We start from the raw sequence: 57671 nt of genomic DNA, 5'->3' as shown, positions 1-57671 counted from the left end.
GCATCAAGGTCCATGTCTGGGTCGACGAGACGCGTCCGCGCAACCAGGGTGCCTCGCTCACCGCATGGGAGCTCGGCCATCACGGCGTGCCGCACACGGTGATTCCCGACAATACCGGCGGCCATCTGATGCAGCATGGCATGGTCGATCTCGCCATCGTCGGCACCGACCGCGTTGCTGCCAATGGCGACGTCTGCAACAAGATCGGTACCTATCTGAAGGCGCTCGCCGCGCATGACAACGGCGTGCCGTTCTACGTCGCGCTGCCGTCGCCGACGATCGACTTCGCCGTCCATGACGGCATCCGCGACATCCCGATCGAACAGCGCAGCGGCGTGGAGGTCACCGACATGACCGGCCGCACCGCCGACGGGAGGTTGGAGACGGTGCGCATCGTGCCCGAGGGCTCGCCGGTCGCGAATTACGCCTTCGACGTGACGCCTGCGCGGCTCGTGACGGGCCTCATCACCGAGCGCGGTGTGCTGAAGCCGGATCGCGCGGCGCTGGCGGCGGCATTTCCCGAGCGCGTCGCCGCCGCGGCAGACTAGGTCTCGTAGGGTGGGCAAAGGCGCGAAGCGCCGTGCCCATCCATGCTTGCGGTGGCACGCTTTCGCTTTGCTCACCCTGCGGCATTTGTGGACTAGGACGCGTACTCATAAACGTCAGCTTTCGAGAGTTAAGCGGAAGTCGCCTCGCTCGGTCGGGATCGACGGCCTATGACCCGTAGCTGACTTGGCCGCTTCATTCAAAATCGAGCGTTCGCCAACATCAAAGGTAGGCATATTTAGCCTACGCTTATTCGGATATCGTATCATAATTGACAAGAAGTGTTCGTTACCAAGGCCAGCGATGAAAGAGCCAGAGTGGTACGAGGTATTGGAGCCGCGCGAGGCAGTCTTAGCAGGCGTAATTGGCTTCGCCGTTGTATGCCCGCTTGTCTACTATGCGTCTCACGTCGGGTATGTACTCTGGGGCTATAGCCCTCGGGAATGGAAAAACCTCGGAACGGCTCTGGTCGTGCTAAGTTTCGCTGTCCCGTACGTCCTGATGAGATGGGTGGTGAGGCGGCGATAGAGCGGGATCGCCGGCAGGTGATTTCCGCTGTTGGGCCCAACGCGGACCTCCTGCAACATTCCGATTTCGGACTGCTATCAGAGGCATAGCAGACGTCAGACGGCGTTCCCGACTAATGAATATACGCCCTAGTCATCTGGAACGCAAGTTCGTCACATTAGTTGATAGCTCGAAGCTCTACAGAGGAGAGTGCTCGTGGCGAATGCGGGTGTGCGAGGCCGGCCGATTGCGCCGTTGGTGCTGAGTCAGCAGGAGCGGACGTACCTGGAGAGGCAAGTTCGTCGTCATCGTGTTGCCCGGTCGCTATCTGAGCGATGCCGCGCGATCCTGCGATGCGCGGATGGATTGCCTAGCAAGTCTGTGGCTGCCGAACTCGGCCTCCACGAACACACCGTTGGCAAGTGGCGTCGCCGATTTTTGAAGGACCGCTGTGATGGCCTGCTTGACGAGGCACGCCCTGGCCGCCCTCGAACCATCAACGATGATCAGGTTGCCGCGGTGATCGAGCGGACGTTGCGGACGACGCCAGCCGATGCGACGCACTGGTCGATCCGCTCGATGGCTGCGGAAACCGGCTTTTCCCACACCACGATCCGCCGAATGTGGGCGGCGTTCGGCTTGCAGCCGCACCGTAGCCAGACATTCAAGCTATCGAGCGATCCGCTGTTCGTCGACAAGGTACGCGACATCGTCGGCCTTTACCTGTCCCCACCGAACCGAGCCCTTGTTCTGAGCATCGATGAGAAAAGCCAGATTCAGGCACTCGATCGCGAGCAGCCGGTCTTGCCGATGATGCCCGGCATACCGGAGCGTCGTACGCACAGCTATGTGCGGCATGGTACGACCACGCTGTTTGCCGCGCTCGATGTCGCCTCGGGGTTCGTCATCGGCAAATGCTACAAGCGCCACCGGGCAGTCGAGTTCTTGAAGTTTCTAAAAGAGATCGATGCTCAAGTCCCTGAAGGCCTCGATGTCCATATCGTCATGGACAACTACGCCACCCACAAGACACCCAGGATCAAAGCGTGGCTCGCCCGTCGGCCGCATTATCATGTCCACTTCACGCCGACTTCCGCGTCATGGATCAATCAGGTCGAACGCTGGTTCGCTGAGCTCACCAGAAAGCAGATCCAGCGAGGTGTTCACACCTCCGTCAGGCAGCTCGAGGCCGATATCCGTACCTTCATCGACCTGCACAACAAAAATCCCAAGCCCTTCAAATGGACCAAGTCCGCAGACCAGATTTTGGCTTCCGTCAAACGCTTCTGCCACAAAGCCCAGCAGACTTTATGTGGCGAACTTTAGATTCACGTGACTAGCTCAGCTTCAGCGCCGTCGCGGCTTCAAGTTCGGCGATCGCCTGCGCGCCGCTCGTCACCTTGATCGTGGTCATGCCCATCTCGCGCGCCGGCTTGAGGTTGACGCCGAGATCGTCGAGGTAGACGCACCTCTTGGGATCGACCTTCAGGGTCTCAACCATCATCCTGTAGATGCGCGGATCGGGCTTGCGCAGGCCGATCTTGGCGGATTCGATCACGTGATCGAACAGCACCATGACCTCGGCGATGTAGAGCGAGCGCCCCGTCATGCTGCCAATCGCATTGGCGGGCAGGTTGTTGGTGATGCAGCCGGTCTTGAATTCCGCCTTGATGCGCTTCAAGGCTTCGACCATCTCGGGGCGGAGGTCGCCCTGCAGCAAGGGCAGCACCTCGCGGCCGCGCACCTCGGCGCCGAGGGCCAGCGATTCCTCGGCAAACAGACGATCGAACGTCTCGATGTCGACCTCGGCGCGCTCGAACCTGGCCCAGGCGTTTTCCAGATGGTTGGCGGCATTGGTGCGTCGGATGATGTCGGCAGGCAGGCCGCGTTCGGTCTCGAACCGCGTGAACGCCTCGAACGGCGAGCTCGTCAGCACCCCGCCAAAATCAAAGATCACCGCCTCGATCGTCACGATCCTGCCCTCGTCAATTGCTTTCCAAGAGGGCTAGCATGCGCTATCGGCAAGAGCCAGTCCGAAGCAATCCACCGCCGCAGACCGAAGCGTGTTCCCATGAAGAAGCTTGCCACGTTCGTCACGACAGCGCTGCTGCTCGCCACGCCCGCTCACGCGATCGTCGGCGGCGGCACGCCGCAGGCCGAGGGCGTGGCGCGCGCGGTCGTCACCATCGTCGGCTCGCGCGGCAATTTCTGCACCGGCAGCCTGATTGCGCCACGTGTGGTCCTGACGGTCGCGCACTGTGTCCAGCCCGGCGCTGACTACAAGATCGTCGATCGCGGCACCGACGGTGCGCCGCAATTGCTGAACGTGCGCACGGTCGCGATCCATCCGAACTTCAACATGCAGGCGATGCAATCACATCGTGCCACTGCCGACGTGGCATTGCTGCAACTGGAAATTCCACTCAAGGGAAAATCCGCGGTGACGGTCGGCATGCCGCAGATTCCAATTCGGGTGGGCGGCCGCTTCACGATCGCCGGCATTGGCGTCACGGTGCGCGGGGAAGGCAAGAGTGGCGGCACGATTCGTGTCGCCGGACTCGTTGCCACGGGCCAGCCCGGCACGCTCCAGATCCGGCTGGTCGATCCCGTAACCAACGGTGTTCGTGAAGGAATCGGCGCCTGCACAGGCGATTCCGGCGGGCCTGTGTTCGAGGATAAGCCGAATGGTGCCGTTCTCGTCGGTCTCGTCAGCTGGTCTACGGGGCCGAACGGCGCTGCCGGTTGCGGCGGCTTGACCGGTGTCACACCGCTCACGCTCTACCGCGACTGGATCTTGCAGACCGCGCGGAGCTGGGGTGCGGCACTGTGATTTGACCGCGACTTGATCTATGTCATTTTGAAGCGGAAGCGCGGCGGGTGATCATGCCCGCTGCGGAGGAAACGCGTCGCCCAGTCAAGGGCGGCCACCAAAACAAGCAAGGCATAGAAGCAACAATGAATGTCGCCGTTCGCAGCCACGCCACGACCAAGCAGGCCTCTGAACATTTCGACGTGCTGATCGTCGGCGCCGGCATCTCCGGCATCGGCAGCGCCTATCACATCGACAAGCAGCTTCCGGGCACCAGCTACGTGATCCTGGAAACCCAGGCGACGTTCGGCGGAACCTGGACCACGCACCGTTATCCCGGAATTCGTTCGGACAGCGATCTTCATACGTTTGGCTACAGCTTCAAGCCCTGGGTTGGTCCGCCGATCGCGACCGCCGAGGAAATCCTCACCTACATGAACGAGGTGATCGAGGACAACGACATCGCGAAGCACATTCGCTACAAGCACAAGATCAATTCCGCGAGCTGGTCGAGCGAGCGGAACCTCTGGACCATCGAGGCGGTGACGACCGACACTGGCGAAGCAAAGACGTTCACCGCGAATTTCCTCTGGATGTGCCAGGGCTATTACCGCCATTCGGAAGGCTACACGCCGGAATGGAAGGGCATGGACCGCTTCAAGGGGCGCATCGTCCATCCCCAGACCTGGCCCGAGGATATCGATCTCGAAAACAAGAAGGTCGTCGTGATCGGCTCGGGCGCCACCGCGGCGACGCTGGTGCCGAACATTGCGGACAAATGCGCGCATGTCACCATGTTGCAGCGTTCGCCGACCTATTTCCGCTTGGGGCGCAACGCCATCGAGATTGCCGAGGAATTGCGCCGGCTCCAGGTCGACGAGGCCTGGATCCACGAGATCGTCCGCCGCAAGATCCTGTTCGAGCAGGATGCCTTCACGAAGCTCTGCGTGTCCAAGCCCGAGCAGGTGAAGAAGGAGCTGATCGGCCAGATCAGCGCCGTGCTCGGTCCCGATTACGACGTCGAGACGCACTTCACGCCGACCTACCGGCCGTGGCGGCAGCGCATCGCATTCGTGCCGGATGCCGATTTGTTCAAGGGCATCGCCAGCGGCAAGGCCTCGGTTGTCACCGACGAGATCGAGTGCTTCGTCGAGAACGGCATCCAGCTCAAATCGGGCAAGCTGCTGGAAGCCGACGTCATCGTCACGGCAACGGGCTTCAATCTCGCGGCGCTCGGCGACATCGCCTTCGAGATCGACGGCAAGCCGCTCGCCTTCGGCGACACCGTCACCTATCGCGGCATGATGTTCACGGGCGTACCGAACATGGTCTGGGTGTTCGGCTATTTCCGCGCGAGCTGGACGCTGCGCGTCGACCTCGTTGCCGATTTCGTCTGCCGGCTGCTTGGTCATATGAAGGCCAACGGCAAGAAGAAGGTCGAGGTGAAACTTCGCCCCGAAGACCACAACATGCCGATCCTGCCCTGGATCGATCCCGAGAACTTCAATCCTGGCTACATGATGCGCAACATGAACCTGTTGCCCAAGCGTGGCGACAAGCCGGAATGGCAGCACAGCCAGGATTACTGGACCGAGAAGGACGAGATTCCGAAGACGGATCTGGACGACAAGGCGTTCGTGTATGGGTGAGGACAATCGTCCTCACCCCGCTCACGAATTCCTTCGCGTCGCATTCGCCGCGATCGCGGCGGCTGCCGTTCGGTTCTCCACGCCGAGCTTGGCGTAGATCTGCTCCAGGTGCTTGTCGACCGTGCGCGGGCTGAGGCCCAGGATCTGCGCGATGTCGCGGTTGGTCTTGCCCTTGCTGAGCCAGGCCAGCACCTCGCCCTCCCGGGTGGTGAGGCCGAGCTCGCTGGTGAATTCGGGCGGCAGCGCGGTGCCGGAGTCCCTGGAGAGCCGCAGCAGAAACTCGTTCGGCGCCGTCTCGCCCATATAATAGAGCCGGAGTTGCGGATTGTCTGGTAACGAGGTCGCCTGGGATTTCGAACTACCCTTGGTCTTGGCCTGCTCCAGCCATTGCAGCAGCGTCGGCGACAGGACGAAGTCGTCGGCCCGTGCGCCCTGATGATCGGACATCAGCTTCTGCGCCTGCGGCGTCGCCCATAGCAAATTGCCCTGGCGGTTCACTGCGAACAGGAAGCGGCCGGAGACGTCGAGCGCGGCGCGCGCGCTCTGCGTCAGCCGGGCATTGCCGAGATGGACGCGAATACGCGCCAGCATCTCCTCGATCACGATCGGCTTGGTCACGTAGTCGACGCCGCCGGCCTCGAGCCCGCGCACGATGTGCTCGGTTTCGGCAAGGCCCGTCATGAAGATGACCGGGACATTGGCAAGGTCCGCATCGCGCTTCAGCCGGCGGCAGGTCTCGAAGCCATCGATGCCGGGCATCACGGCATCGAGCAGCACGATATCCGGCGTGATCTGGTCGACGATGCGCATCGCGGCCGCGCCATCGAGCGCCACCATCACCGTCATGCCGGCGCCGTCAAGCGCGTCGGTCAGTAGCCGCAGCGTCTCCGGAGAGTCATCGACAACCAGCGCGACGTCGCGCTTCTTTGGTTCAATGCTCATGCGCATGCAATGTCTTCAATGTGGCCATGTACTGCTCGAGATCGAAGCGGTCCACCAGGGACCGCATCTGCGCGACGAAGTCGGCATGCTCCGGATGCTCGTTGCCGATCTCGTCCAGCTTCAACTGGATACCCCTGACGTAGCCGATCTGGCCGAGCCCGATCAGCGCCTCGATATGCCGCGCCGGCGGCCTCGACCCGCTTTCGGGGCGCCAGAACGACACCGCGACCTCGTCCGAGCCGTATTGCCATTCGATCTTGAGCAGCTGGCGGATTGCCTCCAGGAGCCGGGGGATGTCGATCGGCTTCATCAGGTAGCCGTCGTGGAAGGGCTGCGCCAGCGGCGTGCCGTGAGCTTCCAGCGCGCTCGCCGACACCATCAGGATGCGCGCCTGGCGGTGGCCGCTCGTGCGCAACGCCTCCGCCACGGCCCAGCCGTCCATGGCCGGCATCGAGATGTCGAGCAGGAACAAATCGGGCCGGCAATGCTGCGCCAGCGCGAGGCAGCCGGGACCGTCGGGAGCACTGAGCAGGATGAAACCGAGCGGCGTCAGCACCTCGCGCAGGAGGTCGCGGTGAACCGGATCGTCATCGGTGATGAGGATGGTCTTGCGCGCGCCGTGATACCCGGAGACCGGGGCCTCAATCGGCGCGATACGCTGCGGATTTGTGACCTCGGACAGCAGGATCTTGACCTTGAACGTCGAGCCGGCGCCGACCGTGCTCGTCACCTTGATATCGCCGCCCATGACCCCGGCCAGCAGGCGGCTGATGGTCAGGCCGAGTCCCGTGCCGGTCTGCGGCTGCGAGACGCCGAGCGCGCCGCGCTCAAAGGGCGCGAAAATGCGCTCGAGATCGCCGCCCTGGATGCCTGGGCCAGTGTCGATCACTTCGAACTCGGCAACGGGGCTGCGATAATGCACGACGAACTGCACGCTGCCGGTCTGGGTGAACTTGATCGCGTTGGAGAGCAGGTTGATCAGCACCTGGCGCAGCCGCTTCTCGTCGGCATAGACCACCAGCGGCAGGTGTGGCGGCCGCCGGAACACGAAGTCGATGCCCTTGGCGGCGGCCTGCAGGCGGAACATGCCGACGAGCTGGTCGAGGAATTCGCTGAGCCGCACCTCGTCGCGCGACAGATACAGCCGCCCCGCCTCGATCTTGGAGATGTCCAGAATGCCGTCGATCAGGCCGGAAAGGTGGTCGGCGCTGCGGCGGACGACGCGGACCTGGTCGCGCGGCTTGGTGCTCAGCGTCGCGTCCTGCTCCAGCAGCTGCGCATAGCCGCTGATCGCATTCAGCGGCGAGCGTAGCTCGTGGCTCAGGCCCACCACATAGCGGCTCTTGGCGAGGTTGGCGGATTCGGCGACTTCCTTGGCGCGCTGGAGCTCGGCATCGGTGCGCTTGTGGGCGTCGATCTCCTGGATCAGCAGCGTGGTCTGCCGCCGTGTCTCGGCTTCGGCCGCGCGGCGGCTCTGCTGCGCCAGCACGAACAGCCAGGCCACCACGCCGATGATGATGCTGAGCGAGAAGAACACCTTCCACAGCACGTCGGAAACCAGCATGTTCTCGCCATGCACGCTCGCCGAGGTCTGCAGATAGATCAGGCCAAGCACCAGCGCGACGAGGCCGGCGGAGACCACGAAAACGCCGATATACTGGCCGAGCTGCGAGTTGATCCGCGCGTAGATCGGCTGCGGCATCAGCTTGCCCAGCGTCTCCGACACCTGCGCCTGGATCCGGGCGTGCGGCTTGCAGAGATCGTGGCAGCGGGCGTCGAGCGAACAGCACAAGGAGCAGATCGGCCCGGCGTAAGCCGGGCAGGAGGCCATATCCTCCGGCTCGAACGCGTGCTCGCAAATGCAGCACTGGATCGCCTCGATGTTCTGCCAGCTCCGTTTCGGCTTGCGTGCGATGTAGTACTTGCCGCCTGTGGCCCAGGCGATCAGCGGTGCGGTGATGAAGGCGGCCGCAAGCGCTATGAAGGCTGACAGCGCCTTCGCACTAGGCCCGAACAGGCCGTAAAAGGCGCTGATTGAGACGATTGTCGCGATCGTCATGGCGCCCACGCCGACCGGATTGACGTCGTAGAGATGCGCCCGCTTGAACTCGATCTGCTGCGGCCGCAAGCCAAGCGGCTTGTTGACGACGAGATCGGCGACCAGCGCACCGACCCAGGCGATCGCAACGTTCGAATACAGAGCCAGCGTCTGCTCCAGGGCCTTGTAGACGCCGATCTCCATCAACAGCAGCGCCACGATGACATTGAAAACCAGCCAGACGACGCGGCCGGGATGGCTGTGGGTCAGCCGCGAGAAGAAGTTCGACCAGGCGATCGAGCCGGCATAGGCATTGGTGACGTTGATCTTGACTTGCGACAGGATCACGAACGTGCCGGTCAGGGCCAGCGCAAGATCGGGCTGCGACAGCACATAGCGGAACGCTTCGAGATACATGTGGGCCGGCTCGGCGGCTTCCTCGGGCGGTACCCCGTGGCTGAGGGCGAAGAAGGCGAGGAACGAACCCGCCAGGAGTTTTAGCGCGCCGAGCACGATCCAGCCCGGCCCTGCGCTCATCAGCGCCACCCACCAGGAGGCCCTGGATGCGCGGCGGTCGCGCGGTAAAAATCGCAGGAAATCGACCTGCTCGCCGATCTGCGCCACCAGGGAAAACACCACCGAGGCCGCAACGCCGAACAGCAGCAGATCGAATTGGCCGTTGAGGTCGCCGTGCTCGCCCGCAAATTTGCGCCATTCCGTGAAGGAATGCGGGTTGTGCCAGGCGATCGCCGCGAACGGAATGATGTGGAGCACGATCCACAGCGGTTGCGTCCATAGTTGGAAGCGGCTGATCAGCGTGATGCCATAAGCCACCAGCGGGATGATGACGACGGCGCTGATGAGATAGCCGATTGGCCGCGGAATCCCGAAACACATCTCGAGCGCGGACGCCAGGATCACGGCTTCGATCGCAAAGAAGATGAAGGTGAAGGACGCGTAGATCAGCGAGGTGACGGTCGAGCCGATGTAGCCGAAGCCCGCGCCGCGCGTGAGCAGGTCGATGTCGATGCCGCACTTGGCGGCGTAATAGGCGATGGGCACGCCACAGCAGAAGATGATCGTCGAGACCACGAGGATGGCGGCGGTCGCATTGGTGACGCCATAGTTCAGGGTGATGGTACCGCCGATCGCTTCCATCGCCAGGAACGAGATCGCGCCCAGCGCGGTGTTGGCCACTCTGGCGGCGGACCAGCGGCGCGCGCTCTTGGCCGTGAAGCGCAGCGCGTAGTCTTCCAACGTCTGGTTGGCGACCCACTGATTGTACTGGCGCCTGACGCGGTCTATTCGCTGCCGCCCTGCCACGCTCTACCCCACTCCCGATACGGACCCGGAGCCCTCGCAATTTCCGTACCAAAAGCCTACGTCGGCATTTTGCGGTGCAATATACGCGATCTTGCGTATGCTTCCGCCGCCCAGATCCGAGCCATCCTCACGGCACCAATCGCGTGTTCTCGAACAAAAGTGGGGTGCTCATGTCGGACGAAGGAAAAAAGGGCCTGTTATCGCCGCTTCGGCGCAAATTATTGATGGGAATGGCCGCCGTGCCGGCCATGACGATGCTGCCGCGGGCGTCCTTTGCCCAGGCCCCGGCGACCTCGGCGGTCAACACCACGGGCCTTGCCGTCACCGACACCGAGGTGACGGTCGGAATCCTGCACTCGGCGACCGGCACCATGGCGATCTCCGAGACGGGCTCGATCGAAGCTGAAAAGCTCGCCATCGAGCAGATCAACGCCGCCGGCGGCGTTCTCGGGCGCAAGATCAAGTTCATCCAGGAAGACGGCGCAAGCGATTGGCCGACCTTTGCGGAAAAGGCCAAGAAGCTGCTCGTCAACGACAAGGTCGCGGCGATCATGGGTTGCTGGACCTCGGCCTCCCGCAAGGCGGTGCTCCCGGTCATGGAGCAGTATAACGGCATGCTCTACTACCCGACCTTCTACGAAGGCCTCGAGCAGTCCAAGAACGTCATCTACACCGGCCAGGAAGCGACCCAGCAGATCCTCGCCGGCCTGAACTGGATCGCCAAGGAGAAGGGCGCAAAATCGTTCTTCTTCATCGGCTCCGACTACATCTGGCCCCGCACCTCGAACAAGATCGCGCGCAAGCACGTCGAGAACGTGCTGAAGGGTAAGGTCGTCGGCGAGGAATATTATCCGCTCGGCAACACCCAGTTCAACTCGGTCATCAACAAGATCAAGCTGACCAAGCCGGACGTCATTTTCACCGACGTCGTCGGCGGCTCCAACGTCGCCTTCTACAAGCAGCTCAAGGCCGCCGGCATCGACCTTTCCAAGCAAGCGCTGCTGACGATCTCGGTGACCGAAGACGAAATCGACGGCATCGGCGGCGAGAATATCGCGGGCGCCTATGCCTGCATGAAGTACTTCCAGTCGCTCGACAATCCGAACAACAAGGCCTTCGTGCCGGCGTTCAAGAAGATGTGGGGCGAGAAGACCGTCATCGGAGACGTCACCCAGGCTGCCTATCTCGGCCCGTGGCTCTGGAAGTTGACGGTCGAGAAGGCCGGCTCCTTCGACGTCGACAAGATTGCGGCGGCCTCGCCGGGCGTCGAGTTCAAGGGGGCTCCGGAAGGCTACGTGCGCATCCACGAGAATCATCATTTGTGGTCGAAGACCCGCGTAGGCCGCGCCAAGCTCGATGGTCAGTTCGAGCTGATCTACGAGACCGCCGATCTCGTCGAGCCGGATCCGTTCCCGAAGGGCTATCAGTAAGCCGCGGCCTCCGCCGCAGTTTCCCAAAAGCCAAAACCGCTCCCTGGCGTGGATCGCAAGTCCACGCCGCAAGACCCCGCGTCGCGACTCTGCATCGCGACGCGGGACCCTTATCCCCGACGGAGGACATCGATGTTCGGCGACTACTCGCTTGGTGATCTCGGCTCGATCTTCGTCATGCAGGGTTTCGCAGGACTGATCCTGTTTTCGGTCTACGTCCTGATGGCGCTCGGGCTTGCGATCATCTTCGGGCAGATGGGCGTCATCAACATGGCCCATGGCGAGTTCATGATCCTGGGGGCCTACGTCACCTGGATGACGTCCAATCTCTTCCAGGCCTATTTGCCGAGCCTGTTCAGCGGCTACTTCTTCCTCGCGATGATCCTGGCCTTCGTCGCGTCAGGTGCGTTGGGCATGCTGGTGGAATGGGTGCTGATACGGCATCTGTACAAGCGTCCGCTCGATACGCTGCTGGCCACCTGGGGCCTCAGCCTGATGCTGCAGCAGGCCTATCGCTCCGTGTTCGGCGCACGAGAAGTCGGCGTCGAGCTGCCGCAATGGATGCTCGGTTCGCTGCACGTCAGCGACAGTATCGAAGTGCCGATCAACGGCGTCTTCGTGATGTGCCTCACCGTGCTGATCACGATCTCTGTCGCCTACGTTCTCTACCTGTCGCGCTGGGGCCGCCAGGTCCGTGCCGTGGTGCAGAACCGTATCATGGCGGGCGCCGTCGGCATCAATACCGAGAAGGTCGATCGCTATACTTTCGGCCTCGGTTGCGGCATCGCCGGCATCGCCGGCAGCGCCTTCACCATGATCGGTTCGACCGGGCCGACCTCGGGACAGCTCTACATCGTCGATACGTTCCTGGTCGTCGTGTTCGGCGGCGCCGCCAGCCTGCTCGGTACCATCGCCTCCGCGTTCTCGATCTCGCAGACGCAATCGACGCTCGAATTCTTCATGTCGGGTTCGATGGCCAAGGTACTCACGCTGCTCGCCGTCGTCGGCATCCTGATGCTGCGGCCGCAGGGTCTCTTCGCCCTCAAGGTTCGCAAATAACGAGAAGCAGGCAAGCCATGGTCATTAACTCACGCTTCTTCAATCGATCCGAACTCATGGGCTTCATTGCGCTCGCCGCCGTGCTGTTCGTGATCCTGCCGCTGACGCTCGATGTCTTCCGCCTCAATCTGGTCGCGAAGTACCTGACTTACGCCTTTGTCGCACTCGGCCTCGTGCTGTGCTGGGGCTATGGCGGCATCTTGAGCCTGGGGCAGGGCGTGTTCTTCGGTCTGGGCGGCTATTGCATGGCGATGTTCCTCAAGCTCGAGGCATCGAGTGTCGAGAACACCAAGATCCAGTCGACACCCGGCATCCCCGATTTCATGGACTGGAATCAGATCACGTCACTGCCGCTGTTCTGGCAGCCGTTCCACAGCCTGACCTTCACCATCCTCGCCATCATCCTGGTCCCCGGCCTGTTCGCGCTGATCATCGGGACAGCGATGTTCAAGCGTCGTGTTGGCGGCACCTATTTCGCGATCATCACCCAGGCGGTGGCCGCCATCCTCACCATCCTGATCGTCGGTCAACAGGGCTATACCGGCGGCATCAACGGCATGACCGACCTGCGCACGCTGAAGGGTTGGGACATCCGGCCCGACCACGCCAAGATCATCCTGTACTTCGTCGAGGTGGTGCTGCTGTTCGCCTGCATCGGCATCGCACAGTTCATCCGGCTGACCAAGCTCGGCCGCATCCTGGTGGCGATGCGCGAACAGGAGGACCGTGTCCGCTTCTCCGGCTACAGCGTCGCCAACTTCAAGATCTTTGCCTTCTGCATGGCCTCGGTCTTCGCCGCGATCGGCGGTGCCATGTTCGCACTCAATGTCGGTTTCATGTCGCCGTCCTTTGTCGGCATCGTGCCGTCGATCGAGATGGTGATCTACACCGCGGTCGGCGGGCGGATGTCGATCTTCGGCGCGATATGGGGGGCCATCCTGGTGAATTTCGCCAAGACCAGCCTGTCCGAATCCTTCCCGCAACTCTGGCTGTTCGGTCTCGGAGCGCTGTTCATCGCGGTCGTGCTCGCCTTCCCGAACGGTCTGTCCGGGCTCTGGGCCGACTACGTGCAGCCGCGCATCGATCGGCTGTTCGCCTCGCGGAAGGCGAAGCCGGGCTGGAACGACAATTCGGTCGCCGACGGCGCGCCGGCAGAGTGAGGAGGACATCGTGCTCATCGGTCATCACGATGTCGATGCCACGCCGGCAGTGAGGAGATAGATCATGCTCATCGGTCATCAGCCCAAGGAATTTCTGCTCGCGGTCTCCGGACTGACCGTTTCGTTCGACGGGTTCAAGGCGGTCAACGACCTCTCCTTCTACGTCGAAGAGAACGAGATCCGCGTCATCATCGGTCCCAACGGCGCCGGCAAGACCACCGTGCTCGACCTGATCTGCGGCAAGACCAAGGCGACCTCAGGCTCGATTCAGTTTCGTGGCAAGGAGCTCACGAAGATGAGGGAGAACGAGATCGTGCAGACCGGCGTCGGGCGCAAGTTTCAGACGCCGTCGGTGTTCGAGGATCTCACCGTGTTCGAGAACCTCGAGATCTCGTTTCCGCGCGGGCGCACCGTGTTCGGCTCGCTGACCTTCCAGCGCGACCAGCCGGTGAAGGACCGGGTCGAGGAGGTCGCCGAGATGATTTTCCTCAAGGACAAGCTCAACACCTATGCCGACGAGCTCAGCCATGGCCAGAAGCAGTGGCTCGAGATCGGCATGTTGCTGATCCAGGATCCGGACCTGCTGATGCTCGACGAGCCCGTCGCCGGCATGAGCGTGTCCGAGCGCGCCAAGACCGCCGAATTGCTCAACCGCATCATCAAGAACCGCTCGGTGCTGGTGATCGAGCACGACATGAAGTTCGTCGAGGACATCGCGCACAAGGTGACCGTGCTGCACCAGGGCCAGATCCTCTCCGAGGGGACCATGGAGAAGGTGAAGAACGATCCCAAGGTCGTTGAAGTCTACCTGGGGCACTGAGGCATGACGTCGAGCGAGCCTGTTGCGGCAACGCCGGTGCACCTCTCCCCTCGTGGGAGAGGTCGGATCGCGCAGGCGATCCGGGTGAGGGGTATCTCTCCGCGAGAGAAACTGCTCCTCGCATTCGCGGATGAAGACCCCTCATCCGTCGCGGACTTCGTCCGCGCCACCTTCTCCCACAAGGGGAGAAGGAAGAAAACATATCGAGCCTAGGAGCGTATCGATGCTGGCAATTTCCGATTTGCACGTCGCCTACGGCCAGAGCGAGGTGCTGCACGGGCTCAACGTCAAGGTCGCGCCGAACGAGATCGTCGCGATCATGGGCCGCAACGGCATGGGCAAGACCACGCTGATGAAGTCGTTGATGGGCATCCTGCCCGCCAAAAGCGGCTCGGTGACCATGGACGGCGCCGAGCTCGGCAGCCTCAAGAGCTTTGAGCGCGTCGCCAAGGGCCTCGCCTACGTCCCGCAAGGCCGCATGATCTTCTCCACCATGACGGTGAAGGAGAACATCGAAACCGGCCTCGTCGTCTCCGGTGGCTCCGAGGTGCCGGGCGACATCTACGAATTGTTCCCGGTGCTGCTGGAAATGAAAGGCCGTCGCGGCGGCAATCTTTCCGGCGGCCAGCAGCAGCAGCTCGCCATCGCACGAGCGCTCGCGACCAAGCCGAAAGTCCTGCTGCTGGATGAGCCGACCGAAGGCATCCAGCCGTCGATCATCAAGGAGATGGCGCGCACCCTGAAGCGCATCCGTGACGAGAAGGGCCTCTCGATCGTCGTGTCCGAGCAGGTGCTGAGCTTCGCGCTCGACATCGCCGACCGTGTGCTGGTGATCGAGAACGGCGAGATCGTGCGTGACGATCCGCGCGACGCCGTCGATGCCGCGCAGGTCTCGAAATATCTGTCCGTCTAACCAACCGTAGTCAAAGGGGAGCATCTCGATGCCAGAGACACTGATCAAGGTCGATCTCACCAAGTCGGCCTATGAAAACGACATGGTGCATAACCGCTGGCACCCCGACATCCCGATCGTGGCCTGGGTCAATCCCGGCGACGATTTCATCATCGAGACCTATGATTGGACCGGCGGCTTCATCAAGAACAACGATTCCGCCGACGACGTGCGCGACATCGACCTGTCGATCGTCCACTTCCTGTCCGGTCCGATCGGCGTCAAAGGCGCCGAGCCCGGCGACCTGCTGGTGGTCGATCTGCTCGACGTCGGTCCGCTCAAGGAGAGCCTGTGGGGCTTCAACGGCTTCTTCTCCAAGCAGAACGGCGGCGGCTTCCTGACCGACCATTTCCCGCTGGCGCAGAAGTCGATCTGGGACATCAAGGGCCTCTACACCTCCTCCCGCCACGTGCCCGGCGTGAACTTCGCGGGTCTCATCCATCCCGGACTGATCGGCTGTCTGCCCGATCCCAAGATGCTGGAGACCTGGAACAAGCGCGAGGCCGAATTGATCTCGACCAACCCGACCCGTGTGCCTGGGCTCGCCAACCCGCCGTTCGCGCCGACTGCCCATGGCGGCCGTGCCAAGGGCGACGTCAAGGCCAAGATCGGCGCCGAAGGCGCGCGCACCGTGCCGCCGCGCGAGCATGGCGGCAATTGCGACATCAAGGATCTCTCGCGCGGCTCGAAGATCTACTTCCCGGTCTATGTGCCCGGCGCCGGTCTGTCGATGGGCGATCTTCACTTCAGCCAGGGCGACGGCGAGATCACCTTCTGCGGCGCCATCGAGATGGCCGGCTGGCTGCACCTGAAGGTCGAGGTGATCAAGGACGGTATGTCGAAATACGGTATCAAGAACCCGATCTTCAAGCCGTCGCCGATCACGCCGAACTACAAGGACTATCTGATCTTCGAAGGCATCTCGGTCGACGAGGCCGGCAAGCAGCACTATCTCGACGTCCACATCGCCTACCGTCAGGCCTGCCTCAACGCGATCGAGTATCTGAAGAAGTTCGGCTATTCCGGCGCCCAGGCCTATTCGATCCTCGGCACCGCGCCGTGCCAGGGCCACATCTCCGGCGTGGTCGACGTACCCAACGCCTGCGCCACGCTATGGCTGCCGACGGAAATCTTCGACTTCGACGTGATGCCGTCGGCGGCCGGGCCCATCAAGCACATCACCGGCGACATCCAGATGCCGATCTCGCCGGACAAATGATGCCTGTGCTCCCTCTCCCCGTTCTTGCGGGGAGAGGGTTGGGGTGAAGGGCTGTCTCCGCACATGCGGTCACTAAATGCCTAGGAATCAACAATGCCGGTCTACGAATATCTCTGTGACGATTGCGGTCCGTTCAAGGACCTCCGCCCGATGGCCGAATGCGACGATCCGCAAAGCTGCCCGCATTGCGAGACCATGGCGCCGCGGGTGATCCTGACCGCGCCGAATTTCTTCTGCATGCCGGCGGACAGGCGCAAGGCCCACGCCGTCAACGAGCGCAGCTCGCATGCGCCGCAGACCCTGGCGCAATACAAGGCCTCGCACGGCCCTGGCTGTGGCTGTTGCTCCTCGGGAAAGACAGTCAAGGACAAGGGCTCGGCGGACAGCAAGAAACCGGCACGGCTGGTGACCAAGACCAAGAGCGGCGCCAAGGGCTTTCCGACCGCGCGGCCCTGGATGATCAGCCACTAGCGAAGACCTCAAACAGACAAAAGACAGGAGCGCTCAAAATGCTTCACGGCGACATTTCCAGCAGCAACGATACGGTCGGCGTCGCGGTCGTCAATTACAAGATGCCCCGCTTGCACACCAAGGCAGAGGTGCTCGACAACGCCCGCAAGATTGCAGACATGCTGGTGGGCATGAAGGTCGGTCTACCCGGCATGGACCTCGTGATCTTCCCGGAATATTCCACGCAAGGCATCATGTACGACTCCAAGGAGATGTACGAGACGGCGTGCTCGGTGCCAGGTGAAGAGACGGCCATCTTCGCCGAGGCTTGCCGCAAGGCGAAAGTGTGGGGCGTGTTCTCGCTAACCGGCGAGCGCCACGAGGAGCATCCGCACAAGGCCCCTTACAACACCCTGATCCTGATGAACGACAAGGGCGAGATCGTGCAGAAGTACCGCAAGATCATGCCATGGGTACCGATCGAAGGCTGGTATCCCGGCAATTGCACCTATGTGTCCGAAGGCCCGAAAGGTCTCAAGGTCAGCCTGATCATCTGCGACGACGGCAATTATCCGGAGATCTGGCGTGACTGCGCCATGAAGGGCGCGGAATTGATCGTGCGCTGCCAGGGCTACATGTATCCGGCCAAGGAGCAGCAGGTCATGATTTCCAAGGCTATGGCGTGGGCCAATAACGTCTATGTCGCGGTCGCCAACGCCGCCGGCTTCGACGGCGTCTATTCCTATTTCGGCCACTCCGCGATCATCGGCTTCGACGGCCGCACGCTCGGTGAATGCGGCGAGGAGGATTACGGCATCCAGTACGCGCAGCTCTCGAAACACCTGATCCGCGACGCGCGCCGCAACGGCCAGTCGCAGAACCATCTCTACAAGCTGGTCCACCGCGGCTACACCGGCATGATCAATTCCGGCGACAGCCCGCGCGGAGTTGCGGCATGCCCGTATGATTTCTACAAGAACTGGATCAAGGATCCCGAAGGCACGCGGGACATGGTCGAGGCGATGACCCGCGCGACGCCAGGGACCGCGGAATGCCCGATCGACGGCATCCCGAATGAAGCGGCGGCCACCAATTACTGAGCCATTGCGACCCGGCTTCATGCGCCAAATGGGAATTTGGCCCTGCAAACCGTGTCCCGGTTGCAACATGACCGCCGGATTCTGCCTCGGTTGTGGGTCAAACGGACGCATTCCGATGGCGCCGTAGTTCTACGGAGCCTTCTCATGGCCTAAGTTCCCGCGGAACTGGCGGGGAAGCGAGGGCGTAACGTGAGGGGCGAGGGGCTATCGAGGCGGCAGGATCGACTGCGCCGGCGCGGTGCCGCGTTGCTCGTCGGCGCATCTGCGTTCGTTTTGGGATTCAGCCTGTGCGCATCGCCGGCGAAGGCGACTTGCACACCAGATCCGGCCACGAGCGGCCAGACCGTCACCTGTAGCGGCACCGATACCGACGGCTTTCAGGCCGGGGCCGGCGTCGATGCTCTCAATGTCAACGTGCTCTCAGGCGCAGCGGTGAACGACAACGGCGCGGTCTCGATCGGCGTCAACGATTTCAGCACCGTCACCAACAACGGCACCGTGTCGGCAGGCTCGGGCCTCACCGGCATTGCCGTTGGAAATTCCAACACCGTGATCAACAACAGCACCATCACGGTGCTCGACAACGGACTCGGCATCCAGGCGATCGATCACAACGTCATCACCAATGCCGGAACGATCACGACGGGCGACAGCGGCGCTGCGATCTCGGTCGGTGACAGCAACACCGTCACCAACGGCGGTGCGCTGGCGGTCGGCGGGTCAGGTGCGGGCGTCTTCGCCGGCCAGAACAACACGATCACCAACTCTGCGACCGGCACGATCACGGGCGGCGACGGTGCAAGCGGCATTTTTGCGTTCGGCAGTGCAATCATCACCAATGCCGGCGCGATCACGGTCGGCGATTCCGCCGGATTCTCCGGCGGCATTCTGGCGATCAGTGACAACAACACGATCACCAACACCGCCACCGGCACGATCACGGTCGGGCAGAACGCCGCCGGCATCTTCCTGCAAGGCGACTTCCAGACTGTCAGCAATCTCGGCACGATCACGGCCGGAGATTTTGGCGTCGGCATCGCCGTGCTGGGCGACGACTCGAAAGTCACCAACGGCGGCACGATCACGGTCGGGGGCAGCGGGACGGCCGGCATTTCGTTGCAGGGTGACCGGGCCACGATCAGCCAAAGCGGCGCGATCAATGTCGGGCTGGGCGGGGTGGCCATCGCCTATACCGGCTCGTCCTCAACGATAACCAACAGCGGGCAGATCACGGGCGCCGACTTTGTCGAAGGCATCTTCGTTGTCGGCGATTCCAACATCGTCACCAACACGGGCAAGATCACCGTCGGCGACGCCGGTGTCGGTATCGACGTCAGCTCCTTCAGCACGACCAACCAGATCGTCAACACCGGCACCATCACCGTCGGCGCCAACGGCACGGGTATCATGCTGAGTGGCGGCGGTAGCGTCTTCAACTCCGGCACCATCGATGCCGGCGCGGCCGGTGCCATCGCGATCGATTTCTGCGGATGCGGCAGCAACACGCTCACCCTCGGCCCCGGTAGCGTCATCAACGGCCAGGTTCTGGCATCCGGAACCGACACCTTCCAGCTCGGCGGCACCGGCAAGGATACGTTCAATCTCGACCTGATCGGCGTTGGCCTCCAGTACGACGGGTTCTCGACCTTCAACAAGGTAGACAGCTCGACCTGGACCGTGACCGGCACCGGCAATCAGGACTGGAACGTGCTCGGCGGCACGCTGATGCTCGCCGGCACCATCAACGGCACCGTGTCCGTCGCCACCGGCGGTACCTTCGGTGGCGTCGGCACGGTCAGCACGATCACCGTGAATGGCGGCACACTGGCGCCAGGCAATCCGACCGGGACGCTCACCGTGTCCGGCGACCTCTCGTTCACGAGCGCGTCGAGCTACATGGTGCAGGTCTCGGGCGCGAGCAACGGCCTGGCGGTCGTCGCGGGCACGGCGACGCTTGGCGGCGCCACCGTCGTCGTGGTTCCGACCGGATCGATCGCGAAGCACTACACGATCCTCAGCGCGGGGACGCTGCCCGATGCGTTCAATCCCGTGGTCGCGGGGCTATCGCCGAACCTGCATGCGACGCTGAGCTATGGCCTCAACAATGTCGACCTTGATCTCGCGCTCGGCTATGGCGGCGGCCTCAACATCAATCAACAGAACGTCGCCAATGTGCTGACGGACTATTTCAACCGCGCCGGCGGCCTTCCCGTGGCGCTCGCCAATCTCTCGCCGGCCGGCCTCACACAGGCTTCCGGCGAATCGGGCACCGGCTCGCAGCAGACGACCTTCAACGCGATGAACCTGTTCATCAGTCTGCTGACGGACGTGTTCGGCACGGGGCGCAGCGGTGCACCCGGCGCGACTCCGTATGCGGACGACGCGAGCGCGAATGCCTATGCCGCAACTGGCAGGAACGCTCGCGACAAGACCACGCGCGATGCCTTCGCTTCGATCTACCGCAAAGCACCGGTTGCGACGTTCGAGCAGCGCTGGGACGTGTGGGCGGCCGGCTATGGCGGGTCGCAGACCACCGACGGCAACACCGGCCTCGGCTCCAACACCACCAGCAGCAGCGTCTATGGCACCGCCGTCGGCCTCGATTACCGCTTCTCGCCGTCGACGATCGCCGGGTTTGCACTTGCGGGCGGCGGCACCGGCTTCAACGTCAACGGGCTCGGCTGGGGCCGCTCCGACCTGTTCCAGGCCGGCGCCTTCGTTCGTCACACGGCGGGGCCTGCCTATGTGACGGCCGCGCTGGCCTACGGCTGGCAGGACGTCACGACAAACCGCATCGTCACCGCTGCCGGCGTCGATCAGTTGCGTGCGCAGTTCAACGCCAACGCGCTGTCGGGCCGTATCGAGGGCGGCTATCGCCATGCCTCGCAGTGGATCGGCCTCACGCCCTATGCGGCGGTGCAGGCCACCATGTTCAGCCTTCCTAGCTACTCGGAGTTCGCGGTGGTCGGCAGCAATGTCTTCGCGCTGAACTATGCCGCCAAGGACGTGACCAGCACCCGCACCGAGCTCGGCCTGCGCGCGGACAAGTCATTCGCCGCAGCCGGCGGCCTGATGACCCTGCGCGGCCGCGTCGCCTGGGCGCATGACTACGATCCGGATCGCATCGTCGGCGCGGTCTTCCAAACGTTGCCGGGATCGGCGTTCGTCGTGAACGGTGCCGCCCAGGCGCGCGATTCCGCGCTGACCACGGCGGCGGTGCAGATGAACTGGATGAACGGCTGGTCTGCGTCGGCGACCTTCGAAGGCGAGTTCTCGAACGTCTCCCGCTCCTACGCCGGCAAGGGCGTCGTCCGCTACGCTTGGTAGGGATCTATCGCTTCGGCTGCGGAGGCTTGCGCGGTGGGCGCGGGGCCGCGGCAGGCGTCGATATCCCGCTCATCTTGTTGGCGGCTTCGCTGACGTCGAGCAGCGAGCGGCGGATGTCCTCGAGATAGCCGGCCGACTTCTTCTTCATGGTGTTGGCAAGCTCGTGCAGTCCCTTGATCTTCTCGAACAGCTCGTCGGCCTTGCCGTCGACGAAGCCGGGCACCACGCCCTCGATCTTCGTGACCGCCTTGTCGAAGCCCGCGAAGGCGCTGTCGACCTTGGCCATGACGGAATCGATCTCGCTGCCCTTGCTGCGGAGATCGGCGGTGTAATCCTCGAACGTGCGCAGGCCTTCCTTGATGGCGGGAGCATTGCTGACGATCGTGCGGTCGACGCTATGGAGCGTCTCGACGATGGATTCTGCGTCGCTGAGATCGGCAGTCAGGACAGGGACGCCGTCCGAGTCCAGCGGCACCGGTGGCGCGGAGGGAGCGCCTCCGATCAGGGAGATCGCGGCGACGCCGGTGAGGCCCTGGAACTCGATGCCAGCCACGGTGTCCTTGCGGATCGGCGCGGTGTTGTCGAGCATCACCAGCGCCACGATTCTGCGCGGGCTATCCAGCTTGATCGACAGGATCTGGCCTGCCGGGACACCGTCGAAATTGACCGGCCCGCCGCGGCGCAGGCCGCTGGCGGACCCGCCCTCGAACACCACGCGCAGCTGGCTGCGGCTCTGGATGGTGCGCCATTTCTGCACGCCGAGCACGCCGCCGAACGCCACGGCGATCACCGCCAGCGTCGCCGTTCCGATCACCAGATTGCTCGCACGTGCCATACGGGAAGGTTTTACGGCCAAAGCAGGGAAGTTGGAAGGAGCCCGCGATGTTACGTAGGGCGGGTTAGCGAAGCGTAACCCGCCGTTCTCGCCTCTAGCCGTGCAAGCTGGCGGATTGCGCTGGCGCTAATCCGCCCTACGGGCTACGGCGCCTCAATGTCCTGCCGCGCGCTTTGCCGCAGCATTGTTCAGCACGATCAGGGCATCGACGGCGACGCCCGTCTTGGCGTTGATCAGGAACGGGTTGATGTCGATCGAGGCGATCCGGTCGCCGGCATCCGCGATCAAATTGGACAAGCCGACCAGCGCCCTCACCGCGGAGGCTTCGTGCAGGGCCGGCTTGCCGCGATAGCCGCGCATCTTGATTCCGGCCTTGGTCCGGCCGATCAGGAGCCGGGCCTCGGCCTCGTCCAAGGGCGCGCCGGCGAGCGCAACGTCTTTCATCAGCTCGATGTCGATGCCGCCGGTGCCGAACAGCACGACAGGCCCCATCTCGGCATCCAGCGAGGCGCCGACCACGAGCTCGAGCTCGGCCTTGACCTGCTGCGCGATCAGGATGCCGTCGAGCCTGGGTTTACCCTTCAGCTTCGCGACCCGTGCCGTGATGTCGGCGAACGCCTTCTTCACCTCGGCCGGACTATTCAGGTTCAACACCACGCCGCCGATGTCCGATTTGTGCAGGATCTCCGCGCTGACGACTTTTGCTACGACCGGAAAGCCGATCTGCTTGGCGATCTTCACCGCCTCCGCCGCCGTCTGAGCGATCGCCTCCTTCGAGATCGGGATGCCATAGGCCTTCAGGAGCTTCTTCGAGGCGACCTCGTCGAGCGCGGCGCCGCTCGCCGATTTGAGCGCCTTCTCCAGCACGGCGCGCGCGGCAGGCTTCGAGCTCGAGACGATATCGGGCACCTCCTTGCGCAGCTTGGCGTAGTCGAGCAGCGATTTGATCGCGGTCACCGCCCGGTCCATGCCCTGCATCACCGCGAGATGCGGCAGCGATTTGCGCAAGGTTTTGGTGAACTCGGTGAAGCCGATGGACATCGCGCTGATGTAGATCACCGGCTTGCCGCCCTCGCGCGCCATCTCGTCGACGATGCGTAGATTGCGTTCGCGCAGCTCATGCGGCGCCTTGGGTAGCTCGGCATCGACGATGACGATGTCGATATCGGGGTCGTCGATCATCAGCTTGATCGACTTCATGTAAACGGAGGGATCGACCACCGCGGCAAAGCCGGCATCGAGCGGATTGCCGACGATCGAGCCCGGTCCGAGCATTTTGGCCAGTTCGGAGCCGACATGCGGGCTAAGCGGCGCGAAGTTCAGGCCTTCCTTGTAGAAGGCATCGAGCAGCATGCCGCGCTTGCCCCCCGACAGCGTAACGGCGGCGAGGCGGTTGCCTTTGGGCACCGCCGCGTGAACGAAGCATTCGGTGGTCTCTATCAGCTCGTCGAGCCCGCCGACCCGGATCACCCCTTCGCGCGTCGCAACGGCGTCGAACGTCTCGATCGAGCCCGCGAGCGCGCCGGTGTGTGCCATCGCCGCAGCACGGCCGCCCTCGGAGGCGCCGAGCTTGAGCGCGATCACGGGCTTGCTCGCGGCGCGCGCCGCCTTGCAGGCATCGCGGAACGCCTTGGTGTTGCGCACGCCCTCGAGGTAGACGACGATCACCTTGATGCTCGGATCCTCGGCGAAATAGCGCATCAGGTCCGGCGTCTCGAGTCCGGCCTCGTTGCCGGTCGTTACCATATAGCCGACACCGACACCCCGATCTTCCAGCGCCTGACGAATCGCCATGACGATGGCGCCGGACTGCCCGGCGATGGCCACCGCGCCCTGTTCCATGGTCACGACACGGTCGTCGATATTGGTGAAGAGCTTCTCGCCGGCGCTGAGATTGCCGAGGCAGTTCGGGCCCGTGACCGCAAGTCCTGTCTCGCGCACGGCCGTCTGCAATTCGGCGGCGAGCTTCTGGCTTTCCTCGTCCTGCAACTCGCTGAAGCCGGAGGTGACGATGGTGGCCGACCGCGCGCCGGCCGCTGCGGCGTCGCGGATCACCTGCACGGCAAAGCGCGCCGGCACCAGCACCAGAACGTGATCGGGCTTTTCAGGGAGGCTCGCAAAGTCCTTGAAGCAGGGGACCCCCCAGATGGTCTCGCGCTTGGCGTTGACCGGATAGAGGCCGCCCTCGTAGCCGTACTTGACCAGGTTATTCCAGATGCGTTCGGCGTAATTGCCGGGCTTGTCGGTTGCGCCCACCAGCACGATGTTGAGCGGGTGCAGCATGGCGTGGATGCCCTTGACGATGTCTCCGGCGTCGGGCGATGGAGACCATGGGCGTTGTGACACCGATGCAGCCGGCACTTGAGCTTCCATGCGCGTTCCTCGCCTCTTGTTCTTGTTGCAATGCGCTGTCGTGCGCCGGTCTGGTGCCTGATCGTGACGGGCTCCATGCCGCGAGGCGGAATGGCAAGCCTTGACGACAAGACTTGTCGATGAGGCTAGCATCACGAGACTTTTGGCGAAAGTGCGAACGACCAGGCAAGATGCTACGCAATCGTAGCGCTCATTCTCTCTTTGGTGATCATGCCGCTGCTGTCCATCGTGATACCGACGCTCGATCGTCCCGACACGCTTCGCCACGCGCTCGCGACCATGGCGTGCCAGCCTGCGCAAGCAGATTGCGAGTTCATCGTTCAGAACAATGGCGGCAACCCCGCTATCGCGAAGATGGTCGCAGACCTCCAGGACGAGCGCTTCAAATATTTTGCCAGCGACACCGTCCTGACCATGACCGACAATTGGGAGGCGGCGCTCGGCCGTGCCTCGGGCGAGTACATCACCTTCCTCGGCGATGACGACGGGCTGATGCCCTATGCATGTGCCACGGCATCGGACATGCTCTCCAGCCGACAGATCGATCTCCTGAGCTGGAGCGCCTACAGCTACTACTGGCCGGGCTATTACCACCCGGCGTTCCGCAACCGGTTGCTGGCCGAGATCGACCTGACCTCGTCGGCAAAGCGCGTCCCGTCGCGCGGCGAGCTCGTGCGCGTCTTCGGCTTCCAGGCGCACTATGCGCATCTGCCGATGATCTACAATTCCTTCGTCCGCCGCAGCGTCATCGATCGGATGCGTGCAATCGGCGGCCGCTACTTCATCGGCCTCTCGCCGGATGTGGCGTCCGGCATCGCCAACGCTGCGCTGACGGACAGTTTCGTCCGGCTGTCGCGGCCGCTGAGCATGGCCGGATTTTCGCAGCACAGCACCGGCCACGCGCTGTTCTTCGAGACCACCGACCTGCTCGAAACGCCGCGCGGGGCGCGCGATTTCGGACCCGTTGACGGCGATCCGGAGCTCCCCGATCTCAACGCGCTCCAGCTCTTCATCGCCTGGGACATGCTCGTCCTCAAACGTCTGCTGCTGGCGGATGACGACGACGTGCGGCTCGACTTCAAGGCGCTGGCACAGGCGCTCGCGACCGACATCAATAACCGCCCGCCCTTGTATGACAGGACCGTGCGGACCATCGGCGAACTCGCCCGTACGCACGGGTTCGACGTCGCTGACATCGTCATCCCCGCCCGCCTTGCGGATCGGCCGCCACCACCCGGCCAGCGTGTCCGCGTCACCGGACAGAACCATGTGGTTTACGAGCTGGACGGTTCCGTGCTCGGGCTCAATTCGATCGCGGATGCCGTGCGTGTGATCGCGCAATTCGTTCCGGATCAGGAGCCGTTCGATCCGGCTGCGCTGGAGGCCCCGGTGTCCGCGCCCGTCCTCGGCGCCGAGCAGCTCGAATTCGCGCGTGGTGGTGCTGGCGTCGCTGCGTTGATCGAGGGATGGAGCGAGCCGGAGCAATGGGGCACCTGGTCCGTCGCCAGGAATTGCGTGCTCCGCTTCGCCGTCCACCCCGTTCCGTCTCGACCGGTCGCGCTCGTGCTGGCGTGCCGGGCGTTCGTCTCCGACGGAAATCCACAACTGCACGCGGTTTGCCGCGTCGGCAACGGCGTGCAGCAGCAATTGACGTTTTCGAAAGAGGCCTTCGCGGGCCAGCGCAGGTTGATGCTCGATCCCGCCGCGATTGCCGCCGACGGGACGCTGACCATCAGCCTGTCGCTCTCCGATCCGCGCTCGCCCGCCGATCTCGGATTGAGCTTCGACGCGCGACCGCTCGGCATCGGCCTCGAGCGGATCTGGCTCGATGACGATGTCGGTGCGTCAGGAGGGCGCTGATCTCCGCGGGCTCAGTACCTCAGCAGGCTCAGCTTGTGGGCGTAGTGGAAGACGAGCTGCCGCGTGAGATACGGTGCGATGGCGCGGCGGATCTGCATTTGTGTCGGATCGAAGCCGAGAACGCGCCGCCGCAAGATGCCCATCTCCCGGACGCCGATCGCATAGGTTGATGCCGTCTTCTGGGCGTCATGGATTCGGAAGCAGGCGAGAAATCGCGGCAGCCGCACGAACTTGAATCCTGCGGCCTGTGCCCGCAGGATGAAGTCCCAATCCATCGCATAGTGGAAGCTCTCATCGAGCGGCCCGATCCTGTCCCACACGCGCCTGCGCCAGAACATCGTCTCCTGCGGGATGTAGTCGGCATATTGCAGCGCGCGTCCGTCATGGGGCGGCAGCACGGCGCGGCCGACCTCGAGCCCCTCGCGATCGACGAAGACGCGATGGCCGTAGACGACGTCGACATGCGGGTGCGACGTGAAATAATTGGCGACATAGGCGAGCGTCCCGGGCAGCAGCATGTCGTCGCTGTTGAGATAAGCCATGATCTCGCTGTCGACGCCGGCGAAGCCGAGATTGATGGCGTTCGACTGCCCGTTGTCAGGTTCGCTCTTCCAGCTGATGCTCACGCCGCAACGCTTCAGGAGATCCGTCGTGCCGTCGATCGAGGCGCCGTCCTGAACGTGATAATGCAGGTTCGGGTAGTTCTGACCGACGATGCTCTCGATCGTGGCCCCGAGATATTGCGCCTGGTTGTAGCTCGGCGTGACCATCGCGATCCGCGGTGCATTCTCGGGAATCGAGGGTGCTGGCGGAAAAGACGTCAGATTGAGCAGGCGCGGCGGATATTGCTCGAAGGTCCAGATCGGCGGCCGCCGCCACAGGCTCCGGAGCGAGGACCGTCTCTGCCCGGCGGCGATGAGATCCTGGTTCCTTTCCAGGAGCGCGACGCGATTTTCGAGCTGCTCCAATCGCTGTTCGAGGCGCTGCCTGAACTCGTCGTCCATTATCGCTCTTTCAGAAATCGCAACGTACAAAAATCAATGGGCTAATCTTACAGCGCTCCGGGCGGTGGCGCCAGAAGCCCGGGCCTGTCCGGCGTGATTTGGGAGGTTCGATCGATCCCGGACGGACCTGATTGCGAACGGCTATTCACCTGTTTCGATCAAGGTGGCATGCAGGACATAGCGCTCCGGGCCGGATGTGACGGCGTCGAACGGCCAGCAGGTTGCAAGCGCGAGCTCTCTACTCTGCGTTGAAGGATCGATGCTCGGCGCGTCGGAACGGACAACGTCCGCATGATCCGCCCGGTAGCGGTACTGCTTGCCATCGCGGCGGGTGATCTCAATGACGTCTCCGATGGCAACGTTCCGCAAGAAGCGGAAATGTGTGTCACGATGTGCTGCGTATACGGCAACTCCGCGTTCGCCGGCGTCAGCCGTTTGGGGGATATGGCCTGGTCCGAAAGCAAGTGCCTGGCCGCTGACACCTTCCAGCACGATTGCGCTGGCGCCGATCCGCTTCACCTCGATCCGGGCCACCGGCCAGGTGTCGGCCCATGACCACGGCTTGATCATTTCGCCGGTCGCAAGGCTTCTGTCGAAGGCGCGCTCCAGCAGCACTTGCGCGAGCCACGCCTTGGCATGGATGTAGGTGCCGTCACCGAACAGGATGAGGCCGATCAGGGCGAGAACCAGAGGAGATAGCAGGCGGGGCATTGTGTTTCCCTTCCGTCATTGCGAGCGACGCGAAGCTGTCCCCTGAGCGGCAGCCTGGATTGCTTCGTCGCTTCGCTGCTCGCAATGACGTTGAGAAAAAGGCGCGCGGGGCCGTTGGGTACGGGACGGGCGACCGCGCGCGCTAACAGAGGAGTCGGGGTGCTCCTCTCTCAAGCGGCGTTGGTGAGCAAGAGCCGACGCCGGTTGAACACGAACAGCAACAAGGCGAGCACGATCAGGACGAAGCCTCCGATCATCTTCAGCTCGGCCGAGGTTGCCGTCTTGGGCAGACGGATCGCGTCGGGCGCTGCAGGCGTCGCGCGCCGCGTCGACGGTGATGTGCTCGCATCGGCGTGGCGTTCACGCAGCAGCGGCGGGATCTGCGGCCGTTCGCCAAACACCTTCTCGAAATCCCAACCGGCCGGCAGGTTGATCGGCAATTCGCTGAGCTTGAGCGGCGCGCCTTCGGGGCGGCTCGGCGTCTTGTCGACGGCGACAAGGCTGGTCAGGCGCGTGACGATCTGATGGTCGAGCGCCAGCGTCAGGATCGCCTTGTCGGCCGCCTCAGGCGCGAGCTCCCGCATGGCGCGTGCCACTTCGGCGTCACCGATCTTGCGCTTGGCCCAGAGTTTCGACAGGCCCTTGCCTTCGGCGGCATTTTGCAGCGGCAGCGTCACCGACCACGGACGGTCGCCGACGCGTCCCCTGATCTCGAGCGAGCCTGCGAGCTTGTCGAGCCTAGCCGCCAGCACCAGCGGCTCGTCGCGATAGACGTCGGGGATGATCGCCGGGGTAACGTCGGCCGTGGCCTCGGAGAATTTTGCGGTGAGGCCGGTCACGGCCGGGTTTTCCAGCTTGGCGAACAAGCCGCGCATGCGCTCCTCGACCTGCTCGACCGAACCGATATGGGTGAAGGCCCCACGGCCGAGCTCGGCGGCGCGGGTCATCAGATAGGTGTTGGGCGCCGACCCGATGCCGACCATGAAGACCCGCGAGCGGCCGCGCATCGCCGTGATCGTTTCGAACAATTGCTGCTCGTTGCCGATTGCGCCGTCGGTCAGGAATACGACCTGCCGGACCATGCCGGTGTCGCCGAGCTTGTCGGCCAGCGCGGCGCGCATCGCCGGCACCATCTCGGTGCCGCCGCGCGCCTGCAAAGCGCTCACGAACGAGGTCGCCTCGCCGACATGCGCAGCATCCGCCGGCACGGACGCGGGAAACAGCATGTCCATGGTGTCGTCGAAGCGAATGACGTTGAAGCGGTCGGCCGGCTGGAGGCGGGAGAGCGCGTAAGTGAGGCTCGCCTTGGCCTGGACGATCGACGTGCCGCCCATCGACCCCGAATTGTCGATCACGAACACGACCTCACGCGGCAGCGGCTTTTGCGCTGTCTGCTCGGCGCGCGGCGGGGTGACGAAGGCAAGCAAATAATCGGCATCGCTGATATGTTCGCGGAACAAGCCGACCGACGGCGCCTTCTCGGCGGCAGGCTTCCAGGTCAGCTCGAAGTCGCGGTCGGCTGGGACGACGCCGTCGGCGAGCGTGACGACGCGCGTCGTGCTGTCCGGGCTCTCGATCGTGACCTTATGGTGGTGGCTCGCGACCTCGCCAAGCGCAAAGCCGGCCTTCAGGCGCACCGTGATGCCGGTCGGATTGACCGGCGCAGACTTGGCGGGGTCCAGCACAGGCGGCGAGATGCGGTCACGGTCTGCGACCGGGTCCGACGTCGCCGCGCCCCAACCCGACCCGTCCTTGCGGAAGTCGACGCTCTGGACGATCGGCGCCGGATTGTAGCGGGGTCCGACCACCAGCGGCAGGCGGAGCGAATATTCGTTGCCGGATTGATGGACAGGCTCCTGATATTCGATCTGCACCAGCACGGTTTCGCCGGGGCCGATATTGGCAACCGAATTAGTGAAGATGTTCGGCCGTTCCTGCTCGGTGAGCGCGGCCCTCTGACCGGCGCGGCGCGCCTCTTCGTAGATCACGCGTGCCTGCTGCCGCTCCTTGATGTCTCCCACGATGACGCGATCGCCGACCACCATCTTCAGCGTATCGACGGCGCCGCCGGTCGCGAGCGGGTAGACATAGGTTGCCTCGACCCAATCCTGGGTCGGGTTACGGAAAACCTGAGTGATCCGGGCGCGCAAGGTCGGGCCGGAAACGGTGATGTCGACGTCGATGCCGAGGCGGATCGCCTCGGTGTAAGCGCCGTCGTCCTTCAGGAGCAGGCTTCCGGACTTGGCCTCGCCGGGCTGGAGCAGGCTGGCCTGCTCGGTCGTTGCCGACCAGCTCGTCCCGAAGCTGACGAGCAGCGCTACGAACGCCATCAGCATCACCGCGATGCCCTGCGCGAGAAGAAACAATCCGAGCTTGATCAGCCCCTTCAACAGGGGGTGCTCTTCGTTGTCGGCTGCGTCGTAGGTGTCCATTGACCTGCTCCCGAAAGGACGTTTGCTGGCTCCGAGCATTCGCCGGGAGGGGCCGATGTCGCGAGCAGAATGATCGGCAATGTTCCGCCACGCCCGGCCGGGTGCGCCGTGCCCGAGGGGGCCATGTGCGGTTTTGTGCTGGTTTGTCCGGCCTGCTAGAATGGCCGTGCTGGAAGCGGGGCCCACGATGCAGATGCAGGACAAACTGACCGACAGGCAGCTTTCGGACGAGCAGAGCCGCGAGATCGCCGAGACCATTCGCGAGGAGCTCGCCAGGCGCCGGATCTCCCGGCAGACGCTGGCCGAGCAGGCCAAGCTCAGCCTGTCGACGCTGGAGAAGGTGCTCGGCGGGCGGCGGCCGTTCACGCTGGCGACGACGGTCCGGCTGGAGCAGGCGCTGGGCGTCTCCTTGCGCAAAAATCCCGTCGTGCTGGCGCCTCAGCCCGCCAGCGATGTCGCTCCCGACAGTCTCGGCTCCTACGCGCATCGCGCCGTGACCTGGCTCGAGGACGTCTACATCACGTTGCGGCCGTCCTTCGGTGACAAGGATGCGATTTTCGCCTACCGCACCGAGATTGTCTGGGAGCCGAAGGTCTCGTCACTGGTCTTCCGCGAGGGCGATCGGACCGATGCCGCTTACGAGCATACCGGTGAGGTCGCCGTTCCCCATCAGTCCGGCTTCATCTACCTCGTCATCATCAAGCACGGCCAGCATCGCGTGATCACGGTGTCGCGGCCGACGGTCGCCGGCGAGATGTACGGCATCATCTCGACGCTGCGTGCAGGCCCGGGTTCGCAGCTCACACCGATCGCGGCGCCGATCGCCTACGTGCCCCTCAGGAACATCCCCCAGCCGTCCCTGGGGCGGGTTGCGCCCGATGATGCCAACCATGCCCTGTATCGAAAGCATCTGCGCCGCACGGTTGATGAATCCTTTGCGCTGTTTTTGACGCTATAGTCCGCGAGAAATAGTCCTGCTGCGGCTTCGCATGTGTCTATAAGGATCTGCCATGCAGGACGCGCCCGCGCGAAACGACGGCGGAACTCCGCTGTTCTCCATCATCATCCCGCTCGAATATCACCGCGGGCAATGGGAGCAGTCCTGGCTCGGCTGGACCTCGCAGACCGCGGACAAATCGCTCTACGAAATCATTCTGGTCGTGCCGCCGGATTTCAAGACGCGAGAGGAGTTGGAGGCGCTGGCCGCCGACAAGGCCCGTATCGAGTTCACCGAGTCCGAACATGACATCGGGCTGTGCGCATTCGGCGCCACCAAAGCCCGCGGCCGCTATCTGTTCTTCACCGAATCGCACTGCTGGCCAGAGCCCAACGTGATCGAGCTGTGCATCCGCGCCATCGAGGCGCATCCCGACTGGGCCGGCTTTTCCTGCCATTCGGTCCCGATCTGCCACAACCGGTTGTCGGTGGCAGAGGCCGCCATGTACCAGGCCGACATCGAGTTCGGCATGAAGCAGCATCCCTGGCGCAAAGTGCTCGATCAGTGCTTCGTGACGCGGCGTGACGTCTACTGGGAATGCGGCGGCCTGCGCGAGGAGCTCGGCCACTTCGCCGAATGGGTGCTGGCTGCGGCGTATCACGCGCGAGGCTATGCCATTGGTTATCTGGAAGAGGCGCGCTTCCATCATTATTACATCGGCGAGATCGGCGAGCTGAAGACGTTCACGCTCGATTTCGTGCAGGGCGAGATCCGCTATCTCGGCGAGGCGCGCCGCGATCCCGGCAGCGAGCTGCTCGACGTGCCGGTCGAGTGGAGCGAGCGGGACAAAAGCGATGCTTCGCTCGCTCGCCACGCATTGAACGCGCTCTTGCGTTACAGCCTTGCGGGCCGAGGCTGGAAGCGGCCCGACGAGAAGCTGCGCGCCTTCCGTCGCTGGGTGGCGCCGGCGCTGCTCGGCGATCTTCCCGCGCGCGTCTCCGCGCGGCTGGCGGCATCAGGAGCGCGCGCCGTGCTGTCCCTCTTGACGATCGTCGGGGCGAGCAACGCGATCGAGCGATGGCTGAGGCGGTACATCGCCTCGCTGATCCGGCTTCAGAGGCTCGACTGCATTCATCGCCTCAAACAGGTTCCCATTCCCACTGCCGGCCCGCTTGGCGAACATGTCATTGCACAAGTGGGATTCCACGAGGTGGAGGTGTCGGCTGGTCACACCTTCCGTTGGAGCGAGCCGCAGGCTGCCGTTCGCATCAACGGACGTCCCGGCCGCAACACGGTCTGCATTAGAAGTGCCGCTCTCCGTGCCTCGCTGGGGAGGATCGGCGCGTATTTCTATCTCATGGCGCGCGCGTCGATCCGGCCGCGATCGTGATCGGTCGTGACAGCTACACGCTGGAGCTCGATCTGCCGTCATCCGGCACGGCGATCCTTGCATGGATATGCCCGCCATTCAGTGGTAGCGGCGATGCGCGCCATCTCGGTCTGGCCGTGGTGTCGATCGACCTGGAACGGAAGCGCGAGCCGGGCGGTGCAAATCCCTTTCCTGCGGCCATCGCGACGGGATGAAGGATTTGTCGGTTCGCCGGCAAGAAGAATGGCGGCCTCGCAGCCGCCATTCGGTGTCTTGCGGTGCGGCAGGGCCGCCTCAGCCGCCGGTTTCGGCGCTGATGATGTCGCCGAACAGCTCCCACTGGCCCTTCTTGAAGCGCCACATCTTGAGCTGCTCGATCGGTGCGAAATCGTTGGCCGAGGTGTTGATCTTGATCCCCGGGATCAGCGTATCGGGCGTGAAATCTTTCAGGCTCGCAGCCTGCTTCATCACGTTCTCGCGCGTGAGATTGTCGCCTGCCTGCTTCAGCACCTGAACCATGGTCTGGGCCGCTGCATAGCCGTAGACGAGGTTCGCATCCGAAATGTTCGCGCCCGGCATGTACTTGTCGATGAAGGCCATGAACTTCTTCATGCCCTCATCGTCCTTCCACTGCGGATCCGACGCGTCCTTCAGGTAGCCGGCGGACAGCACACCCTCGGAGGCCTCGAGGCCGGCGGGCTTCATCACCGCACCAATCGAGACCGAGACGTCGGTCATCAGATGCATCGGCTTCCACTCGAGCTCGGCGATCTTCTTGATCGCCTGAGCCGCGAATTTCGGGGTGGCGATGTTGACGAAGACATCGGCGCCGGTGCCCTTGAGCTTGACGATATGGGCGTCGATCGACGGCTCCGACGTCTCGTAGCTTTCTTCGGCCACGATCAGCTTCGATGCCTTGTCGCCGAACACGTCCTTGATGCCGGCGAGGTAGTCCTTGCCGAAGTCGTCGTTGGCATAGAAGATCGCGACCTTCGCGTCCGGCTTCTCCTTCAGGATGTACTTGGCGAAGATCTGGGCTTCGACCCGATAGCTGGGCTGGAAGCCCATGGTCCAGGGAAAGTTCTTCGGGTCGTTCCACTTGCTGGCGCCGGTAGCGAGGAAGAGCTGCGGTACCTTCTTGGCATTGTGATATTTCTGCACGGCGGTCTGCGTCGGCGTGCCCAGCGCGTTGAACACCAGGAACACTTCGTCGCTCTCGATCAGCTTGCGGACCTGCTCCACGGTCTTGGGCGGCGAATAGCCGTCATCGTAGGAGATCCAGCTGATCTTGCGGCCGTTGATGCCGCCCTGATCGTTGATCATCTTGAAATAGGCTTCCTCGGTCTTGCCGATGACGCCGTAGGCGGAAGCGGGGCCGGAATAGGCCTCGACATTCCCGATCTTGATCTCGGTGTCGCTGGCGCCGGTATCGTATTTCTTCTGCGCCTGGACGCTCTGGGCCGAGAGCAATGTCAGGGCTGCCGCCGCCGCGAGCAGGGAGAGTTTCTTGTTCTTCATGGAAATTCCTTGGGTTTCTTGTGGGTTGGCAGGCACTTCAAAAAGAAAAGCGCCCGCGAGGGGCGCTCTGGTCAGGCGTTGGCGACCTTCTTGTCGACCTCGGAGGCCACCGAGAACGCCTTGCGCAAGGTCGGCTTGTGAATCTTGCCGGTGGCGTTGCGCGGCAGCGCGTCGACGAAGCGGATCTGGCGCGGGCATTTGAAGCGCGCCAGATTGGCCATGCAGTGCGTGAAGACATCGGCCTCGGTCAGCTTCTGCCCTGGCTTGACCGCGACGATGGCAAGGCCCACCTCGCCCCATTGCGGATCGGGGATGCCGATCACGGCGGCTTCCGCGATCGCCTCGAGCTGATGCAGGACGTTCTCGACCTCGGCCGGATAGACGTTCTCGCCGCCGGAGATGTACATGTCCTTCCAGCGGTCGACGATGTAGTAGAAGCCCTCTTCATCCACGCGCGTTGCGTCGCCGGTGTGCAGCCAGCCGTCGGTGAAGGAGGTCTTGTTCGCCTCCGGCCTGTTCCAGTAGCCCGGCGTGATGTTGGGTCCCTTGACCCAGAGTTCGCCGAGTTCGCCCACATCGGCATCGCTGCCGTCGGGGCGCACGATGCGCACTTCGGTATGCAGCACCGGTTTCCCGGCGGAGCCGGCCTTGCGCGCCGCATCCTCGCGATCGAGCACCAGCACGGCCGGCGAGGTCTCAGTCATGCCGTAGCCCTGCTGCAGGGCGACGCCGCGCGCTTCCCACACCTTGAGCAGCGGCACCGGCATCGGTGCGCCGCCGACACCGCCGACGATCAGCCGGCTGAGATCGGTGGTCGCGAAGGCCGGATGCTGCGCCATGAACTGGTAGATCGCGGGCACGCCGAAGAACACGTTGATGCCCTGCGCGGGATCGTTGATCAGGCCGAGCGCGGCGCCGGGATCGAAGGCGCGCATGATCATCACGGTACCGCCGGCATGCAGCACGGGATTGGTGTAGCAATTGAGACCGCCGGTGTGGAACAGGGGCAGCACGGTGAGCAGCACCGAGGCCGGCCCGATGCAGGCGGGGCCGCCGAGATTGACGCAATTCCAGAAGGTCATGCCATGGGTGATGGTCGCGCCCTTCGGATGGCCCGTCGTGCCCGATGTGTACATGATGGTCGAGACATCATCGAGCGTGACCTCTTCGGCGCGGTCGAGCGGCTTCGCGGCGGCGATGCCGGCCTCATAGGACCCGCCGGGGCCGAGCAGCAGGCTCGTCGTGACACCGCAACGCGTTGCGACGGCAAGCGCAGTCTCGGCAAGATCGGTGTCGTGGATCATCACCTTCGGCGCGCAATCGCTGGTGATGAATTGAAGCTCGGGGACGGTGAGGCGGGTATTCAAAGGCACGAAGATGGCGCCCAGGCGCCCGCAGGCGAATTGCACCTCCAGCGTATCGGTGGTGTTCAGCGCCAGCACCGCGACACGGTCACCGCGCGAGATGTTGAGCGTGTGGCGCAGGAACGAGGCGAGGCGCGAGACGCGGGCATCGAGCTGCGAATAGGTGAAACGGCGCTCGCTCGCGAGGTCGATGACCGCGACCTTGTCAGGCGTGCGGCGGCCATGATGGACGATCCAGTCGTAGTAGCGAACGGCCAAGAATACCTCCCTCGGCGCACCATGCCCGGCGTGGCCCTGGGGCCAGCCGGAGTCTGTGCAGCAACGTTTTTTTGCGCCAGAGTTGGCCTGCGAGCGGGGAAAATCGTCTTGCGTTGAGTTGCTGGCTTGCGGCCTTTCCCGAAGCGCCGGCTCCTGTCAGCCACTGCGCGCAAGTGGACCGGCCATGTTCCAGCGATGGTAGCTGAGACGAATCCGCCTATGGGGCAAGAGTGCGATGAAGAGCCCGTTCTATACCGCCGAGCACGACGCGTTTCGCGACGTGATGCGACGCTTCGTCGACAAGGAGATCGCGCCGTTCGCCCATGAGTGGGACGAGGCCGGTGAATTCCCGCGCGGGCTCTATCGCAAGGCCGCCGAGATCGGCCTGCTGGGCCTGGGATTCCCCGAGGAATATGGCGGGATCGCCGCCGATCAGTTCATGAAGATCGTGGCCAGCCAGGAGCTCGCGCGTGCCGGGGCCGGCGGCGTCAGCGCCAGCCTGATGAGCCACACCATCGGTTCGCCGCCGATCGCGCGGGCGGCTCGGCCCGAGGTGAAGGCGCGCGTGCTGCCGCAGGTGCTGGCAGGCGAGAAGATCTCCGCGCTCGCGATCACCGAGCCGGGCGGCGGCTCTGACGTTGCAAACCTCCGCACGAGGGCGCGGCGCGACGGCGATCACTACGTCGTGAGCGGCGAGAAGACCTTCATCACCTCGGGGATGCGCGCCGATTATCTGACCGTCGCCGTGCGTACCGGCGGCGAGGGCGCCGGCGGAGTCAGCCTGCTCCTGATCGAGGGCGATACGCCGGGCCTGTCGCGCACCAAGCTGAAGAAGATGGGCTGGTGGGCCTCCGACACCGCGACCTTGCATTTCGACGAATGCCGCGTGCCGGCCGAAAACCTGATCGGGGAGGAGGGCCAGGGCTTCAAGATCATCATGCAGAATTTCAACAGCGAGCGCATGGGCATGGCGGCGGGCTGCACCGCCTTCGCCCGGGTCTGCCTCGACGAGGCCATCGCCTATGCCAAGGAGCGCAAGACCTTCGGCAAGCCGCTCGCCCAGCACCAGGTCATCCGCCACAAGATCGTCGACATGGCGCAGAAGGTCGCGGCAAGTCAGGCGATGCTGGAGATGCTGGCCTGGCGGCTCGAGCAGGGCGAGAGCCCGGTCGCGGAAATCTGCATGATGAAGAACCAGGCGACGCAGACCATGGCGTTCTGCGCCTCCGAAGCCGTGCAGATCTTTGGCGGCGCCGGATTCATGCGCGGCATCAAGGCCGAGCGCATCTACCGCGAGGTCAAGGTCAACGCCATCGGCGGCGGCACCGAGGAGATCATGAAGGATCTGGCGTCACGGCAGATGGGGTTGTGACTTCGCGCTGCGCGCGCCCCGGAATGACGAAGAGGAAGAAATGCTATTCACCGCCGACCACGACGACATCCGCCGTTCCCTGCAGAAATTCATCGCCAATGAGATCAATCCGCACGTCGATGAATGGGAAAAGGCCGACATCTTCCCGGCGCACGAGCTGTTCAAGAAGATGGGCAGCCTCGGCTTCCTCGGGCTGAACAAGCCGGTCGAATTCGGCGGCTCCGGCCTCGATTATTCCTATGCGCTGATGATGGCGGAGGAACTCGGCGCCATCACCTGCGGCGGCGTGCCGATGGCGATCGGGGTGCAGACCGACATGGCGACGCCGGCTCTGGCGCGCTTCGGTTCGGACGAGGTGCGCCGCGAATTCCTCGCACCCTCGGTCTCGGGCGATTTCGTCGCCTGCATCGGCGTCTCCGAGCCCGGCGCGGGCTCCGACGTCGCCTCGATCAAGACGCAGGCGCGCTCCGATGGCGACGATTACGTGATCGACGGCGGCAAGATGTGGATCACCAACGGCACGCAAGCCGACTGGATCTGCCTGCTCGCCAACACCGGCGACGGGCCCGTTCACCGCAACAAATCGCTGATCTGCGTGCCCATGAAGAGCAAGGGCGTCACCATCGCGCGAAAGCTCGACAAGATGGGCATGCGCTCGTCGGACACGGCGCAGATCTTCTTCGACAATGTCCGCGTGCCCAAGCGCAACCGGATCGGCGAAGAGGGCAAGGGCTTTACGTACCAGATGATCCAGTTCCAGGAGGAGCGGCTCTGGGGTGCGGCGGCCTGCCTGAAGTCGCACGAATACATCATCGACCAGACCATCGAATACACCCGCAATCGCAAGGCCTTCGGCCAAAGTATTCTCGACAACCAGGTCGTGCACTTCAAGCTCGCCGAGATGCAGACCGAGGTCGAGCTGCTGCGCGCGCTGATCTATCGCGCCGCCGAGCAGCTGGTCGCGGGCGAGGATGTGACGCGGCTCGCGACCATGGCCAAGCTGAAGGCCGGCCGGCTCGGCCGCGAGCTCACCGATGCCTGCTTGCAATATTGGGGTGGGATGGGCTTTACCAACGAGACGCCCGTCAGCCGCGCCTATCGCGACAGCCGCCTGACCTCGATCGGCGGCGGTGCCGACGAGGTCATGCTGATGGTCCTGTGCAAGATGATGGGCACGCTGCCGGGGAGTAAAGGAAACGCCTGATGATCACGCTCTATCATTGCGACGCCGCGCGCTCGTTCCGTCCGCTCTGGATGCTGGAGGAGATGGGGCTATCTTACGAACTGAAGATGCTGCCGTTCCCGCCGCGGGTCTTTGCCAAGGAATATCTGGCGCTCAATCCGCTCGGCACGATTCCCTTCCTGGTCGACGGCGAGACCAAGATGACGGAGTCGTCGGGCATCTGCCACTATCTCGGCATCAAGCACGGGCCGACGCCGCTAATGGTCGGGCCGGAAGATCCCGCCTATGGCGCGTTCCTGAACTGGATGTATTTCAGCGATGCCACGTTAACCTTTCCGCAGACGCTGGTGCTCCGATACACCCAGCTCGAGCCGGAAGAGCGCCGCAATCCGCAGGTCGCGACCGACTACGCAAAATGGTTCCTGGGACGCTTGCGCGCCGTTGAGGCAGCGACCGCGAATGCCGAAACCTTGTGCGCAGGGCGTTTCACTGCCGCTGACATTGTCATCGGCTACGCCCTCCGGCTGGCCGATAATATCGGGCTCGCCAAGGATTTTGGGCCAAATGTCGCAGCCTATTGGGCGCGCCTGCAGCAGCGCGACGGTTTCAAGCGTGCTGTTGCTGCGGAGCAAAGGGCCGGCGCCGAGCAGAATGTTGCACCGCGCGTGAGGGCGTGAGCCTTCACAGGTCGGGAACTACAGACCCGCGATGGTCCCGAACGGCTCGCCGCCGTCCTGGAATGCCAACGCTTTGCGCTCCATGACAGCGCTATCGCGTCGTGACAGCGCCCAAATTTCGGCTAAGGTGACCTCCGTCCGCAGCGGCCAGAGAGCCGCGCGAGGAGGACCCCAATGGAAGATAAAGGTCGCGAATCCGACCATCTCATGCTGATCACGCCGGAGCGGGTATTTTACGCCGGCCTGCTCGGACGGCCCCGGAAGCGAACCCCCGGTTGCTGCCATGTCTATGTCGCGGTGAAGGGCAGCCTGCATCTCACGATCGATGACACGCTTGCCACCGGCGAGTTGTTCGTCACCCTGCCGAACCAGCGACACTCCATTGCCAGCGATTATCGCACCGCCATCAGCGTGACGCTGGAGCCGGAGAGCATGCCGGACGGCGTGATCGAGGCCTTGGCCGAGCGGCTGCGGGGGCCGGACAAGGCCGCCTATGCCCGCAAGATCCTGGCCGCCTACGCGCTACTCCGCCAGCGCCGCTATGGCGACATCACCACCGCCGAGTTCGACGAGATGTGTTTTGGCGAGGCGCTGCCGCGCCGCGTGCTCGATCCGCGTGTGACCCGCGCCGTCGCCCGCATCGAGCGTTTCTCCGGTGAGCCGGTGACTGCCGACACCTGTGCGGCGGAAGCAGGCCTCTCGGCCTCGCGCTTCCTGCATCTGTTCAAGGAAGAGACGGGTATCTCCTTCCGCTCCTTCCGCGCCTGGAAGCGTGCGCGCCATTTGCTGCACTTCGCCAATCAGGATCTCAACCTCGCCCATCTCGCGCAGGACATCGGCTATCCCGACTCCACCCATTTCAGCCACTCGATCCGTCGCTTCTACGGATTGAAGCCGCGCGCGATCTTCGTCGGCTCGCGCGATCTTGCGATCTATCGCAGCACCGAGACGGTGCGGCTGGCGGAAGCGAGTTAACTCCGCTCGTTATCCTTGGTAGGGCGGGTTAGCGCAGCGTAACCCGCCTCTTTGATCTCCTCGGAGGCAGAAGTGGCGGGTTACGCTTTCGGCTAACCCGCCCTACGATTCGTCGTTTTTTCCAGCTTCTCCGCGCAAGAAGCCACATGCCGCCCATCACATGATCGCAATCGTTGAATTCTCAACGTGCGAGATATCATTGGCATGAGCGACAAGGCCGTCATCACCTGCGCGCTGAACGGCGTGCTCACCGACCCCAAGCAGCACAACGTGCCCGTGACGCCCGAAGAGATGGCGCGGGAGGCCAAGGCTGCGTTCGATGCCGGCGCGTCCATCATGCACATCCATCTGCGCCAGCAGGCGCCGGGCAAGGGGCACCTGCCGTCCTGGGAGGTCGCTGTCAGCAAGGAGATCCAGCAGGCCATCCGGGAAGCCTGCCCCGGTGTCATCATCAACCACACCTCGGGCGTGTCGGGGCCGAACTACTCCGGCGCGCTTGACTGCATCCGCGAGACCAAGCCCGAGATCGCGGCCTGCAACGCCGGCTCGCTGAACTATCTGAAGGTGAAGGCCGACAACAGTTGGGCCTGGCCGCCGATGATGTTCGACAACGCGGTCGAGAAGGTGAAGGACTATCTCGACGTCATGAACGCGGTCGGCACAATCCCCGAGTTCGAATGCTTCGACGTCGGCATCGTCCGCTGCGTCGGCATGTACCACCAGGTCGGCATGTACAGGGGACCGCTCGAATATAACTTCGTGATGGGCGTCGCCTCAGGCATGCCCGCCGACCCTGAATTGCTGCCGATCCTGATCAAGCTGAAGCGCCCCGAGGCGCATTTCCAGGTCACCGCCATCGGCCGCGAGGAGATCTGGCCGCTGCATCAGCGCTGTGCCGAGCTCGGCGGTCATCTGCGCACAGGTCTCGAAGACACCTTCTATCTCGCCGACGGCAAGAAGGTGACGTCGAACGGCCAGCTGATCGAGGCCATCGCCGCCTGCGCAAGGCGTGCGGGCCGCGAGATCGCGAGCCCGGCGGAAGCGCGGAAGATATTTGGGACGAATCGCTGAATATCACTGTCGTTCCGGCGCGATGCGAAGCATCGAACCCGGAACCTCGAAATTCCGGGTTCAGGCTTCGCGTGCCCCGGAATGACGATCAAGGTCTGTCATGTCCACCATCGAAAACGCCATCTCCCCCGGCAGTGCCGCCTACCACGCCAACCGCGACGGCATGCTCGGCCTGATCGACCGCATGCGCGCGCTGGAAGAGCGCACGCGCGCCGCGTCCGCCGCGGCCAAGGACCGCTTCCACAAGCGCGGCCAGTTGCTGCCGCGCGAGCGCGTCGCGCTGGTGCTCGATCCCGGCGCGCCCTTCATCGAGCTCTCCACGCTCGCCGGTTACATGTTCGACGTGCCGGATGCCGGCAAGAGCGTGCCGGGCGGCGGTGTCATCGCCGGCATCGGCTTCGTCTCGGGTATCCGCTGCATGGTCAGCGCCAGTGATTCCGGCATCGACGCCGGCGCGCTGCAGCCCTTCGGCCTCGACAAGACGCTGCGGGTGCAGGAGCTGGCGCTGGAGAACAGGCTGCCTTACGTGCAGCTCGTCGAAAGCGCCGGCGCCAATCTCCTGCGCTACCGCGTCGAGGACTTTGTCCGTGGCGGCAACATCTTCCGCAATCTGGCGCGGCTCTCGGCGGCGGGACTACCTGTCGTGACCGTCACGCACGGTTCCTCGACCGCCGGCGGCGCCTATCAGACCGGCCTGTCCGACTACATCGTCATGGTGCGCGGTCGTACGCGCGCCTTCCTCGCGGGACCGCCGCTGCTGAAAGCGGCGACCGGCGAAATCGCGACCGAGGAGGAGCTCGGCGGCGCCGAGATGCACACGCAAGTCTCCGGCCTCGGCGATTATCTCGCCGAAGACGATCGCGATGCCCTTCGCATCGCGCGCGAGATCATGGCGGCCCTTGAATGGGAGCGGCCGGGCCGTGCGGCGCGCGAGTTCAAGCCGCCGCGCTACGACCAGGACGAATTGCTCGGCATCATGCCGATGGACCACAAGCGCACCGTCGACATGAAGCAGGTGATCGCCCGCATCGTCGATGATTCCGACTTCACGGAGATGGCGCCGAATTACGGCCCGGCCACCGTCTGCGGCCATGCCCGCATCGAGGGCCAGGCGATCGGCATCATCACCAACAACGGGCCGCTCGATCCCGCCGGCGCCAACAAGGCGACGCATTTCATCCAGGCCTGCTGCCAGACCCGCACGCCGATCCTCTATCTCAACAACACCACCGGCTACATGGTCGGCAAGGCCTATGAGGAGGCCGGCATGATCAAGCACGGCTCCAAGATGATCCAGGCGGTGACCTCGGCGACGGTGCCCCAGATCACCATCTATTGCGGCGCCTCGTTCGGCGCCGGCAATTACGGCATGTGCGGCCGCGGTTTCCATCCGCGCTTCTGCTTCTCCTGGCCCAACGCCAAGACCGCTGTGATGGGCGGCGAGCAGGCGGCCGAGACCATGGCGATCGTGACCGAGGCGGCTGCGGCGCGGCGGGGCAAGCCGATCGAGAAGGACAAGCTGGACGCGATGAAGGCGCAGATCATCGGCGTCTTCGACGGCCAGATGGACGTGTTCTCCACCAGCGCGCGCGTGCTCGACGACGGCGTGATCGACCCGCGCGATACCCGCGCGGTGCTGTCCGAGGTGCTCGCGATCTGCCGCGAGGGCGATGCGCGCACGCCTCAGCGCATGCAGTTTTCGGTGGCCCGCCCATGAGGAACGGATCAGTGCAGCACCGGCTGTTCTTCAAGGTCCTGGTGGCCAATCGCGGCGAGATCGCGTTGCGCGTGATGCGAAGCGCGCGGCAGCTCGGCCTCGGCGTCGTCGCGGTCTATTCCGATGCGGATCGCGATGCGCTGCATGTGCGCCAGGCCGACCAGGCCGTGCGCATCGGCGAAGCCTTGCCGGCCCAGTCCTATCTCAACATCGCCGCGATCATCGCCGCCGCCAAGGCGAGCGGCGCGGATGCCGTTCACCCCGGCTACGGCTTCCTCGCCGAGAACGACGATTTCGCGCAAGCCTGCAAGGATGCCGGCCTCGTCTTCATCGGCCCGTCGCCGCAGGCGATCGAGGCGATGGGCAACAAAGCCGGTGCCAAGGAGATCATGAAGAAGGCCGGTGTCCCCGTCGTGCCAGGCTATCAGGGCGCCGATCAGGGCGACGAGGTCATGCTCGCCGAAGCCAAAAAGATCGGCTTCCCCGTGATGATCAAGGCGGTCGCCGGCGGCGGCGGCCGCGGCATGCGGCTCGTGCTCGACGCCGCGTCGTTCCCGGATGCGCTGCGCAGCGCGCGGTCGGAGGCGAAGGCGGCGTTCGGCGATCCCACCGTGATTCTCGAACGCGCCATCCAGAATCCTCGCCATATCGAGATCCAGGTGTTCGGTGACAGCCATGGCAACGCCATCCATCTCGGCGAGCGCGATTGCTCGGTGCAGCGGCGGCACCAGAAGCTGATCGAGGAGGCACCGTCGCCAGCGGTCACGCCGGAGCTGCGCGCAAAAATGGGCGAGGTCGCGGTCGCCGCGGTGAAGGCGCTGCGTTACGAGGGCGCCGGCACGCTGGAATTTTTGCTCGATGCCAGCGGCGAGTTCTACTTCATGGAGATGAACACACGGCTCCAGGTCGAGCATCCCGTGACCGAGGCGATCACCGGGCTCGATCTCGTCGAGCTGCAGTTGCGCGTTGCGCGCGGCGAGTCCTTGCCGATCAAGCAGCAGGACATCAAGTTTTCCGGTCACGCCATCGAGGTGCGGCTGTGCTCGGAAGATGCCGCGCACGATTTCATGCCGCAGTCCGGCCGCATGGCGCGCTGGCAGGTGCCTGACGGCATCCGCGTCGAGCACGCGTTGCATTCAGGCTCGGAGATCCCGCCGTTCTACGATTCCATGATCGCCAAGGTGATCAGCCATGGTACGACGCGGGAGGAGGCGAGGGGGCGGCTGATCGTCGGCCTGGAGCAGCTCACCGCGTTCGGCGTGACCACAAACCAGTCCTTCCTGATGTCGTGCCTGCGTCATCCCGGCTTTGCCAGGGGCGAGGCGACGACGGCTTTCATCGGCACACACCGCGACGAGTTGCTGGCGCCGCAGGCGGATGCCGCATTCGATACGGCTTTGGCGGGCCTGCTGCTCTACGTGACCAACCCGCGCGCCCCGTCATGGCAAAGTGGCCGGAGCCTGTCGGCAACGTTCCCGCTGCCGGCCAAAATCGAGATCGCGGGCCAGATATTGGAACTTGAGATCGTGCGTGAGCGCGATGGCAGCTACACCGTTGCCATCGATGATCGCCAAGACAGGTTCGAGATCGAGCAACTCGACGCCGATACGATCCGCTTTCGCCATGACGGTGTGATGGACAGTGCAAGATTTCTGCGCGATGGCGATCGCCTTTACCTCCAGCACCGCGGCCTCCCGCTCGTGGTCGCCGATCTCACCCTCGCCGCGCCGAAGGCCGCCGCGAGCAACGGCGGCGACGGCAAGGTGCGCGCGGCCCTGAACGGCCGCGTCGTCGCCGTCCTGGTCAAGCCGGGCGATCGCGTGACGGCCGGTCAGCCGGTGATGACGCTGGAAGCGATGAAGATGGAGCACGTCCACAAGGCCGGCGTCGACGGCGTGGTCGCCGCGATCGACGTCGCCGAGGGCGAGCAAGTCACCACGGGCAGAATCGTGGCGGAGATCGGGGTCGGCTAGCTGTGGAATCGCGGCAAAGACGCAAAGCGCCGCGCCGCGACCGCCCGCGGCAGGAGGACTAACCTCTCGATCCCAGGGAGCCCTCCGGCGACCGTGGCCTGCATTTGTACTTGTCTGTCTTGGGGTCGCAAGGAAACGTCTTTTGGACCTTGTCGATCATCCAGAGCAGGACCGGGTTGCCGGGGTTCACCGGGTGATCGGACGAAGGGCTTTGTGCGGACGGCGTCGGCGCGGCCGAACGCGCGCTGGCCGGCACGGGGCCGATGCGGGTCGAGACGGCGGTGCCAGTCGACATGGTCCGGCCGCCGGGGGCCAGCGTGTAGTTCCAGCTGCCGAGGCTGTTGGTGTAGGTCAGGACGTTGCCCGAGCAGGTCCAGGTGCCCTGCACGCACGCCGGATGCTCGCTGCACAGCGCGCGGCCGTCGCGCAAGACGGACCCTCGGTTGCCGCTTCCCGAATGACGCCATTCGCCGACGAACTTGGAGGCGCAGCTGGCGGGCGGAGCGGCGAAGGCCGGAGATGCCATCAAGGCCAGCAGCATGGAAGCGATCAATGATCTCGTAGCCATCATAATCATCATAATAACGCCTCCCTGGAAAACGCCGATCTAGCCCGGGCGGGGCCACGTTCTCAACTGGTCGGCCGGAACAGGATTAACCGGCTAGCACAGCACGCGACGATGGAGCTGCTGTTCGCGATCTCTCCATGGGAGGGCGCATGGCGCGCTTCGGCCTGCCCCGCCTTTGATGCTTGATCTCCGAGCAAAGGGAAAAACCAAGTCATTACAATGAGGTCGGAGCGAGGGCTAGACGCTCGAAATGTATCTTGAACATTGTTCACGTTGAGTCTACTAATATTGAACACTGTTCAATTCAAGATTCACATGTCCCCTGCCGACGGTCACGCCGCAATACGGGCTCTAACCCGCCGATTCTCATTTGCCGCACCGCAGCCATCCGAAAAATATCTGATCGGCGCACTCTCGGCGCTGGCGTTGGTGACGCTCTTCGCGCCGGCGCTGCCCGCCGCCAACTGGCACATCCCGCATTTCATCGACACTCGCACTTGGCTCGGCGTGCCCAACGCCGGCGACGCGCTCAGCAACCTCGCGTTTCTCGCGATGGCCGTCTGGGGCTCGGAGCGACTGCGCGCGCGCCACGATGCCCCCGTGGGTGCAAGCTGGTTCTTCGTGGGATTGATCCTCACGTGCTTGGTCTCAGGCTTTTATCACCTGGATCCCGACATGCCGCAGCGGCTCGTCGCCGATCGTCTTGGCATGGCGGTCGCGTTCGCGGGCTTTCTAGGTATCGCGGCCGGTGAGCGCATCAGCGTGCGTGCCGGTGAAGCCGTGCTGGTCCTGATGATGATTGCGGGCCTGATGGCTGCCTGGGTGGCACGCGAAAATCTCACGCCGTGGGTGGTCGTGCAGTTCGGCGGCATGGCGCTCGCCGTGGGACTGGCATTGACGCGTCCTCGACCCGGCGCGCTCGGCGTGCCGCTCGGCGGCGTGATCTTCTTTTATGTGCTCGCCAAGCTTTTCGAACTGGGTGACGAGATCGTTTTCGAAGCGACAGGGCACTTCGTCTCGGGCCACACGCTCAAGCATCTGGCTGCCGCGCTGGCGGCCTGGCCGGTGATCCGCGCGTTGCCGCATGATCGGCAAGCGTAGGGCGTAACCCACCACTTTTCGTTCCGTGTTGGCTAAGGGGTGGGTTACGCTGACGCTAATCCACCCCACAGGGCTACAGCGTCGCGTTGCTCCGACCCGTCCCGTCGTTGAGCAGACACGCCACCTGATGCCCGTCGCCGGCATCCAGCATCGCCGGTCGCTCGATCTTGCACCGGTCCATCGCGAACCGGCAGCGGGTGTGAAACGCGCAGCCCGGCGGCGGATTGACCGGGCTCGGCACGTCGCCGTCGACCAGCGGCGCAAGCTTCTTCGCCAGCGGATTGGCGACCGGCACGGAAGCGAGGAGGGCCTGCGTGTAGGGATGCCTGGGATTGCGGAACAGCTCGTCCTTGTCGGCGATCTCCACGATGCGGCCGAGATACATCACGGCGACGCGGTGGCTGATATGGGCGACCACGGCGAGGTCGTGCGCGATGAAGAGATAGGAGAAGCCGTGCTGCCGCTGCAGGTCGATCAACAAATTGATCACCTGCGCTTGGATAGAGACGTCGAGCGCGGAGACCGGCTCGTCGCAGACGATGAGGCGCGGCCCCAGCGCGAGCGCCCGCGCGATGCAGATGCGCTGGCGCTGGCCGCCGGAGAATTGATGCGGGAAGTTGCGCATCTGGTCGGGACGCAAGCCCACCTGCTCGAACAGCTTTGCGACCCGCGCTGCAAGGTCCTTGCCGCTCGCGAGCCCGTGCACGGCGAGCGGCTCCCCGACGATGTCGCCGGCGGTCATGCGCGGATTGAGCGATGCGAACGGGTCCTGGAACACGATCTGCATCGAGCGGCGGTGCGGGCGCAGCGCCGCCTTGGACAGATGCGTGATGTCCTCGCCGTCGAGGCGGATCTGCCCTGAGGTCGGCTCGACCAGCCGCAGCACGCTGCGCGCCACCGTCGACTTGCCGCAGCCGGATTCGCCGACCAGCCCGAGCGTCTCGCCGGCCTGAAGGGAGAACGAGACGCCGTCGACCGAGTGCACGGTGCCGACCTGTCGGCGCAGCACGCCGGCGCGCACCGGATAATATTTCTTGAGGTCGGTGACCTCGAGCAGTGCCTCGGTCATGCCACCTCCGCGACTTCTTCCGCGCGCCAGCAGGCCGCGAGATGGCCGCCGCCCCAATCCGCCAGCGGCGGATATTCGGCCTCGCAGCGCTTGATCGCGAGCTTGCAGCGCGGCGCGAAAGCGCAGCCCTGCGGCAACCGCACCAGTGACGGCACGGTACCGGGAATCTCGTTGAGCCGCGCCGGTGCGACGACGCCGGGTGCCGGCACCGCCGGAATCGACGCCATCAACCCGCGCGTATAGGGATGCTTCGGCGCGGCGAACAGCGCCTCGACGCTGGCTTCCTCGACCTTCCGCCCCGCATACATCACGATCACGCGCTGCGCGGTCTGCGCGACGACGCCGAGATCATGCGTGATCAGCACGAGGCCGGTGCCGAGCTCTTTCTGAAGGTCGAGGATCAGCGCCAGGATCTGCGCCTGGATCGTGACGTCGAGCGCGGTGGTCGGCTCGTCCGCGATCAAGAGCGCCGGCCGGCAGGCCAGTGCCATCGCGATCATCGCGCGCTGGCGCATGCCGCCGGACAGCTGATGCGGATATTCCTTCGCGCGTCGCGCCGGTTCGGGAATGCGCACCAGGCGCAGCATCTCGACGGCGATGGTCTGTGCCTCCCTGGCCGGGATGTTCCGGTGCAACCGCACGGCCTCGACGATCTGGTCCCCGATCCGCATCACCGGATTGAGCGAGGTCATCGGCTCCTGGAAGATCATGGAAATCCGGTTGCCCCTGACGGCGCGCATCTCCGCCTCATTCAGAGCCAGCAGATCGGTGCCTTCGAGCGTGACGGAGCCGCCGACGATGCGGCCGGGCGGGTCGGGCACCAGGCGCATCAGCGAGAGCGCGGTGACGCTCTTGCCGCAGCCGGATTCGCCGACGATCGCCAGCGTCTCGCCGCGCTTGACGGTGAAGGAGACGTCGTCGACCGCCTTGAACAGCCCTGAGTTGGTGAAGAACACCGTCTTCAGGTTCTTCACCTCGAGCACGAGATCGGATTTGTCCGCCATCAGCCGCGTTGCCTCGGATCGAGAATATCGCGCAGCGCGTCGCCGAACAGATTGGCGCCGAACACGGCGAGGCTGATGGCGATGCCCGGGAAGATCACCAGCCACGGCGCCGTGCGGACATATTCGGCGGCGGACTCCGACAGCATGCGGCCCCATGACGGATAAGGCTCGGGAATGCCGAGACCGAGGAAGGACAGCGAGGCCTCGGTCAGGATGGTCGAGCCGAGCTGGGCGGTTGCGAGCACGATCAGCGGGGCCAGCGTGTTCGGCAGCACGTGGCGGAGCGCAATCCGCACCTCGCTCATGCCGATCGACTTGGCGGCCTCGACGAAGGGCAGCTCCCGCAGCGCCAGCGTGTTGGCCCGGATCACGCGTGACACCGTCGGGATCAGCGGAATGGCGATGGCGATGATGACGTTCGGCAGGGACGGACCGAGTGCCGCCGTCATGATCAGGGCCAGCACCAGCAGCGGCAGCGCCTGAAGCACGTCGGAGACGCGCTGGAAGACGAGATCGACCCAGCCGGACAGATAGCCCGACGTCAGCCCGACGATCACGCCGATCGTGCCGCCGAGGGCGGTCGAGCCGATGCCGACGGCGAGCGAGATCCGCGCGCCGTGGATGATGCGGCTGAACACGTCGCGGCCGAAGGAATCGGTCCCCATCCAGTGCGCCCAGCTCGGGCGGGCGAGCGCGCTGGCGGAATCGACGGTCAGTGGGTCGTAGCGCGCGATGAAGTCGGCAAAGATCGCGGTGAACACGAACACACCCATGATGATGAGCCCGGCCGCGCCAAGCACGTGCCGCTGCGCCAAAAACAGCACGCGCCGCCATCCACCGGTGGCATGCGCGCCGGCGCGCCGTAGTTCGAGATCGTAGTCGATTGCGGCCAAACAGCTCTCCTAATCCGTGTACCTGATCCGCGGGTCGAACACCGCGTAGAGCATGTCGACGATGAAATTCGCGACCACCACGACCACGGCGATGAGCATCACCAGGTTCTGCACGATCGGATAGTCGCGCCAGCGGATCGCCTCGACCAGGAAGCGCGCGACGCCGGGGATGTTGAACACCGTTTCGGTGACGATCAGGCCGCCGATCAGGAACGCCGCCTCGATGCCGATCACGGTGATGACGGGCAGGATCGCGTTCTTCAGCGCGTGCTGATAGTTCACGGCCGTCTCGGAGGCACCCTTGGCGCGCGCGGTGCGGATGTAATCCTGCCGCAGCACCTCCAGCATCGAGGACCGCGTGATGCGCATGGTCAGCGCCGCGCTGCGGAAGCCGACGGCGGCGGCCGGCACGGCGTAGGTCGCGAACGCCTCGAGCCAGGTCTTCGGGTTTGGATTGAAGATCGGTATCTGGCCGAACATCGCGACCGCCGCGGTGAGGATGAGCAGGCCGAGCCAGAACGAGGGCAGCGACAATCCGCTCAGGCTCACCACGCGCAGGGCGTAATCAAGCCGCGTGCCCTGCTTGACGGCGCTGATGACGCCCAGCGGAATCCCGATCGAGGCCGAGAACAGCAGCGCGAGGCCAGCCAGCTTGGCCGTGATCGGGATCCGCGGCAGGATTTCCTGCAGCGCCGGCTTCTCGGAAACATAGGAATAGCCGAGATCGCCGCGCAGAAAACCGCTGATCCAGTGCCAATATTGCACGATCATCGGCTGGTCGATGCCGAGCTCCTTCTCCAGATTGGCCTTGTCGGCGGGATCGACATAGCCGGCCGCGGCGAACAGGATGTCGACGATGTTGCCGGGCACGATGCGCAGCAGAACGAAGATGACGACCGAGATCCCGAACAGGGTCACGAGCATCAGGAAGAGGCGTCGCACCAGATAGGCAAACATCCTTCGCCCTCCGCGAGCCGTTAATCTTCAGCCAGGCGTGCTACTTGTCGAGCCACACATCCTCGTAGCGAAAGCCGTTATAGGAGCTGTTCGACATGATCGTGACGCCCTTGACGTAAGGCTGCCAGCACGTGCCGGCCCGCGCGTGGAAGATGATCGGGCGGGCGACATCCTCCTGCAGCTTCTTGTCGATCTCCCACACCAGCGGCTTGCGCTTGGCGATGTCGATCTCCTGCGATTGGACGTCGAACAGCTTCTCGATCTCCTTGTTGCAGTAATTGGTGTAGTTCCGCTCGGAGCCGCAGGAATAGTTCTCGTAGAAGGACTGGTCGGGATCGTCGACGGAGTTGCCGGTCAGATTGAGGCCGAGCATGTAGTCCTTGCGCGCGACTTTCGGGAACCAGTTCGCGGTTTCCACGACGTCGAGCTCGCCGTCGATGTAGATGCTCTTGAGCTGGTCGATCAGGATCACGGCGGGGTCGCGATATTCCGCGAGATTGCGGGTCGAGACTTTCACCGCAAGATGCTTGTCGGGGCCGTAGCCCGCCTTCTGCATCAGCTTCTTCGCCTCCTCGCGGTTCGCCTTCACGTCCTGGCCGTAGCCCGGAATGGTCTCCAGCCTGTCCTTCGGCATGCCCCAGATGCCTTGAGGCGGCGGCAGCATGGTGCCGCCGATATCGGCCTGGCCTTCGAACAGGATGTCGATGAAGGCTTTGCGGTCGAGCGCAAGGGACACCGCCCGGCGAATATCGATGTTGTCGAACGGCGCGGACGTCGAGTTGACGATGATGTTGGTCGAGACATTGGTCGGCTCGACGACGCAGGTCGCGTTCGGGGCCTGCGACTTGATGTCCTTCAAGAGCGGAATCGTGATGTGCGTCGGGAATGTCATGTCGAACTTGCCGGCGACGAAAGCGAGGATCGCGGTCGAGCGGTTCGTGATGATGGTGTACTCGACGCCGTCGAGATAAGGCAGGCCCTTCTTCCAATAGTCAGGATTTCGCGTCAGCTTGATCGATTCATTGGCCTTGAACTCGACGAATTTGAACGGCCCGGTCCCGATCGGATGGGTGCGCATGTCCGCCGGAGAGACGTGGCAGGGATAGACCGGCGTATAGCCGGACGCGAGCATCGCCAGCAGCGAGGGTTGCGGCCGCTTCAGGTCGAAGGAGACCTCGAAATCGCCATTCGTCGTGATCTCATTGACTTCGTTGTACCAGGCCTTGCGCGGGTTCTGCCGCAGCTTCTGCTGCGATTTGCCCATCAAGAGATCGAAGCTGCATTTGACGTCGGCCGACGTGAACGGCTTGCCGTCGTGCCATTTGACGCCCTGGCGCAGCTTGAATGTCAGCTTCTTGTTGTCGCCGCTCCAGGACCAGCTTTCGGCGAGCTCGGGCCTGAGGGTGTCAGGACTGTTCTGCGCGATGTGCTGGTCGTAGATGACGAGATTGTTGAAGACCCCCATGAACGGCACGTTGACCGAATAGGTCGCGCCTTCGAGGATCGAGGCGTTGGCCGGACTGTCGCGGTGATACATCCGCAAGGTTCCGCCCTGCTTGGGCTCGCCGGCGAGCGTGGTGGTTGAGGTTGTCAGCACAGATAGCGCCGCCGTTACGGCGAGCGCCCACACGCTCCGCATGCTCATCCTCCCTGGACATCGGCCTTTTGCGGCCTGTTTGACCTGACGATAGCACGCAAGCCGAGCGAGGCAACCCCGATAGCGCCGCATGCCGCCTCGACAATTCGGATGACGGAAGCCGCAGGGGTTCATATCTCACAATGTGAGAGTGCAGGTGCGAAGAGATGGGGCCTGTGCTGCGTTCAGTAGTTGCGCGCCGGGACGACAGCGAGTGGAGCCGTGCCCTCACACGATCCTTGACGCCTTGTTTCCCCAGTACCGATCCCGCAGCAGGCGCTTGTAGAGCTTCCCGGTCGGCAGCCGCGGCAATTCCTTCTCGAAATCGACCGAGCGCGGCACCTTCTGCCGCGACAGCGATTTCGCGCAGAACGCGATCAGCTCTTCGGCCAGCGCCGCGTCCGGCACGACGCCGGGCATCGGCTGCACCACCGCCTTCACCTCTTCGCCGAGATCGGGATTGGGTACGCCGAATACGGCGGCATCGGCGACCTTCGGATGGGTGATCAGCAGGTTCTCGCATTCCTGCGGGTAGATGTTCACCCCGCCGGAAATGATCATGAAGGTCGCCCGGTCAGTCAAATACAGGAAGCGGTCTTTGTCGACATAGCCGACATCCCCGACCGTGCTCATGCTGCCGTCGACCGAGCGCGCCTCCCTGGTCTTCTCAAGGTCGTTGAAATATTCGAACGGCGATCCCGTCTTGAACCAGACTTGGCCCGGCGTCCCGGTCGGGCACGCCCGCATGTTCTCGTCGAGGATGTGGAGATCGCCGAGCAGCACCTTGCCGACGGTGCCGCGATGCGCGAGCCATTCCTCGCTGTTGCAGGCGGTGAAGCCGAGGCCTTCGGTTGCGCCGTAATATTCGTGAATGATGGGTCCCCACCATTTGATCATGTCGTCCTTGACCAGAGCAGGGCACGGCGCGGCGGCGTGGATCGCGATCTCGAGCGAGGACAGGTCGTAGCGCTTTCGCACCTCTTCCGGCAGCTTCAGCATGCGCGAGAACATCGTCGGCACCAGCTGGGTGTGCGTGATGCCCCATCGTTGGACCAGCTCGAGATAGCGCTCGGGATCGAAACTCTCCATGATGATCACGGTGCCGCCCATGCGGATCGTGAGGTTCACGGCAGCTTGCGGCGCGGAATGATAGAGCGGGGCCGGCGAGAGATAGACCATGCCCTCACGGTAGTGCCAGAGCTTGGTCAGGAAATCGAACAGCTGCAGATTATGCTTCGGCGGCTCCTCCGGCAGCGGTCGCAGGATGCCTTTCGGCCGCCCGGTCGTGCCGGACGAATAGAGCATGGCGGTGCCGAGCCATTCGTCGGCGATCGGCGTCGCCGGCAGACCAGCGGTCACCTCCGCAAGGCCGACGATGCGCTCGCTCTCGCCGGGACCATCGGCGACGATGCAGAGCTTGATATCGGGGCAGGCCTGGATCGCCTCGCGCGCGATGTCGAGCTTGGCCACCGACGTGATCAGGATCTTCGACTGGCTGTTGACCAGCAGATAGGCGAGCTCGCCCGGCGTCAGGAAGGAGTTGATGCAGGTGTAGTACAGCCCGGAGCGCTCGCCCGCGCCGCAGGCCTCCAGGTAACGCGAATTGTTCTCCATGAAGATCGAATAATGGTCGAGCCGCCTCAAGCCGTGCTTGCGGAACAGATGCGCCAGCCGGTTGCTGCGCGCCTCCAGCTCGCGATAGGTGACGGCCTCGCCGGTGGACGCCATGATGAAGGCGGGCTGCAGCGGGCGCAGGCGGGCGTGTGTACCTGTGTACATCGATCCTCCGGTTCAGATCATGCGGCGAGAAGCAGGAGTTCGCGCACCTGCGCCGGGCCTTCGATCTTGCGCGGATTGCGCGGCACCCAGGGCGTGCGCATCGCCTGCTCGGCGATCGTCTCGAAATGCTCGGACGACACATGCACCTCGGCGAGTCTGCGCGGCATGCCGAGCGAGCGGATGAAGGCGTCGAGCACGTCGGCGGCGTTGTGACCGGGAAAGCCCATGGCGGCGGCGACGATCATCTGCCGCTCGGCATTGGCCTGCGCATTCCAGCGCATCACCGCCGGCAGCATGATGCAGGAGGTGTAGCCGTGCGGCACGTCGAAGGCCGCGCCGAGCACATAGCCGATGCCGTGGCTCGCGCCCATCGGCACGCCGGCGGCAAGGGCGCCCATCGACAGCCAGGTGCCGATCTGCGCGTCCATCCGCGCGTCGAGGTCGGAAGGGTCCGCCTTCACCCGCGGCAGCGCGTCGGCGAGCATGGCGAGCCCCTTGACCGATTGCGCGTCGGCATAGGGATGCGTCTCATGCGAGCAGATCGCCTCGACGCAATGGTCGATGGCGCGGATGCCGGTCGACAGGAACAGCCATTCCGGCGTGTGGACGGTAATGGCAGGGTCGAGGATGGTGGCACGCGGTACCGTCAGCGGATGCCGTAGCATCTGCTTCACATTCGTGCTGCGGTCGGTGACGCCGGCGATCGCGCTGAACTCGCCCCCGGCGATCGTGGTCGGCACGCTGATCTGCCGCACGTGAGGGGCGATCATCTCGGGCGCGACGCCCTTGCGGACGCGGATGCGCTCGATGCCGTCGATGTCGGTGATGCCATTGGCGAGGCAAAGCTGCACCGCCTTGGCGCCGTCGGTGATCGAGCCGCCGCCGACGGTGACGATCAGATCAGCTCCAGCCTCGCGGGCTGCATTTGTGGCTGCAATCACCGCCTCGCGCGGCGTATGCGCCGGCATGGCGTCGAACAGCCCGGCGCAGCGGGAGCCCAGCGCCTGCTTGATTGTCTGGATTTCGTCGGTCTGGCGGTTGAGCGTGCCCGAGACCATCAGGAAGGCGCGGCGCGTTCCCAGCCGGTCCATCTGCGCGACAATGGCGCCGGCTGAGGGATGGCCGAACACGACCTCCTCGATCGCGCCGAAAACGACACGTCCCTGGTGCACGCCTGTCCTCCCGGACAATTTGCCTTGTTTTTGTAGGGAGAGCTTAGCCGAGCCCATTGCGGGCGTCATGCGCGAAGACGCTGGCCATCGCCGCGCGCGAAGCCGGCTATCGGGCTGTCAACCCGCCATCCGGCCAGGGCGTTCGTCCGAGCATTGCGCGCACCGCGGTCTTGAAGAGTTCATCTTTGCCACCCATCTTGTGGCGCCCGCAGGTAGAGGCGTACCCAGCATTTCCTGCGGCTTTTGCACGAGGACTGGCGAGGATTTGGGATGAGCGGACCGGATGGAAGCGAGCGGTTTGTCAAAAAGCACGATCTCGTCCTGGCTCGACTGGGCGCAATCGCCGCGTTTGTCGGTGCGACTTTCGCGCTCACCGGTTGCGGGCAGCCGGCCTCGCAGGGCGCTGCTCCCCCGCCAGCGCCTGTGACCGTCGCCCAGCCGGTCAAGCGCACCGTCACCGATTGGGACGAGTTCACCGGGCGCTTCGAGGCGGTCGAGGAGGTGCAGGTGCGCCCGCGCGTCGGCGGCTTCGTCAACTCGGTCGAATTCCAGGATGGCGCCATCGTGCGTCAGGGCGACCTGCTTTACGTGATCGACCCGCGCCCGTTCGAGGCGGTGGCGACGCAAGCGGAGGGCCAGCTGTCTGACGCACGCGCCAAGGTGGAGCTTGCCAAGCGCGAGCTCGACCGAGGCCTCAGCCTGGTGCAGAGCAGCGCCGTCTCCGAGCAAGCCGTCGACCAGCGCCGTCAGGCCCTGCAGGCGGCACACGCCGCCGAGATGCAGGCCGAGGGCGCGCTGAAGGCCGCCAAGCTCAATATCGAGTTCACCCATGTGACGGCGCCGCTGACGGGCCGCGTCAGCCGTCATCTCGTCAGTCCCGGCAATCTCGTGCAGGGCAGCGACAGCGGCACGTCGACATTGTTGACGTCCATCGTCACTCTTGATCCGATCTACGTCTATTTCGACATGGATGAGGCGACCTTCATCAAATACAGCAAGCTGTGGTTCGAAGGCCGGCGCCCGAGCTCGCGCGACACGGCGAACCCGGTGCAGGTGACGCTCGCCGGCGAGACCAAGCCGTCGCATGAGGGCACCATCAACTTCCTCGACAACCGGCTCGACGTCTCCACCGGCACGCTACGCAGCCGCGCGGTGATCAAGAACACCGATCTGTCGATCCTGCCCGGCCAGTTCGGGCGTGTCAGGCTGATCGGCAGCGCGCCCTATGAGGCGCTGCTGATTCCGGATGTTGCCGTCGCGACCGACCAGTCCCGCAAGATCGTGTTCGTGGTGAAGCCCGACGACACCGTCGAGGCGCGTCCCGTGGTGCTCGGGCCGCTGGATGACGGCCTGCGCGTGATCCGCGAAGGGTTGAAGGCGGAGGACCGCGTCATCGTCAACGGCATCCAGCGCGCCCGCGTCGGCGCCAAGGTCGCGCCGCAGACCGCGCCCGCCGGTGGCAAGCCGGGTGACAAGTCATGAATCTCGGCCGTCTCTCCATCAACCAGCCCATCCTGGCGATGGTGCTGTCGATCGTGCTCCTGATCGTCGGCGCGCTCGCCTACACCACGCTGCCGGTCTCCGAATATCCGCAGGTGGTGCCGCCGACCGTGGTCGTCACCACGCAATATCCCGGCGCCTCCGCGCAGACCGTGTCCGACACGGTCGCAGCGCCCATCGAGCAGGAGATCAACGGCGTCGAGGACATGCTGTATCTCTACAGCCAGGCGACCTCGAACGGCCAGCTCACCATCACCGTCACTTTCAAGCTCGGCACCGATCTCGACAAGGCCCAGGTGCTGGTGCAGAACCGCGTCGCGATCGCGCAGCCGCGGCTGCCCGAGGAAGTCCAGCGCAACGGCGTCACCACGCGCAAGAACTCGCCCGACATCCTGATGGTCGTGTTCATGCTGTCGCCCGACGACACGTTCGACCAGCTCTACATCTCCAACTACGCGCTGCTCCAGGTCCGCGACCAGTTGCTGCGCCTCGACGGCGTCGGCGACATCCAGATCTTTGGCGCGCGCGACTATTCGATGAGGCTGTGGCTCGACCCTGACCGGATCGCCAATCTCGGCCTGACCTCGGCCGAGGTGCTGGCGGCGATCCGCGCCCAGAACGTGCAGATCGCGGGCGGCCAGATCGCCGAGCCGCCGATCGCCGACCGCGCCTTCCAGCCGAACCTGACCTTCACCGGCCGCCTGAAGGATCAGAAGCAGTTCGAGGACATTCTGATCAAGGCGGGCTCCGACGGCCGCGTCGTGCGGCTCCGCGACGTTGCCCGCATCGAGCTCGGGGCGCTGGCCTACTCCACCAACAGCTTCCTGCTGCGCAAATCCGCGGTTGCGATGCTGGTGACGCAGCGGCCCGGGTCCAATGCGCTCGCCACCGCAAAAAACATCAACGACACCATGACGAGGCTCAAGGAGAGTTTCCCCAAAGGTCTCGACTACAACATCGGTTACAATCCAACCGAGTTCATCGCGCAGTCCGTCCACGAGCTGATCAAGACCATCTACGAGGCCATGCTGC

The 57671-nt window shown here is 64.1% G+C and carries 45 protein-coding genes (2 of these 45 cut by a window edge); 27 read left to right on the top strand and 18 right to left on the bottom strand.

Annotation, left to right across the window (positions count from 1 at the left end; all coding sequences use genetic code 11):
- Both mtnA and XH83_RS34455 read left to right on the top strand, forming a co-directional pair.
- On the top strand, positions 1 to 548 hold the end of the coding sequence (gene mtnA, locus XH83_RS34460) for an S-methyl-5-thioribose-1-phosphate isomerase (protein WP_194405002.1). Its footprint begins 559 nt before the window's first position; 548 of the gene's 1107 nt are visible here — the last part of the coding sequence; its start codon lies off the left edge, out of view; it ends in the stop codon at positions 546 to 548.
- A gap of 721 nt (positions 549 to 1269) precedes the next feature.
- On the top strand, positions 1270 to 2379 hold the full coding sequence (locus tag XH83_RS34455) for an IS630 family transposase (RefSeq protein ID WP_194402635.1): 1110 nt from the start codon (positions 1270 to 1272) through the stop codon (positions 2377 to 2379).
- 10 nt (positions 2380 to 2389) lie between these two features.
- On the opposite strand, the gene XH83_RS34450 is transcribed toward XH83_RS34455, so the two are convergent.
- Positions 2390 to 3025, bottom strand: a complete 636-nt coding sequence (locus XH83_RS34450; RefSeq protein WP_194405001.1) for an HAD-IA family hydrolase — start codon at positions 3023 to 3025, stop codon at positions 2390 to 2392.
- A 99-nt stretch (positions 3026 to 3124) separates the two neighbouring features.
- Between XH83_RS34450 and XH83_RS34445 the strand changes: the two genes are divergently transcribed.
- The gene (locus XH83_RS34445; protein ID WP_194405000.1) at positions 3125 to 3883 is read left to right on the top strand and encodes a trypsin-like serine protease; all 759 of its coding nucleotides are present in this window, start codon (positions 3125 to 3127) and stop codon (positions 3881 to 3883) included.
- A gap of 125 nt (positions 3884 to 4008) precedes the next feature.
- Positions 4009 to 5511: an NAD(P)/FAD-dependent oxidoreductase gene (locus XH83_RS34440; RefSeq protein ID WP_194404999.1), complete on the top strand. Its 1503-nt coding sequence runs from the start codon at positions 4009 to 4011 to the stop codon at positions 5509 to 5511.
- A gap of 21 nt (positions 5512 to 5532) precedes the next feature.
- Here the strand turns inward: XH83_RS34440 and XH83_RS34435 are convergent, their stop codons facing one another.
- Entirely contained in the window at positions 5533 to 6459 is a 927-nt protein-coding gene (locus XH83_RS34435; RefSeq protein ID WP_194404998.1) for a response regulator, read from the bottom strand.
- Entirely contained in the window at positions 6443 to 9814 is a 3372-nt protein-coding gene (locus XH83_RS34430) for an ATP-binding protein (RefSeq protein ID WP_194404997.1), read from the bottom strand. The genes XH83_RS34435 and XH83_RS34430 overlap by 17 nt, the downstream gene beginning before the upstream one ends.
- Before the next feature lie 170 nt (positions 9815 to 9984).
- Between XH83_RS34430 and urtA the strand changes: the two genes are divergently transcribed.
- The 9 genes from urtA (at position 9985) to XH83_RS34385 (ending at position 21331) form a co-directional block, all read left to right on the top strand.
- Positions 9985 to 11244, top strand: a complete 1260-nt coding sequence (urtA, locus tag XH83_RS34425; RefSeq protein ID WP_194404996.1) for an urea ABC transporter substrate-binding protein — start codon at positions 9985 to 9987, stop codon at positions 11242 to 11244.
- A 132-nt stretch (positions 11245 to 11376) separates the two neighbouring features.
- On the top strand, positions 11377 to 12303 hold the full coding sequence (gene urtB / locus XH83_RS34420; RefSeq protein WP_194404995.1) for an urea ABC transporter permease subunit UrtB: 927 nt from the start codon (positions 11377 to 11379) through the stop codon (positions 12301 to 12303).
- Positions 12304 to 12320: 17 nt separating this feature from the next.
- Positions 12321 to 13463, top strand: coding sequence for an urea ABC transporter permease subunit UrtC (gene urtC / locus XH83_RS34415; protein ID WP_194404994.1), 1143 nt, complete (start codon positions 12321 to 12323; stop codon positions 13461 to 13463).
- Between the two features lie 64 nt (positions 13464 to 13527).
- Positions 13528 to 14283: an urea ABC transporter ATP-binding protein UrtD gene (gene urtD, locus XH83_RS34410; protein ID WP_194404993.1), complete on the top strand. Its 756-nt coding sequence runs from the start codon at positions 13528 to 13530 to the stop codon at positions 14281 to 14283.
- A gap of 223 nt (positions 14284 to 14506) precedes the next feature.
- Positions 14507 to 15196, top strand: coding sequence for an urea ABC transporter ATP-binding subunit UrtE (gene urtE, locus XH83_RS34405; RefSeq protein WP_028133834.1), 690 nt, complete (start codon positions 14507 to 14509; stop codon positions 15194 to 15196).
- A 28-nt stretch (positions 15197 to 15224) separates the two neighbouring features.
- On the top strand, positions 15225 to 16454 hold the full coding sequence (gene fmdA / locus XH83_RS34400; protein WP_157285379.1) for a formamidase: 1230 nt from the start codon (positions 15225 to 15227) through the stop codon (positions 16452 to 16454).
- Positions 16455 to 16547: 93 nt separating this feature from the next.
- On the top strand, positions 16548 to 16925 hold the full coding sequence (locus tag XH83_RS34395; RefSeq protein WP_194404992.1) for a zinc ribbon domain-containing protein: 378 nt from the start codon (positions 16548 to 16550) through the stop codon (positions 16923 to 16925).
- A 38-nt stretch (positions 16926 to 16963) separates the two neighbouring features.
- Positions 16964 to 18004, top strand: a complete 1041-nt coding sequence (locus XH83_RS34390) for an aliphatic amidase (protein WP_194404991.1) — start codon at positions 16964 to 16966, stop codon at positions 18002 to 18004.
- A 189-nt stretch (positions 18005 to 18193) separates the two neighbouring features.
- Positions 18194 to 21331, top strand: coding sequence for an autotransporter domain-containing protein (locus tag XH83_RS34385; protein ID WP_194404990.1), 3138 nt, complete (start codon positions 18194 to 18196; stop codon positions 21329 to 21331).
- A 4-nt stretch (positions 21332 to 21335) separates the two neighbouring features.
- On the opposite strand, the gene XH83_RS34380 is transcribed toward XH83_RS34385, so the two are convergent.
- Together XH83_RS34380 and XH83_RS34375 are read right to left on the bottom strand one after the other, a co-directional pair.
- The gene (locus XH83_RS34380) at positions 21336 to 22166 is read right to left on the bottom strand and encodes an MlaD family protein (protein ID WP_194404989.1); all 831 of its coding nucleotides are present in this window, start codon (positions 22164 to 22166) and stop codon (positions 21336 to 21338) included.
- Positions 22167 to 22319: 153 nt separating this feature from the next.
- On the bottom strand, positions 22320 to 24539 hold the full coding sequence (locus tag XH83_RS34375) for an acetate--CoA ligase family protein (protein WP_194404988.1): 2220 nt from the start codon (positions 24537 to 24539) through the stop codon (positions 22320 to 22322).
- A gap of 210 nt (positions 24540 to 24749) precedes the next feature.
- Here XH83_RS34375 and XH83_RS34370 point away from each other — a divergent pair, with 210 nt between their 5' ends.
- Positions 24750 to 26399 carry a glycosyltransferase family 2 protein gene (locus tag XH83_RS34370; protein WP_194404987.1) on the top strand — a complete coding sequence of 550 codons (1650 nt, stop codon included), beginning with the start codon at positions 24750 to 24752 and terminating at the stop codon, positions 26397 to 26399.
- Positions 26400 to 26410: 11 nt separating this feature from the next.
- On the opposite strand, the gene XH83_RS34365 is transcribed toward XH83_RS34370, so the two are convergent.
- The 3 genes from XH83_RS34365 to XH83_RS34355 form a co-directional block, all read right to left on the bottom strand.
- Positions 26411 to 27403: a glycosyltransferase gene (locus XH83_RS34365; RefSeq protein WP_194404986.1), complete on the bottom strand. Its 993-nt coding sequence runs from the start codon at positions 27401 to 27403 to the stop codon at positions 26411 to 26413.
- 141 nt (positions 27404 to 27544) lie between these two features.
- A complete protein-coding gene (locus XH83_RS34360; protein WP_194404985.1) occupies positions 27545 to 28114 on the bottom strand; it encodes a class GN sortase in 570 nt (189 codons plus the stop codon).
- 170 nt (positions 28115 to 28284) lie between these two features.
- The gene (locus tag XH83_RS34355) at positions 28285 to 30546 is read right to left on the bottom strand and encodes a marine proteobacterial sortase target protein (protein ID WP_194404984.1); all 2262 of its coding nucleotides are present in this window, start codon (positions 30544 to 30546) and stop codon (positions 28285 to 28287) included.
- Positions 30547 to 30733: 187 nt separating this feature from the next.
- Between XH83_RS34355 and XH83_RS34350 the strand changes: the two genes are divergently transcribed.
- From XH83_RS34350 to XH83_RS40440, 3 genes are read left to right on the top strand one after another with little or no spacing between them, the layout of a single operon-like run.
- Positions 30734 to 31504: a helix-turn-helix transcriptional regulator gene (locus tag XH83_RS34350; protein ID WP_194404983.1), complete on the top strand. Its 771-nt coding sequence runs from the start codon at positions 30734 to 30736 to the stop codon at positions 31502 to 31504.
- 52 nt (positions 31505 to 31556) lie between these two features.
- Positions 31557 to 32873, top strand: coding sequence for a glycosyltransferase family 2 protein (locus XH83_RS34345; RefSeq protein WP_371746220.1), 1317 nt, complete (start codon positions 31557 to 31559; stop codon positions 32871 to 32873).
- A complete protein-coding gene (locus XH83_RS40440; protein ID WP_371746219.1) occupies positions 32870 to 33067 on the top strand; it encodes a hypothetical protein in 198 nt (65 codons plus the stop codon). The genes XH83_RS34345 and XH83_RS40440 overlap by 4 nt, the downstream gene beginning before the upstream one ends.
- A 79-nt stretch (positions 33068 to 33146) precedes the next feature.
- Here the strand turns inward: XH83_RS40440 and XH83_RS34340 are convergent, their stop codons facing one another.
- Both XH83_RS34340 and XH83_RS34335 read right to left on the bottom strand, forming a co-directional pair.
- Positions 33147 to 34370, bottom strand: a complete 1224-nt coding sequence (locus tag XH83_RS34340) for an ABC transporter substrate-binding protein (RefSeq protein ID WP_194404982.1) — start codon at positions 34368 to 34370, stop codon at positions 33147 to 33149.
- 71 nt (positions 34371 to 34441) lie between these two features.
- The gene (locus XH83_RS34335; protein ID WP_194404981.1) at positions 34442 to 35992 is read right to left on the bottom strand and encodes a long-chain fatty acid--CoA ligase; all 1551 of its coding nucleotides are present in this window, start codon (positions 35990 to 35992) and stop codon (positions 34442 to 34444) included.
- 235 nt (positions 35993 to 36227) lie between these two features.
- Here XH83_RS34335 and XH83_RS34330 point away from each other — a divergent pair, with 235 nt between their 5' ends.
- The 7 genes from XH83_RS34330 to XH83_RS34300 all read left to right on the top strand — a co-directional run bounded on the left by XH83_RS34330 (position 36228) and on the right by XH83_RS34300 (position 44960).
- On the top strand, positions 36228 to 37364 hold the full coding sequence (locus tag XH83_RS34330; protein ID WP_194404980.1) for an acyl-CoA dehydrogenase family protein: 1137 nt from the start codon (positions 36228 to 36230) through the stop codon (positions 37362 to 37364).
- A gap of 40 nt (positions 37365 to 37404) precedes the next feature.
- The gene (locus XH83_RS34325) at positions 37405 to 38568 is read left to right on the top strand and encodes an acyl-CoA dehydrogenase family protein (RefSeq protein WP_194404979.1); all 1164 of its coding nucleotides are present in this window, start codon (positions 37405 to 37407) and stop codon (positions 38566 to 38568) included.
- Positions 38568 to 39224, top strand: a complete 657-nt coding sequence (locus XH83_RS34320; RefSeq protein ID WP_194404978.1) for a glutathione S-transferase family protein — start codon at positions 38568 to 38570, stop codon at positions 39222 to 39224. Before XH83_RS34325 ends, XH83_RS34320 begins: the two co-directional genes overlap by 1 nt.
- 174 nt (positions 39225 to 39398) lie before the next feature.
- Positions 39399 to 40199, top strand: coding sequence for a helix-turn-helix domain-containing protein (locus tag XH83_RS34315; RefSeq protein ID WP_194404977.1), 801 nt, complete (start codon positions 39399 to 39401; stop codon positions 40197 to 40199).
- Between the two features lie 204 nt (positions 40200 to 40403).
- Positions 40404 to 41270: a 3-keto-5-aminohexanoate cleavage protein gene (locus XH83_RS34310; RefSeq protein WP_194404976.1), complete on the top strand. Its 867-nt coding sequence runs from the start codon at positions 40404 to 40406 to the stop codon at positions 41268 to 41270.
- A gap of 100 nt (positions 41271 to 41370) precedes the next feature.
- Positions 41371 to 42987 (top strand): acyl-CoA carboxylase subunit beta, encoded by a 1617-nt coding sequence (locus XH83_RS34305; protein ID WP_194404975.1) that lies wholly within the window; start codon positions 41371 to 41373, stop codon positions 42985 to 42987.
- Positions 42984 to 44960 (top strand): acetyl-CoA carboxylase biotin carboxylase subunit, encoded by a 1977-nt coding sequence (locus XH83_RS34300; protein WP_194404974.1) that lies wholly within the window; start codon positions 42984 to 42986, stop codon positions 44958 to 44960. Before XH83_RS34305 ends, XH83_RS34300 begins: the two co-directional genes overlap by 4 nt.
- A 58-nt stretch (positions 44961 to 45018) precedes the next feature.
- On the opposite strand, the gene XH83_RS34295 is transcribed toward XH83_RS34300, so the two are convergent.
- Positions 45019 to 45540 (bottom strand): hypothetical protein, encoded by a 522-nt coding sequence (locus tag XH83_RS34295; RefSeq protein WP_194404973.1) that lies wholly within the window; start codon positions 45538 to 45540, stop codon positions 45019 to 45021.
- 303 nt (positions 45541 to 45843) lie between these two features.
- Here XH83_RS34295 and XH83_RS34290 point away from each other — a divergent pair, with 303 nt between their 5' ends.
- A complete protein-coding gene (locus tag XH83_RS34290; protein ID WP_194404972.1) occupies positions 45844 to 46629 on the top strand; it encodes a hypothetical protein in 786 nt (261 codons plus the stop codon).
- Between the two features lie 73 nt (positions 46630 to 46702).
- Here the strand turns inward: XH83_RS34290 and XH83_RS34285 are convergent, their stop codons facing one another.
- The 7 genes from XH83_RS34285 to XH83_RS34255 all read right to left on the bottom strand — a co-directional run bounded on the left by XH83_RS34285 (position 46703) and on the right by XH83_RS34255 (position 55139).
- Positions 46703 to 47698 carry an ABC transporter ATP-binding protein gene (locus tag XH83_RS34285; protein WP_194404971.1) on the bottom strand — a complete coding sequence of 332 codons (996 nt, stop codon included), beginning with the start codon at positions 47696 to 47698 and terminating at the stop codon, positions 46703 to 46705.
- Positions 47695 to 48702 carry an ABC transporter ATP-binding protein gene (locus XH83_RS34280; protein WP_194404970.1) on the bottom strand — a complete coding sequence of 336 codons (1008 nt, stop codon included), beginning with the start codon at positions 48700 to 48702 and terminating at the stop codon, positions 47695 to 47697. The genes XH83_RS34285 and XH83_RS34280 overlap by 4 nt, the downstream gene beginning before the upstream one ends.
- Positions 48702 to 49595 carry an ABC transporter permease gene (locus XH83_RS34275; RefSeq protein WP_194404969.1) on the bottom strand — a complete coding sequence of 298 codons (894 nt, stop codon included), beginning with the start codon at positions 49593 to 49595 and terminating at the stop codon, positions 48702 to 48704. The genes XH83_RS34280 and XH83_RS34275 overlap by 1 nt, the downstream gene beginning before the upstream one ends.
- Before the next feature lie 9 nt (positions 49596 to 49604).
- On the bottom strand, positions 49605 to 50552 hold the full coding sequence (locus tag XH83_RS34270) for an ABC transporter permease (RefSeq protein ID WP_194404968.1): 948 nt from the start codon (positions 50550 to 50552) through the stop codon (positions 49605 to 49607).
- A gap of 40 nt (positions 50553 to 50592) precedes the next feature.
- Positions 50593 to 52191 carry an ABC transporter substrate-binding protein gene (locus XH83_RS34265; RefSeq protein WP_194404967.1) on the bottom strand — a complete coding sequence of 533 codons (1599 nt, stop codon included), beginning with the start codon at positions 52189 to 52191 and terminating at the stop codon, positions 50593 to 50595.
- Between the two features lie 225 nt (positions 52192 to 52416).
- Positions 52417 to 53967: an AMP-binding protein gene (locus tag XH83_RS34260; RefSeq protein ID WP_194404966.1), complete on the bottom strand. Its 1551-nt coding sequence runs from the start codon at positions 53965 to 53967 to the stop codon at positions 52417 to 52419.
- A 17-nt stretch (positions 53968 to 53984) separates the two neighbouring features.
- Positions 53985 to 55139: an iron-containing alcohol dehydrogenase gene (locus XH83_RS34255; protein WP_194404965.1), complete on the bottom strand. Its 1155-nt coding sequence runs from the start codon at positions 55137 to 55139 to the stop codon at positions 53985 to 53987.
- Between the two features lie 270 nt (positions 55140 to 55409).
- On the opposite strand from XH83_RS34255, the gene XH83_RS34250 reads away from it, so the two are divergent.
- Positions 55410 to 56621: an efflux RND transporter periplasmic adaptor subunit gene (locus tag XH83_RS34250; protein ID WP_194404964.1), complete on the top strand. Its 1212-nt coding sequence runs from the start codon at positions 55410 to 55412 to the stop codon at positions 56619 to 56621.
- A protein-coding gene (locus tag XH83_RS34245) for an efflux RND transporter permease subunit (RefSeq protein ID WP_194404963.1) crosses the window boundary here: on the top strand, positions 56618 to 57671 show its beginning. The gene runs 2114 nt beyond the window's last position; 1054 of the gene's 3168 nt are visible here — the first part of the coding sequence; it begins with the start codon at positions 56618 to 56620; its stop codon lies beyond the right edge, outside the window. Before XH83_RS34250 ends, XH83_RS34245 begins: the two co-directional genes overlap by 4 nt.

It is taken from the genome of Bradyrhizobium sp. CCBAU 53351, assembly GCF_015291745.1.
GTDB lineage: Bacteria > Pseudomonadota > Alphaproteobacteria > Rhizobiales > Xanthobacteraceae > Bradyrhizobium.
The sequence above is the reverse complement of the archived record's forward strand: the minus strand, read 5'-3'. Positions and strand labels throughout refer to the sequence as shown.

Coding starts and splice junctions, on each gene's coding strand:
- XH83_RS34445 (WP_194405000.1), top strand. CDS start 3,125: ATGAAGAAGCTTGCCACGTTCGTCACGACAGCGCTGCTGCTCGCCACG.
- XH83_RS34440 (WP_194404999.1), top strand. CDS start 4,009: ATGAATGTCGCCGTTCGCAGCCACGCCACGACCAAGCAGGCCTCTGAA.
- XH83_RS34435 (WP_194404998.1), bottom strand. CDS start 6,459: ATGCGCATGAGCATTGAACCAAAGAAGCGCGACGTCGCGCTGGTTGTC.
- urtA (WP_194404996.1), top strand. CDS start 9,985: ATGTCGGACGAAGGAAAAAAGGGCCTGTTATCGCCGCTTCGGCGCAAA.
- urtB (WP_194404995.1), top strand. CDS start 11,377: ATGTTCGGCGACTACTCGCTTGGTGATCTCGGCTCGATCTTCGTCATG.
- urtC (WP_194404994.1), top strand. CDS start 12,321: ATGGTCATTAACTCACGCTTCTTCAATCGATCCGAACTCATGGGCTTC.
- urtD (WP_194404993.1), top strand. CDS start 13,528: ATGCTCATCGGTCATCAGCCCAAGGAATTTCTGCTCGCGGTCTCCGGA.
- urtE (WP_028133834.1), top strand. CDS start 14,507: ATGCTGGCAATTTCCGATTTGCACGTCGCCTACGGCCAGAGCGAGGTG.
- fmdA (WP_157285379.1), top strand. CDS start 15,225: ATGCCAGAGACACTGATCAAGGTCGATCTCACCAAGTCGGCCTATGAA.
- XH83_RS34395 (WP_194404992.1), top strand. CDS start 16,548: ATGCCGGTCTACGAATATCTCTGTGACGATTGCGGTCCGTTCAAGGAC.
- XH83_RS34390 (WP_194404991.1), top strand. CDS start 16,964: ATGCTTCACGGCGACATTTCCAGCAGCAACGATACGGTCGGCGTCGCG.
- XH83_RS34380 (WP_194404989.1), bottom strand. CDS start 22,166: ATGGCACGTGCGAGCAATCTGGTGATCGGAACGGCGACGCTGGCGGTG.
- XH83_RS34375 (WP_194404988.1), bottom strand. CDS start 24,539: ATGGAAGCTCAAGTGCCGGCTGCATCGGTGTCACAACGCCCATGGTCT.
- XH83_RS34370 (WP_194404987.1), top strand. CDS start 24,750: ATGCCGCTGCTGTCCATCGTGATACCGACGCTCGATCGTCCCGACACG.
- XH83_RS34365 (WP_194404986.1), bottom strand. CDS start 27,403: ATGGACGACGAGTTCAGGCAGCGCCTCGAACAGCGATTGGAGCAGCTC.
- XH83_RS34360 (WP_194404985.1), bottom strand. CDS start 28,114: ATGCCCCGCCTGCTATCTCCTCTGGTTCTCGCCCTGATCGGCCTCATC.
- XH83_RS34355 (WP_194404984.1), bottom strand. CDS start 30,546: ATGGACACCTACGACGCAGCCGACAACGAAGAGCACCCCCTGTTGAAG.
- XH83_RS34350 (WP_194404983.1), top strand. CDS start 30,734: ATGCAGATGCAGGACAAACTGACCGACAGGCAGCTTTCGGACGAGCAG.
- XH83_RS34345 (WP_371746220.1), top strand. CDS start 31,557: ATGCAGGACGCGCCCGCGCGAAACGACGGCGGAACTCCGCTGTTCTCC.
- XH83_RS34340 (WP_194404982.1), bottom strand. CDS start 34,370: ATGAAGAACAAGAAACTCTCCCTGCTCGCGGCGGCGGCAGCCCTGACA.
- XH83_RS34330 (WP_194404980.1), top strand. CDS start 36,228: ATGAAGAGCCCGTTCTATACCGCCGAGCACGACGCGTTTCGCGACGTG.
- XH83_RS34325 (WP_194404979.1), top strand. CDS start 37,405: ATGCTATTCACCGCCGACCACGACGACATCCGCCGTTCCCTGCAGAAA.
- XH83_RS34320 (WP_194404978.1), top strand. CDS start 38,568: ATGATCACGCTCTATCATTGCGACGCCGCGCGCTCGTTCCGTCCGCTC.
- XH83_RS34315 (WP_194404977.1), top strand. CDS start 39,399: ATGGAAGATAAAGGTCGCGAATCCGACCATCTCATGCTGATCACGCCG.
- XH83_RS34310 (WP_194404976.1), top strand. CDS start 40,404: ATGAGCGACAAGGCCGTCATCACCTGCGCGCTGAACGGCGTGCTCACC.
- XH83_RS34305 (WP_194404975.1), top strand. CDS start 41,371: ATGTCCACCATCGAAAACGCCATCTCCCCCGGCAGTGCCGCCTACCAC.
- XH83_RS34300 (WP_194404974.1), top strand. CDS start 42,984: ATGAGGAACGGATCAGTGCAGCACCGGCTGTTCTTCAAGGTCCTGGTG.
- XH83_RS34295 (WP_194404973.1), bottom strand. CDS start 45,540: ATGATGATTATGATGGCTACGAGATCATTGATCGCTTCCATGCTGCTG.
- XH83_RS34290 (WP_194404972.1), top strand. CDS start 45,844: ATGTCCCCTGCCGACGGTCACGCCGCAATACGGGCTCTAACCCGCCGA.
- XH83_RS34285 (WP_194404971.1), bottom strand. CDS start 47,698: ATGACCGAGGCACTGCTCGAGGTCACCGACCTCAAGAAATATTATCCG.
- XH83_RS34280 (WP_194404970.1), bottom strand. CDS start 48,702: ATGGCGGACAAATCCGATCTCGTGCTCGAGGTGAAGAACCTGAAGACG.
- XH83_RS34270 (WP_194404968.1), bottom strand. CDS start 50,552: ATGTTTGCCTATCTGGTGCGACGCCTCTTCCTGATGCTCGTGACCCTG.
- XH83_RS34265 (WP_194404967.1), bottom strand. CDS start 52,191: ATGCGGAGCGTGTGGGCGCTCGCCGTAACGGCGGCGCTATCTGTGCTG.
- XH83_RS34260 (WP_194404966.1), bottom strand. CDS start 53,967: ATGTACACAGGTACACACGCCCGCCTGCGCCCGCTGCAGCCCGCCTTC.
- XH83_RS34250 (WP_194404964.1), top strand. CDS start 55,410: ATGAGCGGACCGGATGGAAGCGAGCGGTTTGTCAAAAAGCACGATCTC.